This window comes from Kordiimonas sp. (assembly GCF_048264555.1).
Taxonomy (GTDB): Bacteria; Pseudomonadota; Alphaproteobacteria; order Sphingomonadales; family Kordiimonadaceae; genus Kordiimonas.
Map to the genome: position 1 here is coordinate 57672 of NZ_JBLXCX010000005.1, position 56951 is coordinate 114622.

The 56951-nt window shown below is 55.9% G+C and carries 52 protein-coding genes and 2 tRNA genes (2 of these 54 cut by a window edge); 33 read left to right on the plus strand and 21 right to left on the minus strand.

The window, feature by feature from the left end; translation table 11 throughout:
• On the minus strand, positions 1–234 hold the 5' portion of the coding sequence (locus ACN0XZ_RS14105) for an MFS transporter (protein WP_417458430.1). Its footprint begins 1119 nt before the window's first position; the window shows 234 of its 1353 coding nt (coding positions 1–234); its start codon is at positions 232–234; its stop codon lies off the left edge, out of view.
• A 286-nt stretch (positions 235–520) separates the two neighbouring features.
• Here ACN0XZ_RS14105 and ACN0XZ_RS14110 point away from each other — a divergent pair, with 286 nt between their 5' ends.
• Both ACN0XZ_RS14110 and ACN0XZ_RS14115 read left to right on the plus strand, forming a co-directional pair.
• Positions 521–1552: a LacI family DNA-binding transcriptional regulator gene (locus ACN0XZ_RS14110; RefSeq protein ID WP_417458431.1), complete on the plus strand. Its 1032-nt coding sequence runs from the start codon at positions 521–523 to the stop codon at positions 1550–1552.
• A 230-nt stretch (positions 1553–1782) separates the two neighbouring features.
• On the plus strand, positions 1783–4290 hold the full coding sequence (locus tag ACN0XZ_RS14115) for a glycoside hydrolase family 3 N-terminal domain-containing protein (RefSeq protein ID WP_417458432.1): 2508 nt from the start codon (positions 1783–1785) through the stop codon (positions 4288–4290).
• 87 nt (positions 4291–4377) lie between these two features.
• On the opposite strand, the gene ACN0XZ_RS14120 is transcribed toward ACN0XZ_RS14115, so the two are convergent.
• The 5 genes from ACN0XZ_RS14120 to ACN0XZ_RS14140 form a co-directional block, all read right to left on the minus strand.
• Positions 4378–6213 carry a ribonucleoside-diphosphate reductase subunit alpha gene (locus ACN0XZ_RS14120; RefSeq protein WP_417458433.1) on the minus strand — a complete coding sequence of 612 codons (1836 nt, stop codon included), beginning with the start codon at positions 6211–6213 and terminating at the stop codon, positions 4378–4380.
• A 341-nt stretch (positions 6214–6554) separates the two neighbouring features.
• Positions 6555–7508 (minus strand): acetyl-CoA carboxylase carboxyltransferase subunit alpha, encoded by a 954-nt coding sequence (locus ACN0XZ_RS14125; protein WP_417458603.1) that lies wholly within the window; start codon positions 7506–7508, stop codon positions 6555–6557.
• A 186-nt stretch (positions 7509–7694) separates the two neighbouring features.
• Positions 7695–8597, minus strand: a complete 903-nt coding sequence (locus tag ACN0XZ_RS14130) for a site-specific tyrosine recombinase XerD (RefSeq protein WP_417458434.1) — start codon at positions 8595–8597, stop codon at positions 7695–7697.
• 8 nt (positions 8598–8605) lie between these two features.
• Complete coding sequence (locus ACN0XZ_RS14135; protein ID WP_417458435.1) at positions 8606–10645, minus strand: hypothetical protein; 2040 nt, start codon at positions 10643–10645, stop codon at positions 8606–8608.
• Entirely contained in the window at positions 10626–10766 is a 141-nt protein-coding gene (locus tag ACN0XZ_RS14140; RefSeq protein WP_417458436.1) for a hypothetical protein, read from the minus strand. Before ACN0XZ_RS14140 ends, ACN0XZ_RS14135 begins: the two co-directional genes overlap by 20 nt.
• 222 nt (positions 10767–10988) lie before the next feature.
• Here ACN0XZ_RS14140 and ACN0XZ_RS14145 point away from each other — a divergent pair, with 222 nt between their 5' ends.
• From ACN0XZ_RS14145 to ACN0XZ_RS14155, 3 genes are read left to right on the plus strand one after another with little or no spacing between them, the layout of a single operon-like run.
• Positions 10989–11579 carry a shikimate kinase gene (locus ACN0XZ_RS14145; protein ID WP_417458437.1) on the plus strand — a complete coding sequence of 197 codons (591 nt, stop codon included), beginning with the start codon at positions 10989–10991 and terminating at the stop codon, positions 11577–11579.
• Positions 11576–12694, plus strand: a complete 1119-nt coding sequence (aroB, locus tag ACN0XZ_RS14150) for a 3-dehydroquinate synthase (protein ID WP_417458438.1) — start codon at positions 11576–11578, stop codon at positions 12692–12694. Before ACN0XZ_RS14145 ends, aroB begins: the two co-directional genes overlap by 4 nt.
• 59 nt (positions 12695–12753) lie before the next feature.
• Entirely contained in the window at positions 12754–14061 is a 1308-nt protein-coding gene (locus ACN0XZ_RS14155) for an HlyC/CorC family transporter (RefSeq protein WP_417458439.1), read from the plus strand.
• A gap of 20 nt (positions 14062–14081) precedes the next feature.
• Here the strand turns inward: ACN0XZ_RS14155 and ACN0XZ_RS14160 are convergent, their stop codons facing one another.
• From ACN0XZ_RS14160 to ACN0XZ_RS14205, 10 genes are all read right to left on the minus strand, one after another.
• A complete protein-coding gene (locus tag ACN0XZ_RS14160; protein WP_417458440.1) occupies positions 14082–14420 on the minus strand; it encodes a hypothetical protein in 339 nt (112 codons plus the stop codon).
• 38 nt (positions 14421–14458) lie between these two features.
• On the minus strand, positions 14459–16348 hold the full coding sequence (htpG, locus tag ACN0XZ_RS14165) for a molecular chaperone HtpG (RefSeq protein ID WP_417458441.1): 1890 nt from the start codon (positions 16346–16348) through the stop codon (positions 14459–14461).
• Positions 16349–16484: 136 nt separating this feature from the next.
• Positions 16485–17507 carry a DUF4340 domain-containing protein gene (locus ACN0XZ_RS14170; RefSeq protein WP_417458442.1) on the minus strand — a complete coding sequence of 341 codons (1023 nt, stop codon included), beginning with the start codon at positions 17505–17507 and terminating at the stop codon, positions 16485–16487.
• Between the two features lie 43 nt (positions 17508–17550).
• Positions 17551–19449, minus strand: coding sequence for a GldG family protein (locus tag ACN0XZ_RS14175; protein ID WP_417458443.1), 1899 nt, complete (start codon positions 19447–19449; stop codon positions 17551–17553).
• Positions 19449–20186 (minus strand): ABC transporter permease, encoded by a 738-nt coding sequence (locus ACN0XZ_RS14180; RefSeq protein ID WP_417458444.1) that lies wholly within the window; start codon positions 20184–20186, stop codon positions 19449–19451. The genes ACN0XZ_RS14175 and ACN0XZ_RS14180 overlap by 1 nt, the downstream gene beginning before the upstream one ends.
• 1 nt (position 20187) lies before the next feature.
• Positions 20188–21153 carry an ABC transporter ATP-binding protein gene (locus ACN0XZ_RS14185; protein WP_417458445.1) on the minus strand — a complete coding sequence of 322 codons (966 nt, stop codon included), beginning with the start codon at positions 21151–21153 and terminating at the stop codon, positions 20188–20190.
• Between the two features lie 156 nt (positions 21154–21309).
• On the minus strand, positions 21310–21996 hold the full coding sequence (locus ACN0XZ_RS14190; protein WP_417458446.1) for a glutathione S-transferase N-terminal domain-containing protein: 687 nt from the start codon (positions 21994–21996) through the stop codon (positions 21310–21312).
• Between the two features lie 361 nt (positions 21997–22357).
• The gene (locus ACN0XZ_RS14195; RefSeq protein WP_417458447.1) at positions 22358–22810 is read right to left on the minus strand and encodes a GNAT family N-acetyltransferase; all 453 of its coding nucleotides are present in this window, start codon (positions 22808–22810) and stop codon (positions 22358–22360) included.
• Between the two features lie 298 nt (positions 22811–23108).
• On the minus strand, positions 23109–23807 hold the full coding sequence (locus ACN0XZ_RS14200) for a head GIN domain-containing protein (protein WP_417458448.1): 699 nt from the start codon (positions 23805–23807) through the stop codon (positions 23109–23111).
• Between the two features lie 22 nt (positions 23808–23829).
• On the minus strand, positions 23830–24516 hold the full coding sequence (locus ACN0XZ_RS14205) for a head GIN domain-containing protein (RefSeq protein ID WP_417458449.1): 687 nt from the start codon (positions 24514–24516) through the stop codon (positions 23830–23832).
• A gap of 203 nt (positions 24517–24719) precedes the next feature.
• Here ACN0XZ_RS14205 and ACN0XZ_RS14210 point away from each other — a divergent pair, with 203 nt between their 5' ends.
• Positions 24720–25088, plus strand: a complete 369-nt coding sequence (locus ACN0XZ_RS14210; RefSeq protein ID WP_417458450.1) for a DUF2794 domain-containing protein — start codon at positions 24720–24722, stop codon at positions 25086–25088.
• A gap of 41 nt (positions 25089–25129) precedes the next feature.
• Here ACN0XZ_RS14210 and ACN0XZ_RS14215 read toward each other — a convergent pair whose 3' ends face one another.
• Entirely contained in the window at positions 25130–26398 is a 1269-nt protein-coding gene (locus ACN0XZ_RS14215; protein ID WP_417458604.1) for an NRAMP family divalent metal transporter, read from the minus strand.
• Positions 26399–26584: 186 nt separating this feature from the next.
• On the opposite strand from ACN0XZ_RS14215, the gene ACN0XZ_RS14220 reads away from it, so the two are divergent.
• The gene (locus ACN0XZ_RS14220; protein ID WP_417458451.1) at positions 26585–27172 is read left to right on the plus strand and encodes a glyoxalase superfamily protein; all 588 of its coding nucleotides are present in this window, start codon (positions 26585–26587) and stop codon (positions 27170–27172) included.
• A gap of 50 nt (positions 27173–27222) precedes the next feature.
• Here ACN0XZ_RS14220 and ACN0XZ_RS14225 read toward each other — a convergent pair whose 3' ends face one another.
• Positions 27223–28125 (minus strand): diacylglycerol/lipid kinase family protein, encoded by a 903-nt coding sequence (locus tag ACN0XZ_RS14225; RefSeq protein WP_417458452.1) that lies wholly within the window; start codon positions 28123–28125, stop codon positions 27223–27225.
• Between the two features lie 121 nt (positions 28126–28246).
• On the opposite strand from ACN0XZ_RS14225, the gene ACN0XZ_RS14230 reads away from it, so the two are divergent.
• Positions 28247–28657, plus strand: a complete 411-nt coding sequence (locus ACN0XZ_RS14230) for a DUF1801 domain-containing protein (protein ID WP_417458605.1) — start codon at positions 28247–28249, stop codon at positions 28655–28657.
• 7 nt (positions 28658–28664) lie between these two features.
• On the opposite strand, the gene ACN0XZ_RS14235 is transcribed toward ACN0XZ_RS14230, so the two are convergent.
• Both ACN0XZ_RS14235 and ACN0XZ_RS14240 read right to left on the minus strand, forming a co-directional pair.
• Entirely contained in the window at positions 28665–29552 is an 888-nt protein-coding gene (locus ACN0XZ_RS14235; RefSeq protein ID WP_417458453.1) for an ROK family protein, read from the minus strand.
• 185 nt (positions 29553–29737) lie between these two features.
• Entirely contained in the window at positions 29738–32554 is a 2817-nt protein-coding gene (locus ACN0XZ_RS14240; RefSeq protein ID WP_417458454.1) for a response regulator, read from the minus strand.
• A gap of 189 nt (positions 32555–32743) precedes the next feature.
• On the opposite strand from ACN0XZ_RS14240, the gene ACN0XZ_RS14245 reads away from it, so the two are divergent.
• Genes ACN0XZ_RS14245 through ACN0XZ_RS14255 form a run of 3 tightly spaced genes read left to right on the plus strand, consistent with a single transcriptional unit; the run spans position 32744 to position 35582 of the window.
• Positions 32744–34216, plus strand: a complete 1473-nt coding sequence (locus ACN0XZ_RS14245) for an AlkA N-terminal domain-containing protein (RefSeq protein ID WP_417458455.1) — start codon at positions 32744–32746, stop codon at positions 34214–34216.
• Positions 34213–34752 (plus strand): methylated-DNA--[protein]-cysteine S-methyltransferase, encoded by a 540-nt coding sequence (locus tag ACN0XZ_RS14250; protein ID WP_417458456.1) that lies wholly within the window; start codon positions 34213–34215, stop codon positions 34750–34752. The genes ACN0XZ_RS14245 and ACN0XZ_RS14250 overlap by 4 nt, the downstream gene beginning before the upstream one ends.
• Before the next feature lie 41 nt (positions 34753–34793).
• On the plus strand, positions 34794–35582 hold the full coding sequence (locus tag ACN0XZ_RS14255) for an isocitrate lyase/PEP mutase family protein (RefSeq protein ID WP_417458457.1): 789 nt from the start codon (positions 34794–34796) through the stop codon (positions 35580–35582).
• 36 nt (positions 35583–35618) lie between these two features.
• On the opposite strand, the gene ACN0XZ_RS14260 is transcribed toward ACN0XZ_RS14255, so the two are convergent.
• A tRNA-Thr gene (locus tag ACN0XZ_RS14260) sits at positions 35619–35693 on the minus strand.
• Between the two features lie 182 nt (positions 35694–35875).
• Between ACN0XZ_RS14260 and ACN0XZ_RS14265 the strand changes: the two genes are divergently transcribed.
• The 22 genes from ACN0XZ_RS14265 to ACN0XZ_RS14370 all read left to right on the plus strand — a co-directional run.
• The gene (locus tag ACN0XZ_RS14265; protein WP_417458458.1) at positions 35876–36046 is read left to right on the plus strand and encodes a hypothetical protein; all 171 of its coding nucleotides are present in this window, start codon (positions 35876–35878) and stop codon (positions 36044–36046) included.
• 156 nt (positions 36047–36202) lie between these two features.
• Positions 36203–36757 carry a dCTP deaminase gene (gene dcd, locus ACN0XZ_RS14270; protein WP_417458459.1) on the plus strand — a complete coding sequence of 185 codons (555 nt, stop codon included), beginning with the start codon at positions 36203–36205 and terminating at the stop codon, positions 36755–36757.
• Positions 36758–36856: 99 nt separating this feature from the next.
• Positions 36857–38137 (plus strand): UDP-N-acetylglucosamine 1-carboxyvinyltransferase, encoded by a 1281-nt coding sequence (murA, locus tag ACN0XZ_RS14275; RefSeq protein ID WP_417458460.1) that lies wholly within the window; start codon positions 36857–36859, stop codon positions 38135–38137.
• Between the two features lie 130 nt (positions 38138–38267).
• Positions 38268–38702, plus strand: a complete 435-nt coding sequence (locus ACN0XZ_RS14280) for a DUF2948 family protein (protein WP_417458461.1) — start codon at positions 38268–38270, stop codon at positions 38700–38702.
• Between the two features lie 81 nt (positions 38703–38783).
• Entirely contained in the window at positions 38784–39452 is a 669-nt protein-coding gene (gene hisG, locus ACN0XZ_RS14285; RefSeq protein ID WP_417458462.1) for an ATP phosphoribosyltransferase, read from the plus strand.
• Positions 39436–40737, plus strand: coding sequence for a histidinol dehydrogenase (gene hisD / locus ACN0XZ_RS14290; protein WP_417458463.1), 1302 nt, complete (start codon positions 39436–39438; stop codon positions 40735–40737). The genes hisG and hisD overlap by 17 nt, the downstream gene beginning before the upstream one ends.
• Before the next feature lie 4 nt (positions 40738–40741).
• Complete coding sequence (locus ACN0XZ_RS14295) at positions 40742–41239, plus strand: UPF0262 family protein (RefSeq protein ID WP_417458464.1); 498 nt, start codon at positions 40742–40744, stop codon at positions 41237–41239.
• On the plus strand, positions 41236–41673 hold the full coding sequence (locus ACN0XZ_RS14300) for an arsenate reductase ArsC (RefSeq protein ID WP_417458465.1): 438 nt from the start codon (positions 41236–41238) through the stop codon (positions 41671–41673). The genes ACN0XZ_RS14295 and ACN0XZ_RS14300 overlap by 4 nt, the downstream gene beginning before the upstream one ends.
• 184 nt (positions 41674–41857) lie before the next feature.
• Entirely contained in the window at positions 41858–42076 is a 219-nt protein-coding gene (gene infA, locus ACN0XZ_RS14305) for a translation initiation factor IF-1 (protein ID WP_417458466.1), read from the plus strand.
• Positions 42077–42136: 60 nt separating this feature from the next.
• A complete protein-coding gene (locus tag ACN0XZ_RS14310) occupies positions 42137–42745 on the plus strand; it encodes a Maf family protein (RefSeq protein WP_417458606.1) in 609 nt (202 codons plus the stop codon).
• Entirely contained in the window at positions 42742–44124 is a 1383-nt protein-coding gene (locus ACN0XZ_RS14315; protein WP_417458467.1) for a ribonuclease E/G, read from the plus strand. Before ACN0XZ_RS14310 ends, ACN0XZ_RS14315 begins: the two co-directional genes overlap by 4 nt.
• A gap of 18 nt (positions 44125–44142) precedes the next feature.
• A complete protein-coding gene (locus ACN0XZ_RS14320) occupies positions 44143–44313 on the plus strand; it encodes a DNA gyrase inhibitor YacG (protein ID WP_417458468.1) in 171 nt (56 codons plus the stop codon).
• Between the two features lie 134 nt (positions 44314–44447).
• Positions 44448–44523 (plus strand) — tRNA-Phe (locus tag ACN0XZ_RS14325).
• Between the two features lie 334 nt (positions 44524–44857).
• Positions 44858–46537 (plus strand): GmrSD restriction endonuclease domain-containing protein, encoded by a 1680-nt coding sequence (locus ACN0XZ_RS14330; protein WP_417458469.1) that lies wholly within the window; start codon positions 44858–44860, stop codon positions 46535–46537.
• The gene (locus ACN0XZ_RS14335; RefSeq protein ID WP_417458470.1) at positions 46534–47040 is read left to right on the plus strand and encodes a hypothetical protein; all 507 of its coding nucleotides are present in this window, start codon (positions 46534–46536) and stop codon (positions 47038–47040) included. Before ACN0XZ_RS14330 ends, ACN0XZ_RS14335 begins: the two co-directional genes overlap by 4 nt.
• A gap of 695 nt (positions 47041–47735) precedes the next feature.
• Entirely contained in the window at positions 47736–49364 is a 1629-nt protein-coding gene (locus ACN0XZ_RS14340) for a TldD/PmbA family protein (protein ID WP_417458471.1), read from the plus strand.
• A 40-nt stretch (positions 49365–49404) separates the two neighbouring features.
• A complete protein-coding gene (locus ACN0XZ_RS14345) occupies positions 49405–50766 on the plus strand; it encodes a TldD/PmbA family protein (RefSeq protein WP_417458472.1) in 1362 nt (453 codons plus the stop codon).
• Positions 50767–50838: 72 nt separating this feature from the next.
• Positions 50839–51570 (plus strand): DUF4159 domain-containing protein, encoded by a 732-nt coding sequence (locus ACN0XZ_RS14350; protein WP_417458473.1) that lies wholly within the window; start codon positions 50839–50841, stop codon positions 51568–51570.
• Positions 51571–51599: 29 nt separating this feature from the next.
• Positions 51600–52595: an AAA family ATPase gene (locus tag ACN0XZ_RS14355; RefSeq protein ID WP_417458474.1), complete on the plus strand. Its 996-nt coding sequence runs from the start codon at positions 51600–51602 to the stop codon at positions 52593–52595.
• Positions 52596–52613: 18 nt separating this feature from the next.
• Positions 52614–53522 (plus strand): DUF58 domain-containing protein, encoded by a 909-nt coding sequence (locus ACN0XZ_RS14360; RefSeq protein WP_417458475.1) that lies wholly within the window; start codon positions 52614–52616, stop codon positions 53520–53522.
• Positions 53485–54822, plus strand: a complete 1338-nt coding sequence (locus ACN0XZ_RS14365) for a BatA domain-containing protein (protein WP_417458476.1) — start codon at positions 53485–53487, stop codon at positions 54820–54822. Before ACN0XZ_RS14360 ends, ACN0XZ_RS14365 begins: the two co-directional genes overlap by 38 nt.
• On the plus strand, positions 54815–56951 hold the 5' portion of the coding sequence (locus tag ACN0XZ_RS14370; RefSeq protein ID WP_417458477.1) for a hypothetical protein. The gene runs 122 nt beyond the window's last position; the window shows 2137 of its 2259 coding nt (coding positions 1–2137); the start codon lies at positions 54815–54817; its stop codon lies beyond the right edge, outside the window. The genes ACN0XZ_RS14365 and ACN0XZ_RS14370 overlap by 8 nt, the downstream gene beginning before the upstream one ends.

A 56951-nucleotide genomic window follows, 5' to 3' on the forward strand; every position in this document is an offset into this window, starting at 1 on the left:
CCTGAATTTGCCAAAACGCGTTTTAGTGCGGTCGGCGATCGCCCCCATAACCGGGTCAGAGACCGCATCGATTATTCTGGTGACCAACATCATGGTACCCACGGCGGCGGCAGGTAGACCAAACACATCAGTGTAGAAAATCAACAGGAACAGATCGAATACACGCCAATAAAAATTGGACGCCACATCCCCCATCGCATACCCGATCTTCTCGGATAGTTTTAGCTTCCCCATTCTTCTTCCCTTAATATGTGACCGGTCACATATTAAGCTCAATATGCGCAGCCTGTCAAAGGGGAAGGCGTTCGCGCCGCCTTACCGCACAGGTATTTGACCATGAATTCACACCAATCCGCGTTTTGGCAGGCTTGCATTCAGGCACCTTCATGTGTTTCATCAACCAAGCAGCCCGGCGGCGGATTCGGCATATAAGCCTTGGCAATGCTTGGGATTTAACTTGCAAGCTTTAGATCGAATGCATAAAAGTTCCGGAAACGTTTTCAGTTAGTGAGCGCGAATGATGTCGACCAGGAAAAAAATGAATGTGACGATTGCCGATGTGGCGCGCGTAGCGGGGGTATCTGTCACCACGGTGTCGCGCATCCTGAACGGCGAAAAATACGTCCGGGACGACAAGAAAAAAGCTGTTGAAGCGGCCGTGGAAAAACTCGGTTACCGACCCAGCCTTTATGCGCGCAGCCTCGCAGGCAATCGCTCCTACGTCATCGGCCTCCTCCTCGATGACCCGCAGGGTGACTATCTCTCCGGCATCCAGCGCGGTCTGCTCAAAAAATGCAAAGAGGCAGGGCTGCATGTGGTTGTCGAGGTGTTTGACAAAACCACCACCTTTGAACAGATCCAGTCCTTTCTCTCCAGCCTCGGGCTCTCGGGTGTTATCCTGACGCCGCCCATATGCGACAATGAGGTCATCCTCGCCGCTCTCAGCAAACGAAAAATACCAACGATCAGAATATCCCCCGGCCGCACATTCGCTGGTATGACCGATATCGGCATCGATAACTTTGGCGCTGCCTATAAGATGACAGCACATCTGATTGGGCTTGGGCACAAAGACATAGGCTTCATCACCGGCGATACCGAACACGCGGATGCAAGAGAGCGACTGCAGGGTTTCCAGAGCGCCATGGCAGACAACGGCCTGCTCGTCCGGCGAGATTGGGTTGGGCGCGGCACGTATGTTTTTGCGTCAGGCCTAACTGCCGCGAAACAGATACTCAGCCAGGAAAACCGTCCAACGGCAATTTTTGCGTCAAACGACGAGATGGCTGCGGCCACCATTACGGTGGCGCACGAGATGCGCATTGATGTCCCAGGCGAGCTGTCGGTCGCAGGCTTTGACGACCTACCCCTCGCGTCCTTCATCACACCGCCGCTGACAACCATTCGTCAGCCAATCGAAGAGATGGCAATAGCGGCTGCCACTAAGCTATTAGACGCGCATCAGGCACAAGATGCCAGCGCGGACACTGGCGCCCTGACCATGGATTTCGCCTTCATTGAGCGCAAGTCAACCACCCACCCTATACGCTAGCCACCACTACTCACCGGGCTTCACACCCCTTCCAGCATGTCCGGATTAAAATATGAAATCGCTTCCATAAATTCCTAGACAGCGCCCCTTAAAATCGCTACGGAGGAAATCCTGCTGAGCTGTCTACTACCGCATGCGTGCCCTCATTGACGGTGCCGCTGGTGTGAAAGACATCTCTGTTACCTGTTGGGAAGGAGGGGCATTGCCCCTTGATGGGAGTGGAGACCAATATGATTGAAGCGCGCAAAAAGTGCTTGTACTTCATTGCAATAGCCACAGCGTCGGCGCTTGTAGGCTGCAGCGATACAGATAACCAAGACGCCAAAGGCCATAGCCAGCCCACTGACCAATCAACACATGTTACCTGGCCTCGCTCCACCCTTGCGGATTTGCGCAACGACGCCCTCGAAGCGAAGATTGATGCCCTTCTGGCCCGCATGACCGTTGAAGAAAAGGTCGGGCAGGTTATTCAAGCTGATAGCGCTTCCGTTACCCCCGAAGACGTTAAAAATTATAACCTGGGCTCTGTGTTGAGCGGGGGAAACTCCGCGCCAGGCCCGCTTCCTTACGCCACAGCTGATGAGTGGGTAGAGGCAGCCGATCAATATTATCAGGCATCAATCGATGCCAGTGACGGCGGTGTGGCTATCCCGATCATATGGGGCATCGACGCCGTACACGGGCACAACAATGTGGTTGGCGGTACAGTCTTTCCACACAATATCGCGCTTGGCGCCGCCCATAACGCAGAGCTCATCAGGAAGATATCCGCCGTCACCGCGCGGGAGTTGCGTGTCACCGGCCATGACTGGACCTTTGCCCCCACTCTCGCCGTACCACAGGATGATCGCTGGGGCAGGACATATGAGGGCTTCAGCGAAACCCCTGAGATCACCCGGCAATATGCGCCGGCTATAGTTGAAGGCCTGCAGGGTGAGCTCGCATCAGCACAGTTTATGGGGCCGGAGAAAGTCATCTCCTCCGCCAAACATTTTGTCGCTGACGGCGGCACCAGGGATGGGCAAGACCAAGGGGACGCGGCGGTCAGTGAAGAAGTCCTGCGTGACATTCACGGTGTCGCATACCTTGATGCCATCAACGCCGGTGTGCAGGCTGTGATGGCCTCATTTTCAAGCTGGAACGGCAAGAAAATCCACGGCGACCAGCACCTACTCACAGAGGTTCTCAAAAACCAGATCGGTTTTGACGGCTTTGTTGTCGGTGACTGGAATGCGCACGGGCAAATTGAAGGATGCACCAATGAAAATTGCCCACAGGCGATCAATGCTGGCCTCGATATGTATATGGCGCCAGACAGCTGGAAGGGCCTTTATGAAAACACCCTTCAACAGGTGAAGGACGGCGTTATCAAGCAGGACCGTCTTGATGACGCGGTGCGGCGCATCCTTAGAGTGAAGATGCGCGCCGGCCTCTTCAGCAGCGTCAAGCCATCCGCCCGGCCGCTTGCGGGCGACGAAAGCATTCTCAGCTCAGGCGAACATAAAGCCGTGGCGAGAGAAGCGGTGCGCCAGTCCCTCGTTTTACTAAAAAACAACAGCGGTGTGTTGCCCATCGCGCCCGGGCAGCATGTGCTTGTTTTTGGGGAAAGCACAGACAGCATATCTGATGCATCCGGCGGCTGGACCCTTACCTGGCAGGGCGGCGGGTTACCAAACACCGCCTTCCCGAAAGGTGAAAGCATCCTCTCAGGGCTTGAGGCTGCCATTCATGAAGCTGGCGGCACGGTGGAGTATTCCACCGACGGTTCATTCGCTCAAAAGCCCGATGTAGCCATCGCCGTATATGGCGAAAAACCCTATGCAGAGTTTCAAGGCGATGTCAGTACCCTTCTCTATGCGAACCCCCCGGTGCTGGACGCCCTGAAAAGCCTGAAGCAAAGCGGTGTGCCAACCGTTAGTGTTTTCCTGTCCGGTCGTCCTATGTGGGTCAATCCCCTCATCAACGCGTCGGATGCCTTTGTTGCGGCGTGGTGGCCGGGTACCGAGGGTGGCGGGATCGCAGATGTGCTTATTGCCACCTCGGACGGCGAACCAGCGCATGACTTTAGCGGGAAACTATCATTCTCATGGCCAAAGCGCGCGGACCAAGGCCCTCTCAATGTGGGGCAGGACAATTATGATCCACTGTTTCCCTATGGGTATGGCCTCACGTACGCTGATGACGATACCCTCCCTGATCTCTCGGAAGAAGCAGGGGCTACCAACAAACAACTCAACAAATACAGCTACTTTGAGCATGGGCGTGCGCAGGCCCCTTGGCGGGTTAGCACAAGCGGTAGCGGCGCCCATATCTCCGCTGTTGATTACACAGCGCAAGAAGATGCCTTCACGGTGCTGTTTGAGGGTGAAATGGCAAGTTCCGTCTCGATAGAGAATGAAACGCCGGTTGATCTCTTCAGGGAAATGAACGGCGCCATGGAACTCACCTTCGCCTACCGTCTGGATGCGGAGCTCCCGGCGCCTGTAACCCTCTCGCTGGGCTGCGCTAATAACCCCGCCTGCCAAGGCGCGGTTGACATAACCAAGGCGCTGGAAGCAACAAGCACCGGTGAGTGGTCAACCATGCGGATCAGCCTATCTTGTTTTGCTCAGGCAGGTGCGGATATCCGTGCCGTCAACCAGCCCTTTAAGCTGGAAAGCACGTCAGGAACGACGATCGCCATCGCTGCGGTCAAGGTTGTTGAGGATAGCGACGGGCAGGACAACTGCCCACAATAGACAAAAACTGATGCACAAATTGAAAGGCCCTGAATTCATCACACAGAATTCAGGGCCTTTTATGTCTTTAGCTCACACTACCTGCGCTTATTGGCAAGCGAGGCATTCCTCATAATCAGTAGAGCCACCACCAAGCTGCAACTGCACCTCAGGCTTTTCGCGTTTTTTGTGCGAGCCTGTTGCCACCACTTCCGCACGCTTGATCGACTTCGAGCGGCAGTAATAAAGGCTCTTGAGACCCTTCTTCCATGCCTGGAAGTGAATTTGATGCAGGTCACGCTTGTGCACGTTCGCGGGCAGGAAGATATTCACTGACTGCGCTTGCGACACATAAGGCGCACGGTCTGCTGCCAGCTCAACCACCCAGCGCTGATCAAGTTCAAACGCTGTTTTAAACACGTCTTTTTCATCCTGAGTCAGGAAATCAAGATGCTGGACAGACCCTTCGTTAATGGTGATCGAGGTCCAGACATCATCTGTGTTCTGGCCTTTCTCTTCCAGGAGCCGACGCAGCGCGCGGTTATGCACGATGAAGTTCCCGGACAAGGTTTTCTGGTTGTAGCTGTTCGCGGCAATCGGCTCAATCCCCGGGCTCGCACCACCACAAATGGTGGAGATAGACGCCGTTGGCGCAATCGCTGTTTTGTTTGAGAAGCGCTGCATGATGCCATAGTCGGCGGCATCAGGGCATGGGCCGCGCTCGTACGCAAGCGCCTCGGAAGCTTCATCCACACCCTTCTGGATGTGTGTGAAAATTTTCTTGTTCCACGCTTTTGCCATCGCGCTTTCAAACGGGATCATATTGTCCTGCAGGAAGCTGTGGAAACCCATCACGCCAAGACCAACGGAGCGCTCGCGCATCGCGCTGTAACGTGCTTTCGCCATCTCGTCCGGCGCGCGGTCAATAAAGTCCTGCAGCACGTTATCAAGGAAGCGCATCACGTCTGGAATGAACTGCTCGTCGTCCTTCCATTCCTTGTAATATTCAAGGTTGAGGCTGGAGAGGCAGCAAACCGCCGTGCGCTCATTCCCCAGATGATCAATGCCTGTTGGCAGGGTAATCTCTGCGCACAGGTTGGAAGTTTTCACGGTCAGGCCTGCGAGCTTGTGATGCTCCGGCATCTGGCGGTTCACGGTATCGCTATAGATGATATAGGGCTCACCGGTTTCCACGCGAGCGGTCAGGATACGAATCCACAAGGACCGCGCCGACACCGTACGCACAACATGGCCATCTTTCGGGCTCGTCAGCGCCCATTCTTCATTGGCTTCAACAGCCCGCATGAAAGCGTCCGACACCAGCACACCGTGGTGCAGGTTTGGTGTTTTACGGTTCGGGTCCCCGCCGGTTGGGCGGCGCAGTTCGGTGAACTCTTCAATTTCAGGGTGGCTTACAGGCAGATAAATCGCTGCAGACCCACGACGCAGGCTGCCTTGGGAGATAGCAAGGGTCAGGCTGTCCATAACACGAACGAAGGGCACAATTCCGCTCGTTTTACCAACACCGCCAACTGTCTCGCCAATAGACCGCAGGTTACCCCAGTATGACCCGATGCCACCACCCTTGGAGGCGAGCCATACGTTCTCTGTCCAGAGATCAACGATCGAATCAAGCTTGTCCTGCGCTTCATTGAGGAAGCAGCTGATAGGCAATCCACGGTTCGTGCCGCCATTGGAGAGCACAGGCGTTGCAGGCATGAACCAGAGGTTTGAGATATAGTTGTAAAGCCGCTGCGCGTGCTCTTTGTCATCCCCGTAGAAGGACGCAACACGGGCAAACAAATCCTGGTAGCTTTCGCCCGGCATCAGATACCGGTCAACCAGCGTGGCTTTACCAAATTCTGTGAGAAGCTCATCGCGGCTGCGATCAACCTCAACAGCACCGCCGTGCCCGAACTGAGTGACTTCAAACATTGTGCCCATATCTCCCTTGCCCGCTCTAGCCACGCGGTTTCGACTCCTTCTCTGCTTCGAGAACAATGCAGCATTGTGCCCGATACAGGAACAAAAGTCGAACATGTCAACTTTTTACAAATATTTCAGTAACTTACTGACGCGACCGCCCGTAGTCCCCCGTTCGAGTCGACGCCGTGAAGCAAGGTGCACAGGATAAGATCGAAACGGTAATTTCGTCAAGATAAAGTGGGAAGAAAGTTTAAGCCCCACTAGATATGGTATTTTATCTTGAGCATGCAAAAGGCCCAAGCAATGCGTCGCATGCCTGAGCCTTGCTGGAGTTGAGCCTTTCCGGCGAGTCGCGGTGCCTACAGCCCCTTCGACCCCATGCCCAAGAATTTTTCACGTCTGAGCTCACGCAGACGATGCCCGTCAACGCCCGCCATGTCGCGCAGGGAACGCTCAAGCGCGTCGCCAAGCATGTTCATGGAACGCTCCGGATCGCGATGGGCGCCGCCAAGAGGCTCAGCCACCACTTCATCAATAACACCCAGTTTCAGGAGGTCTTGTGCTGTGATCTTCAGCGCTGTTGCCGCCTCATTGGCTTTTTCGTTTGTACGCCACAGAATGGACGCGCAGCCTTCAGGAGAAATCACCGAATAGATCGCATGCTCCATCATCAGCACCCGGTTGGCTGCCGCAATGGCCACAGCACCCCCAGACCCGCCTTCACCAACGATGCAGGTTACAATCGGCACAGTAAGGTCAAGACAGCAATCTGTTGAGCGCGCAATGGCTTCCGCTTGGCCGCGTTCTTCAGCACCTACACCCGGATAAGCACCTGATGTGTCCACAAGCGTCAACACCGGCAAGCCGAACCGGTCTGCCATCTCCATCAAACGGATGGCTTTACGGTATCCCTCTGGGCGCGCCATGCCAAAGTTATGCTTGATGCGGCTCTCGGTATCATTGCCCTTTTCATGGCCCATCACCACGCATGCTTCACCACGGAAGCGCGCAAGACCCGCGAGCAGGGCTTCGTCTTCACCGAAGGCTCTGTCACCGGCGAGCGGCGTGAAATCTTCAAAAAGATGGTCAACAATATCACCAAAATGCGGGCGCTCAGGATGCCGAGCCACTTGTATCTTCTGGGTAGGGGTCAGACCTGCGTAGGTTTCTTTGAGAAGCTTTCCAAGTTTGGTCTCAAGCTGACCAACTTCGGCTGTCAGGTCCACGTCTCCTGATCCACCCCTGAAGCTTCTGAGTTCGCGTATTTTGCCTTCAAGCTCGGCAATCGGTTTTTCAAACTCGAGAAACGTCATCATCTCTTTAGCACCTGTATGTTTTGGCGGCTGTTCCATAATTACAGTAAAACACTTTTTACTGAGGCGCGCAAAATCCTTGAACACGCGTCATATGTCAAGCTTTGTCCTTCCCACCCATAGATGGGGTCTAACGCTACGGATTCCAAGCATTTTTCCCGACCGAAAAAATCCAACGCCATTCCTCTACCCTCCATCACTGAGCGGATGTTTGGTCAGAACGAGGCTCTTGAGCCTTTCTTCCAGCACATGGGTGTATATCTGGGTGGTGGAGATATCGGCATGGCCAAGCATCTGCTGCACTGCCCTGAGGTCAGCACCATGCGCCAGAAGGTGCGTCGCGAACGCATGCCTCAGCTTGTGGGGGCTAACGCTTGACGGAGACACACCAGCGGCGACCGCGAGGTCCTTGAGGAGCTGCCCGACGCGCCTGCGGGTCAAATGCCCTTCCGCGCCGGAGGATGGGAAAAGATAAGGTGAGGGTTCGCCCCCTTTTGCCCGCACCGCAGCGAGATGTACCATGAGGGCCCGCCGTGCTTTCCCACCAAGCGGCACCATGCGCTCACGCCCGCCCTTGCCGCGCACCATAATCATCGCACTGTCAGGCCCTACGGCCCGCTGCGGCAAGCCAACCAGTTCTGATATGCGTAAGCCCGTTGCATATAGGGTCTCAACAAGCGCATGCAGGCGTATCGCCTCTGCCTTACCGCCTTCTGCCAAAGCTTCTGCTGTATCCAACAGCCGGTCTACATCTGCTTCAGATAATACTTTTGGGAGCGTCTGCGCCTGCCGCGGGCTTTCAATATTGGTTGCGGGGTTATCGGCACGAAGCCCGTCGCTATAAAGAAAGAGGAAAAATTGCCTGAGCGCGGACAACCGCCGTGAAACTGTGCCCGGTTTCATGCCGCGCCTATAGAGGCCATCGAGGTATTTCCGAATGTCTTCACTGGAGGCGCTGCCCAAGCTGGCCTGAGAGTGCTCGCAGAAATCCTCGAGGTCCCGCTTGTAGGCCATCAGGCTGTTACGGGCGCGGCCCTTTTCAGCCGCCAGCATTTCCAGAAACCCGTCGATGAGCGACGCGTCTGACATCTACCACCCTAAAGACCGTGAGAGATAAGGATTTCAGCGGCCAGCTTATGCGCTTCAGCTTCAAAGCCGCTCTCGCGCAGTGTACCCACAAGCGAGCCCGCGAGCGACGGCGGCACCTGAGCCGCAGACATCAGCCTGAAAGCGCCCAGGAGCGTGCCGGGCCTGTCACTCTTTTCGGCGGCGCGCAAAAACTTGCGCCACTGCGCGACAGACACAGCCTGCGCGCTTAAGCGCGCAGGGCTGTCATCAAGCTCGTCCCACACAGCGTCAGGGATGGTGTTGCCGAGCCCCTCCAGAACGGTGAACAGAAGGCTTGCGCGTTCAAACCTGTCATCCCGCGTTTCCTGCTTGCGCCACCAGCTTATGAGCCGCGCCTCAGTAACCTCAGGGGCGGAGACAATGCCGCCAGCGGCTGCCAGCGGCCATGTATCCATCAGCGCTTCATCTGCCTCAGCATTGGCGCCAGCCTGATTTGCCCGAATGGCGGTAAAAGCCCGCGAGGCCGCCGATCGGTTACCGCTCAGAAGCGCAGACCGCACCATCAGCGCCGCAGGGCCATCAGAAAGCCGCATAATACCGCTTGCCATATTCTGGGCGGTGCCTGCCGCAAGCGCACGCATCCACAAGCTGTTGAGCGCCGCATTGCGCTCTGTCGCGTCCTGCGTTTTCGCGGCCGTTGCCGCCAGCACCATATCGATTTCGAAACGGTCGTCGGTTTCCGCCATTTCAAACGCCGCCATCGCCTCATCAAGGCTGACATCAAGCGTCTTGGCGAAATCAGCGAAGGTTTCACCCGATATCCAGCCCGCCTTTAGTGCCGCACCCATGAGTGTGATCCTGGCTTCCTGCGCAACACCCGGGATGCTCAGCATGGCGCTGACGGCCAGCGGGTTTACGTCCTCGAGCGCCAGTTCCGGCACCTGCACTTTGGCAAGTCGCGCCATTGTCGCCTCAAGAACATCAACCTTGAGGGCTGCACCCAACGTGCCCGCACTTGTCATCACGCTGCCGCTCTGCTGCTCAGCCTCGATCAATATCTGGTCGAGAAGGGCATAAAATGTTGGCCGGACGTCAGAGACCTCCTCGAGAATGCCAAGCTGGAAATCCACCCCAAGCCGGTCAGCCCGAACAGCGCGGCAGAAGGCCGCGATCCTGAGCCAATAGGGGTCGTTATCACCGCTGCGCTGGTTGCCCGCCAAAGCACAGGCGTCTTCAATCCGCCCGGAAAGCAGATGCCCGTTTGCGATGTGGCGTGCGAGCCCGCTCCAGTCCCTATCTTTTGGCAACCGCTCAAGCAGGGTCAAATACCCACGCTGGTCGCCATAAGCCGCTAGAAGGTCAAGCCGCGCTGATATGAAGGTGTCGATATCATCGCCCCCTACTGGGCTCGGCAAACTAAAGCCTGAGAGCGCAACCTTGCGGGCGGCATCATTGAGCGCGCCAGAGGCTGAAGGGGCGCTGAGCTGGTGAAGGGCAGAGATAACCTCAGCCCTGCTGCGGCCCGACCAGAAGTCACGCGGGAAGGTCTCCTCCCCTGCCGGTATGCCGGATGGGTCCAATAGATCAAGCTCACCCTCTGTGATCATGGCGTCAGGGTCTGCGGCAGTCTCGCCTGGTTCTTCTGAGCCGAGCGGCTGGCTGTCTGTAACTAAAGGCAGATCCTCAGCGCCAGGCTGTACGACCTCAACACCATCTGCGTCAAGAGCTTGCCCTTGCGGGTCGTCAGCATTCACGCCATCCGCAGGTGCGGGCGGTATCGCAACACTGCCTTTTGGCAGGTAGGGCTGTGGCAGGATTGTTTTAGGCTGGCCCAGTGCCGGGCCGGTTTGGCGCTTGAGCTTAGGCGCGTTACCCAGATAGTAGCGCTCCGCCCGTGCCTTGCGCTCAGCCTCTTGTTTGGCTGCCTGCTGCTCGGCTTCGGTTTGCGCTTCGTCAGCATTCTCATCCTGCGCCCAAAGCACAGATGAATGAAATGTTGCGCCAACCAACAGGCCAGCGGCAAAGAGCGCCTTCATGCGCTCACGCTTATTAAGACGGGAAGCGGTCATTGCTGAGCGTTTTGCTTACTTTTTCCGAAGGGGCGGGAATATCCCATGTCATGAGGAAAACGGCGCCGCCTGCAACGGCAACAACCCCGATAATCAGCAAAATCTGTGTCAGTTTTGACATGAAACACCCTTTATTACCCTGTGGCTGTGCCAGCCGTTGGCCACACAACCTTTATTCCTGTTTGTGTTATATGATGGCATCGCCGCCAAGTCCAGCCACGCGTATGAACCGGCTATTTTGAGCTAGCCCACTGTATCGTGGGCGCTTTTTAGGGCGGAAATATGGTGCTGGTTTCAACAAAAACCATTGGCGAAGCCGCTGGGGCTGTGTAAACACCGTGGCATGGCTCAGAATAAATCAAATCACGGTACAGATGTGAGCACGCATGCGCCCCATGGGCTGACGCGAACCATTGTGCTTGTGGGTTTGATGGGCGCGGGCAAAACCACCGTTGGCCGCAGGCTTGCAAAACGCCTAGGCTTGCCTTTTGTGGATTCCGACCACGAGATCGAGAAAGCCGCAGGCATGTCTGTTGCAGAGATTTTCGAGTGTTTTGGTGAGGCTGATTTCCGCTCGGGCGAACGCCGGGTTATTGGCCGCCTGCTGGACGGCAAACAACAGGTGGTTGCCACAGGTGGCGGCGCCTTCATCAATGAAGAAACACGCGCGCTTATCAAAGACAAGGGCCTATCGATCTGGCTCGATGCGGATATTGATATCCTTGTCGAGCGCACAGCAAGACGCGACACCCGTCCCCTTCTCAAGACCGGCAACCCCCGTGAGATTTTGAGCAAACTGGCCGCTGAGCGCGCGCCATATTATGCTCAGGCTGATATCAAGGTGCCCTCAAGCGACGGCCCCCATGAAGATGTGGTGGAGCGTATTGTGGAAGCACTTCAAAAAGCGGAAAGCGGGAAGGACGCCAGCCAATGAGCGATGCTTCAGTGATGCACACCGTCCCCGTTGGGCTTGGTGAGAGAAGCTATGACATCCTGATCGGCGACGGCCTACTTGGTAGGCTGGGCGAACTTGCCTTGCCGGTGCTCAGGCGAAAGCGCGTCACCATCATTACGGACAGCAACGTTGCTGACCTGCACCTCAGTGCGGCACGCGCGGCGCTTGTTGCTGCTGGCATTCAGGTGAGTGAGATCGTTTTGCCTGCAGGCGAAGCCACCAAGTCATACGCTCAGTTTGGTGAGCTTCTGGACCAACTGCTTGCGCTGGGTGTTGAACGCAAGGATACGCTTATTGCGCTCGGCGGCGGTGTTATTGGTGACATCACGGGCTTTGCGGCGGCGGTGCTTCGTCGTGGTGTGAATTTCATTCAGGTGCCCACGAGCTTGCTCGCGCAGGTAGACAGTTCCGTGGGAGGTAAAACCGGTATCAACACAAAAGCGGGTAAAAATCTTGTTGGTGCATTTCACCAGCCCCGGCAGGTGATTATCGACCTCGCCCTTCTCGATACCTTGCCCAAGCGTGAGTTGCAGGCAGGCTACGCCGAGGTGGTGAAATACGGGTTTATCGACAGCCCCGATTTTTTCACGTGGCTTGAAGAGAACTGCCAAGGTGTCATGGCGGGTGACCGGCACGCGCAAGCGCATGCGGTGGCAGAAAGCTGTAAAGCCAAAGCACGGATTGTGGCGGAAGACGAATTTGAGGCGGGCAAACGGGCGCTTCTTAACCTTGGCCATACCTTTGGTCATGCGCTGGAAGCTGAATGCGGCTATGACGGCACGCTTCTCCATGGCGAAGGGGTTGCCATCGGCATGGTAATGGCGCTCGACCTCAGTGTACGCATGGGCATTGCAGAGCCCGGTGACCTTGAGCGTGCAAAAAAACATATGCGGGCATGTGGCCTCAAGGTCAGTGCAGCAGAAATCAACAAGCCCCTTGATGCGGATAAGCTCATCTCCCATATGGCGCAGGACAAAAAGGTCGACGCAGGCGAGATCGTCTTCATCCTTGGCCCCATCGGCGGGGCCGCTACCCATAAAGGGGTGGATCTGACCCTCGTTCGCCATGTGCTGGAAGATTCCCTTCGCGGCTAAGGCCTGATAAAAGGGCGAGACGCCAAACAACAGGCTCAGCCTAACTGGAGCAAACAACGATGGACGTGGCAGGCGATACCGCCACCCTTTTTGATACCGAGTTCTGGATCACCACAGGCATTATCTTTGTGCTTTTGGGGCTGTCCGGCTTTTTCTCAGGTTCTGAAACTGCGCTAACGGCTGCGAGCCGCGCCCGTATCCACCATATGGCCAAGGAAGGCAGCAAAGGCGCAAAACGCGTTGCCACGCTGATTGAGGATCAGGAGCGTCTGATCGGCGCCATCCTTCTTGGCAATAATCTGGTCAATATCCTGGCATCCGCCCTTGCAACCAGCCTTCTCATGCGGCTCGTGGGGGAACAGGGGGTAGTGTATGCAACGCTTGTGATGACAGCGCTCGTGCTCATCTTCGCGGAAGTGCTGCCCAAGTCCTACGCCATAGCAAACCCGGATAAAATGGCGCTCAAGGTTGCGTTTTTCATCCAGATCATTGTGGCTCTGTTTGCCCCGGTGGTAACGCTTGTGCGCTCTATCGTGCGCCTGACCCTGCGCATCTTTGGTGTTGATATCTCCAATATCGAAAGCGCGCTGACGGCCCACGAAGAAATACGCGGCACCATTGACCTGCACCGCAAGGAAGGTGGCCTCGTCAAGGAAGATACCCACATGCTGGGCTCGATCCTCGATCTGGACGAGATCACCATCGAGGATGTGATGGTGCACCGCTCTGCCATGCACGCCATTGATATCAAGCTCGACCCCAACGTGATCATCACACAGGTGGTGCGCAGCCCCTATACGCGCATGCCGGTTTATGATGGCGACCCGGAAAACATCGTCGGCATCCTACACGCAAAAGACGTGCTGCGCGCTATCCGCCGAGCGGGTGGGCAGATGCACCGCTTCAATGTACGCCGCATCATGGTGAAACCCTGGTTTGTGCCTGAGACCACAACACTCAAGGAACAGCTCAATGCGTTTCTGGAGCGCAAGTCACACGTAGCGCTTGTGGTGGATGAATATGGCGCTATCCAGGGGCTTGTAACCCTTGAGGATATTCTTGAAGAGATCGTTGGCGATATTGCGGACGAGCATGATTTTGAAGTGCCCGGTGTGCGGTCGCTGCCGGACGGCACAGTGCAGGTTGAAGGCACCGTATCCTTGCGGGACCTCAACCGCATGATGGACTGGCACCTGCCCGATGATGAAGCGACAACAATCGCGGGCCTTGTCATCCATGAAGCGGAAACCATCCCCATTGTCGGCAAAAAATATCGCTTCCACGGATTCCAGTTCGAGATTACCGCGCGCAAGCGCAATCAGGTAACCGGCATCAAGATCAAGAAGCTGCCGCCGCAAAAACCGTAGGGGCCAGAACCCCCGGATAATCAGATGAAATAATCTAATGTGGCTTGAACGGTATTTGGCCCACACCACATCTTGTCATGCCTCAAATTGTTGAGGTTTTTTTGGAGACAAGATGAAATGTCAACCACTGGTAAAATGTCTAAAAATGCTTCTACTTCCGCTACAAAAAAAGCGGCACCAACGGGTAGTGGCAAACCTGCCGCTGCACCAAAAGGCGGCAAAAAATAGCAGGCATTTTGCTGATGGGTTGGGGCGTAGGCGCCTCCTTGTAATGAGTTGAGAGACGCCAGCCAAGCGGCGCGGCACAGCAAAGCCCCCGCACCAAACCAGCGGACAAAAGGAAAGGCCCCGGACGGCATCCGGGGCCTTTCTGCATTTGGAGGGGCGTGAGCCGGCGTTACGCCAAGCCTTTCTCCAGCACGCTCGACATACGGCGCGCAAAAGCGGCGGTGTCGTCAAGCGGGTCACCTTCAAGAATTTTAGCCTGGTCAAGCACGAGCCATACGGCATCAGCCAGCGTATCAATCGCACCCTTTTCAGCGGCGCGTTCAGCCAGCTTGCGGATCATCGGGTGGGTTGGGTTTACCTCGAGAACTTTGGCCGAGATAGCATCAAGCTGTTTATGGGCTTTGAGGATACGCTCCATATGCATGTCCATGCCGCTATCGTCCGCCACGAGGCACGCGGCGGTTTCCGTCAAGCGGTCAGACGCACGCACTTCCTTGATCTTGTCGCCCAGCACTTCTTTCATCAGGGTGGCGAGCGTGGTCATCTGGCCTTCGTTGGCAGCTTCTTTTTTCTCACCCGCCTTGTCGTCGCCCGCAATGTCCTTGAGCTCGCTCGCGCCGCGTGTGATGGACTTGAACGGCTTGCCTTCAAAGTCTGTCACCATCTGCAGCCAGAAATCATCCACGGCGTCGGAAAGCAACAACACTTCGATGCCCTTGGCCTTGAAACCTTCGAGCTGTGGGCTGCGCTTGACCGCCGCTTCATCTGTGCCGGTTACATAATAGATAGCGCTTTGTTTATCTTTCATGCGGGAGACATAGTCGGCGAGTGTGGTCCAGCCATCAGCGCCGGTTGACTTGAAGCGCGCGAGCTTGAGGATCGCGTCCCGGCGCTCAAAGTCCTCATAGAGGCCTTCCTTGATCACGGCGCCAAACTCGCCCCATATGCTCAGGAACTTGTCCGTGTCTTTCTCGGCCATCTTTTCAAATTCTGCCAAAACCTTTTTGGTGATGGCTTTTGACATACGGCTGAGTGTTGGGTTGTTTTGCAGCATCTCGCGGCTGACGTTCAGCGGCAGGTCCTGGCTATCCACCACACCTCGCATGAAGCGGAGCCAGCCCGGCAGCAGGTCTTCGCTGTCATCGGTGATGAAGACACGTTTCACATAAAGCTTCACCCGGTTCTTGCGGGCGGGGTCAAACAGGTCCATCGGCTGTTTGGTTGGCACAAACAGAAGCACAGTGTATTCCTGCATGCCCTCGGCTTTATAGTGCAGGGTGTGGATCGGCTCATCAAACGCGTGGCCGACGTGCCGATAAAATTCTGTATATTGCTCATCCGAGATATCAGATTTCGCGCGGGTCCAGATCGCGGAGCCTTCATTGACAACCTTGGCTTCCTCGGCCTCCTTATCTTCACCACCCTTGATGGCAAGTGTGATGGGCACGGCGATATGGTCTGAATAGGTTTTGACGATGTTGGTCAGGCGGTACTGCTCAAGAAATTCGGCAGCGTCTTCCTTCACGTGCATTACAATCTCGGTGCCCGCGTTTTCCTTGGTGGCCGGGGCGATTTCATAAGCGCCAAGCCCGTCGCTTGACCATAACCACGCCTCAGTTTCACCGGCTTTTTTGGTTGTTACCTCAACCTTATCGGCAATCATGAAGACGGAATAAAAACCCACACCAAACTGACCAATGAGCTGCACGTCTTTTTTGCTGTCACCCGTCAGCTTATCAACAAAGTTGGCGGTGCCTGAGCGCGCGATGGTGCCAAGGTTGGCGATAAGATCTTCCCGGTTCATGCCGATGCCGTTATCAGCCACCGTGATGGTTTTGGCCTTGGCGTCCACATTGATGGCGATGCCAAACTCGGTGCCGGACATCAGATCAGGGTTGGTTTGCGCTTCATAGCGCAGCTTGTCGCAAGCATCAGACGCGTTTGAAATCAGCTCCCGCAAGAAAATCTCGCGCTCGGAATATACCGAATGCACCATCATGTGGAGCAGGCGGGAAACCTCCGCTTCAAAGCCCATTTTTTCCGTTTTTACGTCAGACATCATTACCCTCAGTTCATTGCTTATAGGTGGTGAAAAGCCAATTTCCCGATCTTGTGCCGGGCCCATGGCATTAAATTATTGTCCCTCATTTAGGAAAGTTAACCGCACCGTCAAGGGGGCGGCTTATTCGGTCAGCTTATTCGGGTGCCTTTTCCGCGAGGAAGTCTTTACGAGACCGCTTCAGCACACCGGCGTCATACTCGCTCAACTGAAAGAGCCAGCCGTGGGTCTTCTCCGTCAAGGTTGCGGCTTCGCCTTCACCGTCTGCAGGCGCGTCCAGCATCATCCCGCCTTCGCCCTCATCCGGTGTGTATGACACAGCCACCTGTGCCCATGTGCTGCCTTCCATCTCATAGAGCGTGAGGGTGAGCACAAGGCCGTCATAGGTTTTTGCCGTAACACGTTTTATAGGTTCCGCGAGCGGGTTGGCCACCTTGCGCACGTCATCAAAGGTCAGCTCTGACAACAGGCGAGCCGGGTCGCGCAGCTGCCAATCGGCCTGCGCCTTCTCGTCAGCCTTGAGGGCTTTAACGGCATATTTCTGTGTCCCGAGCGCACGCTCGATAGTGATGTCAGGGTAGGCGATCTCGGCAAACCGGCTTTCAGCGATATTGAGAAGACTATGGTCCAGCCACCACGCCGGGTCGGCTGACGCGTCCGCGAGGCCGGTCACGAGCCAGCTGCGGGTATCGCTTTCCTGAAAGATATAGGTAAGTGAGCGGCCATTGGCGCTATCCTTCCGCTCCCCCATCAGGAAGGCGGCGAGCGGCCTGTCGTCTGCGTCCAGCACCTTGATATCCAGCGCGGTGTCAGCGAGGCCAAGGTGGTGAAAGCGGTCTTTGTTGTCCGTTTTTGGTTCCCGGCGTTCGGAAAGCGCGGCACCGCGCAGGAAATCACGCACCATTTCCCGGTCTGCCGCATAGCCGTCCCGCTGGATCACATACCAGTTGCCATCAACCTTGTTGAGGAAGGTCGACACCTCGCCTGAGGTGATGCGAACGGCGGCGGCATCGTTGATAGCTGTCTCAAGCCCTGAGAAGGTTGCTTCACCCCGCCCGCCCTGTTCACGGCTTGGGTCTTCCCCGAACATGACCCAGATGGCCGCGAGAATCGCGATCAGCGTCAAATACCCCAGTATGTTGGTCAGCCTCTCAGACATGCCTTTAACTACTCACTCTTTCTTTCAAACTCTTGCTCTCGCGTTAGTCCCGGCTTTCGGCCAGCGCGCGCCGCCGCACATATACACGGACCAGCGCGAATAAGATAACAAGAAGTGGCACAGCCACGATATTGATGACCGCAAGCCAGCCACCAAGCGCTTCGATGTCTGACCGCAGGCTGCGGTTCACTTCCCGAAGGGCTTTTCTGGTCTCAAGCAACTGGTCCCTGAAGCGGGTTTTCTCGGCCTCCACCTCGGGTGATACCACCTGGCTGCCATCCGGGTTTTGCGCTTCAAGTTGCGCGAGCCGGTCTTCCATACCCGCGAGCTGGTCTTCAAGGCGCTGTTCTTCCGCCAGATATTTGGCCTCGGCCTCACGCCGAAGGCGGTCCACCACCTCAAACGGCCGCTTGGAGATACCACGCCCGCGCAAGGCAAGGAGCGCCTCCGAGCCCGAGATATGATCCGCGAGGTTCAGGATGAAACTACCGTTACCGGCGAGCGGCACCACGATGCGCTGACCGAGAAGTTCCTGAAGCTGCACCCAGAAGCGGTCGTCGAAAAGGTCGCTATCGCTCGCGACAACAATATTGATGTCCCCTTCACCTACCGCCGGGTTGGCGTTTGGCGCGCCCTCTGCTGCCGCGCGTTCCGGGAAGGCGGTTTTCGCCTTGCCGCTTATGCGCGCGGCCAGCGTATAGGCCTGGCCGGTCGGCTCCAGCTCCCTGAGGAGAGCATCCGGGTCAGGCACACCAACGGCCCGCGCTGCATCATAGAGCATGGCCACGGAACTTGTTGTCACCAGCGGCTGGAACGTGGTTGTCGCCCCTTCCGCTTGCTCAAGCACGCCAGCGCTCGCGAAATTGAGGCTGTCGATCGAGCCGGTGACAATATCTTCATCGCTGAGGAAATCACCGCTCACCGAAAGCCAGAAGATATAATCCTTCACGGAATCGAGCCCGCTACCACCCATCTGCACACGCTGCGCAAGGGCCGCGTCCCCCACAACCTTGCCTTCCGGCATGGTAACGCCCCACGCCCCGAGAAGCGGCCCGAGGGTTGAGGCATTTGCCGTCATGGCGCGCGGGTCCATCGCCTCAGCATGAGGGTCAAGGAACACAAGCGCACGGCCGCCTTTCAGCACAAATTGGTCGATGGCATACAGCTGGTCGTCACTCAGCGCTGGTGGATGCACCAGCATCAGAAGCTCTGTCTCCGCCGGGATTTCAGTGAAATCTGCCGCGAGGTCTTCAACAAAGAAAAACTCCTGCAACTGCTCATACACCACATAGGGCTGACCACGGCCCTGCATCATGGCTTGCGGGCCACCGGGGCCAAACTGCATGGGAAGCTGGGTCAAAAGCGCGAGCCGCGGGCGCGGGTTGGCATCCAGCCCTGTGAGCATCTTGATCAGGTCATACTCAAGGAATTTTTCACGCTCTTCCGAGAAATAGCCAATGCTGGCTTCACCATCGAGCGAATTGGTCGCGGTCAAGCCAAGGTATAGGGTCGACCTGTCCATCAGCGGCAAGCCCTTGAGCCCAGCCGCCACAGCGTCATCTTCAGCTACCGAGAAAGGTTCAGGGTCAATCACCGAGAGATGAATATTGCGGGGGTTCTCCGCCGCAAAGGCGCGCAGCATATCTTCAACACGTTTACCGTAGCTGAGGATCTGCGGATAAGGTGCTGCGAGCGAGCGGGAGAAATAATAAGTGAGCGTGACCGGCTCATCGATGCTTTTCAGCACATCCTTGGTGCCACTCGAGAGCGTGTAGAGATTATCTTCCGTGAGGTCGAGCGTCAGCGAGCGCAGGTAACGATCCGTCAACACCGTCAGCGACAGGAAAAGCAGCACAGCGAGGATAATCTGCGTCGCCGGTTTGGCAATCAGTGCGGAGACCGGATTTCTGCGGGCTGCATCTTTTTGCTGTGCGTCAGCCATTATCCCGCCTCCCTCTTGCTTTCAATCACGATACGGTTGATCCAGAGCCACAGCACAATAACCGCGAGGAAATAAACAATATCCGAGAGCGCCACCATGCCCTTTTGCAGGTTATTAAAATGCGTGAGGAAAGAAAGGTTCGCCACCGCTTCAACAAGCGGATCAGGCGCCCAGCCACCAAACACATCAAGCACCATCGGAAGGCCGGATACCAAGAAGAGGAAACACACCGTTACCGCCAGAATGAAGGCCACGACCTGATTTTTGGTTGTGGCGGAAAGCGCGCTACCAATCGCAAGATACGCAGATGCCATCAGAAGCGAACCAATATAACCGGTCGCGATCACACCGTTATCAGGGGTCCCGAGCCAGTTGACCGTGATCCAGATCGGCGCTGTCAGCAAAAGCGCGACGGCTGCAAACGCAACGGCGGCCAGATATTTGCCTGCAACCACCGCACCGAGCGGCACGGGTAGCGTAAGCAATAGTTCAAACGTGCCTGTTTTGCGCTCTTCCGCCCAAAGCCGCATGGCCACCGCAGGCATAAGGAACAGATATAACCACGGTTGGTAGCTGAAGAAGGCAACAAGGTCCGCCTGCTCGCGCACATAAAACTGGCCGATATAGAAGGTGAACATGCCCTGCATCACGAGGTAGATCACGAGGAAAACATAAGCCACAGGTGTTGCAAAATAGCTGGCGAACTCGCGCCGGAATATGGTGAGTGTCGCGCCCATCTTATGCTCCTCGCCCACCGGTGTAACCCTCGCCTTCCGTCACCTGACGGAAAACATCGTCGAGCCGGCCCGGGTCAACCGAGAACTGGCTCACCTGCCAGTTGCTGACGGCGGCGATATCACCAACCGAGTCTGCGATATCTGCATTGCCCTTGGAGAGCACGGTCAGGCGCATCTTGTCCCCTTCGCTGGCGGCTTCAATGCGGGCAACATTGCCAACACGCTTCAGCGCAGAGGCCGCGCGCTCCGCTTCCGCCTGCGGCACAAGCATTGTCACGGCATTGCGGTATTTGGAACGCGAGCGCAGCTCGGACGGTGTGCCATCCGCAACGATATGGCCGCGGTTGATAATCACGGCACGGTGGCAAAGCGCGTCCACTTCCTCAAGAATATGGGTCGATATAATAATCGCCCGGTCAACCGACATGGCCTCGATCAGACGGCGCACCTCATGTTTCTGGTTGGGGTCAAGCCCATCGGTGGGCTCGTCAAGCACAAGCACATCCGGTGCATGCATGATGGCCGCCGCCAACCCAACCCGGCGCTTGAAACCTTTTGAAAGTGTCTCGATCCGCTGCTGCATCACACCATGGAGGTGTACGGCACTGGCGGCGCTTTCAACCACGTCCGGTATTTCAGCTTTTGGGATTTTATGCGATTCCGCCACGAAGGTCAGGAAAGCGCGGGTGGTCATCTCACCATATAGCGGCGCCCCTTCAGGCAGATATCCGATGCGCGCCCGCGCCTTGACGTTTCCTGTGGTCACGGCTTCACCGCACACAACCGCGCTACCGCTCGTGGGTGCAAGGAAGCCGGTCAGCATCTTCATGGTGGTGGATTTACCGGCGCCATTTGGCCCCAAAAAACCCAAAACTTCGCCCTTGTGAACGGATAGGGAAATACCGTCCACCGCGGTGAAGGACCCAAAGCGCTTTGTCAGCCCTTTTGCCTCCAGAAGAATGTCCATAACTGTCCCCCGTCGCTCAGCGACTTCTTATTTCATATTCGAGCGCCCCGCGTTTTTACTGAACGCTGGACTGTCTCGTTTGATAATCAGCTAACCATTGGGTGGCAAGCCTTTTGGTGGTCAATCTCTATACGAGCAAACCTCTCGCAAGCCTTCCTATTCAGCCTCAAGCGTTTTCCGGCAGTGGCCATCAAAGAGATCAAGCATCCGCTCTTGCCACGCGGCCAGTTCATCATCATCGCTCAAAAGCTCAATATCACTTACCACTTTGGCCCACATGAAGGTACCCATCACTGCATAATCCAGCCACGCGGGCTGTGCGCCGCTTAAAAAATCTGTTGTCCGCAAACCGGCCCGCAGTGGGGCAAGCGCCTTGCGAAACGCTGGCAGCATATCCGCCCGCTCGGCCTGGGCTTCCTCAAGGCTGCGGCCCAGGAATTTCTCCCGCGTTTCACGAAAATAGGCGGCGTTCTTGGCGTCCAGCTTTCCGTGGATATCCGCCACGATCATGGGGAATATACCCATCAGCATCGTCCGGTTCAGCCAATCGTTCAGCACTACAGCCTGCGCATTGCAGATGGCACCGCCAAACAAAGGGGCATCTGGATAGGTATCATCGAGATAGGTTGCGATGGCAAAGCTGTCCTTCACCCACGTACCCTTGTCGTTCAACACCGGTACGGTTTTGCTGTCCGCATTTTCAAGCGGCTGCTTTTCAAGAAAGCGGATCGGCACCCCTTCAAACTCGAGCCCCTTGTGAAGGAGAGCAAGACGCACCCGCCAGCAATAAGGGCTGAAACGGATATTCCTGTCCTCACCGCATAATTCAAAAAGCTGCCGCATGGGGTTTCTCCTCTATCAAAGCTTGCGCACAGGGTCTTTGCTTGCGCGCCATTTGTCGAGGACGAAATGCCGGGGCGGTGTCAAATTGAGGTGAAATGGGGTTGGCGTGGGGCAACGTGAGGGCTGAAATAAAACTGGCCCGACTGTCTATAAATGCGAAGATGAGGGGGCTAGGGGTTCAGAGCTCCGCAAACAGCCGGGCCAGACGAGGCCAACACCTAGAATGTCGCGCTTCATTGCGGCTGTGGCGCGGCCCAATTGTGGCCATCTTGGGGCAAGTCGTTTTTTATCGAGAAACTGAAAAAAGAGGGGTGCCGAAGCACCCCTCCCATTTGGTTTTTATACACTCGTAAGGTCGCCCTTAACCGGACTGAGCCGCGCCTTCCTCTGGTGCATATTTAAGGCGTATAACGCACTCACCTGTGGCTTCGTGCTCATACTCATGGTCTTCCCAAAAACCGTATCGCGCGTAGAACCGTCGCCCGATATGATTTTGCTGAAAAACATCAAGCTCAAGCGCACCCCTAAGGGCCACGGCTTTGTCCATCAGTGTTTTGCCAAACCTGAGCCCGTGATATTTCGGGTCCACAAAAAGCCCGCCAACTTCATTGCCAATTAGAGCCAGAAAGCCAACAATCGCGCCCTCATTCTCAACAACCCATGTTTCTGCGTTGGGAAGATAAAGCTCGCGCATATTGACTGTTTCGCTCTCAATGAAGTCTTTCTTCAGAAAGGGATGAGCGACTTTGCTGGCGTTCAGCCAAACGTCGATCACGCTGTCGACGTCGTTTGTTTCATAGTGTCTGATTATCATTGCTTTGTCCTGAAGCGCCACCAGCCATGGGCGGCGCATGTTCGGTAATATTGTCTGGAATTGCGCAACAGGAACGGCCCACACAATCGATCAGATTGCAGGGTTTTACCGTTTCATATGCAGATGGCGCCCACCTTGGGCACCAGAATTACCGGGACATCAAAGCTCCTGTATGAAGTCACCTGCCTTGATAGCGGATAAAGCCGGTGCGTCAAACATTTTATGGAAGCAAGCGCCGGATAAAAGAAAACCCCGGCACGGCGGCCGGGGTTTTGCTTTTGAACGTAGCTGTCTCGTTTTAGCGGATGATGATGTCACCCGACCCGCGCACGCGAGAGTTCAGCTTGTCTGGCTCGCCGCGCACAACAATGTCGCCGGAGCCGTGCACACCCACATCGGCGTTTTCATTCGCGTACACTTCAACATCGCCGGAGCCGCGCAGGGATACTTTTGCGTCCTTACACTTCAGTTTGCCCGCATCTACATCGCCCGAGCCCTGAAGCTCAATATCAATCGAGGTACAGGTACCGTCGAGCTCAATGTCACCTGACCCATGAAGTTCGATTTCAATATCGCCGAACGTGGCATCGCTGAACGTGGCATCGCCCGAGCCCTGAAGCTCGAGGTCAAAACGGTCAGCTTTCACGTCCTTGACGATCATATCGCCGGAGCCGTGGATATTCGCGCCGGTCATCTCCGGCATGGTGATCACAACCCGCATCACCTTGATATTGCTATAATGACCGCGCTCAAGCCCGATACGCAGCTCATCGCCACGCACTTCGGTTTCAATGTTATCGATGATATCGTCGTCTGCGATCACCTTCACAGACTGCGAGCTGCCAACCGCGATCTCAACATCCATGGAGCCGTGCAGGCTCACCTCTTTAAAGGATGGTACGTCGCGCACCTGCTCTGCTGTGCTGCGGGCTTGCGCCGCAAAACTCGTGCCGCACAAAAGTGCCGCTACAATCGCTGTCGTTTGTAGTTTTTTCATCACTTTGTCCTCCGTCTCGTGATTATTTTATGCGGATGCTACCCAGGAAACCGTCGCTCTGGCGCACTTTGCCGGGCTCACCATAAACGGTGATAGACCCGATGCCGCTCACGTCTGCATCTACGCTCTCGCTCGCATAAACCCGTGCTTCGCCAACCCCTTTGACCCGCACTTCAACGTCCGCGCATTTCAGCTCTTCCGCGTCCACATCGCCTGCGCCCTTGATCTCAAGTTCAAGTGCGCCGCAGGTGCCTTCAATCTCCACATCGCCCGCGCCCTTGATATCGATACGCAGGTTTTTGCTGTCGATACCGCGCAGGTCACCGTCTACAGCGCCCAGAACTTCAAGTTCCTCAAGCATCGCCATTGAGATGGTTACATGCACGTCTTCATTGTTGATGTGGATGCCGTCGTCGTCATCATGATCCATATCGATCACGAGCGTATCGTCACGCACATAGGTCTCAACCTCGGCCAGGTGCCCTTTGTTGGTTGAAACCTCGACCCGCTGGTCCTTGCCCGCGACAAGGTCAAGCTCAAGCCCGCCTTTAACCCGGATTTTGGTGAATGTTGGCAATTCCCGCACTTCGCTGGTCTGCTCATCGTTATGCGCCGCGACCGGGGCTGTCATTGCCACAAGGGAAGTACACACAGCGCCAGCCATAGCAAGCGCAGTTACACTTCGACGGAGTGTAGTAAGCTTTTTCATCGGAAAGTCCTCGCTGTTGTCTTTTTATATATGCCGGTTTTTATTATATCGGCTCGTTATAGTCTCATTCATGTAATCACTCGTCAATCTTTATCAAGCCCCCCTTATTCAGACCTCAGGGACGAGACGATGTTCGCTCACGAAAAAGCGCGCTTCTTGCCTTATGGGACAAAATTCAGCACAATGACTTTATTGAGGAGTGCATGGACGACGCATCATATATGCCAATGGTCAACGGAATGGTGTCACGCTCACGGGGCGGGCGCCCGCCAAGCACTGTTTATTTCTTCCGCCCGGAACTCATGAAAATCCTGAACATCTATGGCCGGATGGTCGCTGCGGGCGAATGGCGCGATTATGCCATCGACCATATGAAGGAACAGGCTATCTTCTCCGTTTTTCGCCGTACGAGCGAAATGCCACTTTACCGCATCATCAAGGAGCCCGCACTTGCGAACCAGCAGGGCATGTGGCGGATCATGGGTATGGACGGGCAGGTGCTGAAACGCGGGCGTGATCTCGCAACTCTGCTGCGGTACTTTGACCGCCAGCTTGTGCGCGCTGTTGACTAAAACTCACCCGGTTTTCGACCACGTTTCGCCCAGATTCCGCCTCACCCCCGCCCCACCAGCAGCCACAGGTACGCCACAGCAAAAGCCGATAGCGCTGTGATGGAAAAAATGCTCCAGAGCCGCAGTTTGGCTGAGGGTTTGTGCTCCTCCCCCACAACATCAAGGCCCATGGCCCTGTGGTTGAGATAGGCAAACACGGGCGCCGTAAGGAACGCCAGTGAGGTTACAAAATCGATGAATGTGCGGAAGCCTTGCATGAAAAACATGAGGAGAAGCAAGGCCGCGACCAGTATTCCCACAAGGGCAATACGGTAGCGCGGGCCTTCGCCCGAGGCTGTTCTATTGTCCGCCCCACCTTTCAGCACACCCAGTGTGACCACCAGCGCGCGGGTCAACCCGTCTGTTACGGTAATGGCCGTTGTAAACATTACGGAAAGGGCGGCCACCCCCACAATCGGCCCCGCCCATGCCCCAAGCGCATTCGAGTATAGCGCCACAAGCTGTGCGGCGAAGCCCGGCGCGCTGTCTTCCGGCGTGACACCGCCGGTATGCATTACACCCGCGCCCAGCAGCATGAAGCAAAGCGCCAGAAGCGTGGTCCAGACATAGCCGATATTGAAGTCTGATACAGTCGCACTCATGGTCGTTTCGCTACCGTTTTGATCTGCTTCCACGTCATCTTTTCTCGCGAGCGTCCAAAGGGACGAGAAGATGGAAGCCTCAATCGGGCTGGGCATCCACCCCGCCAGCGCCACTATGAACAGGAAGGCCGCGAGGTCAAGTGGTGGTGCGCTTGCGGGGTATATGCTCCACTCAATCGACGGCAGCACAAGGATAGTTGCCACAAGGGTGCTGATCGTCAGCACCGCCATAAAGATGCGGTTAACCTGCTCCAGCAAGTGATAGCGCCCAAGGCCCAGGAACAGCGCCACAACCAGCATCACCAGCGCGATTGTTGGCATGAGGGCAAGCTCAAGCCCGAGCACAGTCTTGAGCATACCCGCTGTCACAAGCGAGATGGCCGAAACCGCAAATCCATGCGCAAAGATAAACACGGCCAGGAGGAACAGCACAGGCGCGAGGCCGATACGGCGGTACCCGCTGATGAGCGTTTCCCCCGTCGCGGCCGCATATTGCGCACCAAAACGAAACGCCGGATATTTGGCAAGGTTGGCAGCGAGGATAACCGCCGCAAGACCAAGGCCAAACACCGCGCCCGCACGTGTTGACTGCACCAGATGCGATGTACCGATCGCCATGCCAGCAAACAGTAACCCCGGCCCCAGATTACGCAAAGACGCCCAATTCATTGATGCCAAAACTCCCTCCCCGAAAATTTCGCCGACCGTAGCACCGCCCATCAGCCGCGCCAAGCAACTGTTGCGCGGGATCACAGAAAACTTGACCAACGCGCCCCCGCATGACAAAAGCCCCCAAGGCTTTAGGGCCGCCTGCCGCCTGCGCACAAAAGTGTTTGGTGAAGGCCCTTGAATAGGATGCCAGTGCATAGGCGCACAGGCATTGTTCGTCCGAACCGTTATGAACGGCACCGGGCGGCAACGCAGGCCCCGCTTGAAAAACTGCCGTTCGCGGAAAGGCGAACCATGAGTGATATACTCAAATATGCAAAGGGCCGTGCAAAACGGCTCCGATCCTATCTAGCTGAGCTGGATTTACCCCTTACACACGCCCAAAGCCTCGAAGCCATTGCCAAAGAAGACGGCTTTCGGGACTGGAACACATATGCTGCCAACCCGCCTGCGGGCATGGCCGAAAACGATGTTCCGGCCCGAGCCGCGCAGCGAGACCATCAATCGGCATCCCGGCTTCAGTTTCATGTGGGTGACCGTGTTGCAGGTATATATCGCGGCGCACCTTATAGAGGCACCATTTTGGGGCTTGAGAAAACCGACGGCGGCCCCGTCTGGCGGATCAAGATCCAGTTTGATGCACCGGTTGAGATTGGCACTAGCGAGGCACTGAGCCTCACGCGGCTACGCATCAGGTCAATGATCAATGCCGAGGGCGCTTCGGTGAACCTCAAGGGCACACCCGATGGCTGGTTGAGCGTTACCTTGCTCTAAGCTCAGGAGGGCGGGACCACGGTGCCGCCCTTCATATTGTGCGCTGGTTTCTAGATATGCGCCCTAAAGGCAATGGGCACGAGCCGCGGCGTAATCACCGCACTGCCGTAGCCGAGAAAGTCACCGTCCAGCTGCAGCGGTATGCCCTCATCTGCCACTTCAATATTGCCGTTCCCCAGTGCCCGGGCCGATACCTTCTTGTCGAGCCGTCCAAGGGCAAGGCTCACCTGTTCCACCATCCGGGCCCAGGCGCCTTTGCGCTCCAGCATCAAACACGCCATGCCGGGCTCTGACACCTCTGTTTGCCGGGTCAGGAGAAACGGCCCTGCGTATCGGCGGATATTGGCGGCAATAAACCAGTAACAGCTGCCTTTACCCCCGTCTGAGGTCACCCACTCAATGGGCGGCGCGTATTTTTCAAGCCAAAGCGCCTTCAGTGTTGCGGGAACAAAGGATGCGCGCCCGATGCGCGCCTTGAGAGAAGGCGCTACATGCTCCAGCACGCGGGCGTCAAACCCGGCCCCAAGCCAGCATATGCCCATGCGGCTACGGCCATCAAAATAGACATCAAAGGGGTATAGATCCTTGAGCGAGCGCGATAGCAACACATCCGATATATGCCGCGCCCCGATGCGGCCATGCGGCATATAGCCAAGCTCGCGCGCCAACACATTGGCCGTGCCCGCAGGGATAATGCCCAGGGCAACGTCATGACCAAAGGCGCCTTCCGCCACATCGCGGATTGTGCCGTCCCCGCCCGCGGCGATAATCACCTCGGCCTCGCCCGTGCGTGCCAGCTTCTCCGCAATCTCGGTGGCATGCCCGGGTGCGTTGGTGTCAGCGATCGTCACATCCTGCCCACCACGGCGAAGGCGTTCAGCCACGGCACCGATCAGCGGGCTGCGGCCATTTCCCGCAACCGGATTTCTAATAATGACAACACGTTCACCCATTCATGCCTCGGTTCATACACTCACGCGCGTCAGCAAACGGCATTGCCCGCCATTTTGCAACAGTGTGTGCTAATATTCCTGCAATATAGGCTGGCGAGCGGGAGGTTAAGCCGTGACAGAGATGAAAACCAAACCAACCGACGTGAAGGTTGATACTTTCCTCAGTAGCGTTGACCATGCTGGCAGGCGTGAAGACGCGTACCTGATCCTGGAGATGATGGAGCGGTTGAGCGGATATAAAGCCCAGATGTGGGGGCCGTCCATCATCGGGTTTGGCAGTTACCATTATAAGTATGACAGTGGCCGTGAAGGCGACATGTGCCGCGTCGGGTTCTCGCCCAGAAAATCACAGATGGTGCTTTATATCATCCCAGGTTTCGAACGGGCCTCAGGGCTACTGGACCGCCTTGGCAAACACAAGCTCGGGAAATCCTGCCTCTATATCGGGCGGCTCTCCTCAGTAGATACAGACGTGCTGGAGGAGATTATCAAACAAGCGCTCGCTTACATGGATGAGAAATACCCGAAATGATGCCTGATCAGCGCTGCGCGGCGCCGCGCGCCAACATAAAGGCCCCCACGAGCCCCGATATTTTACCAAGGCCGGGCGCTACAATATAGCGCTCCATGCCACCGGTGCGGGCCGCCGTTGGCACATATCCGGCAATCAGTTTCTCTGTCTGGCGCTGCACACGCGCGAGCAGGCTTTTCTGGTTCATCACGCCACCGCCAAGGACAATGCGCTCCGGCGCGTAGGCAAAGGTGATACTGCGGCAAAGCTGGGCCAGATAATAAGCCTCGGTATCCCATGCCATATGATCGCCCGGCAGAATGGACGCGGGCATAGCCGCCCGCGCCGCAATCGCGGGGCCTGACGCCAAACCTTCCACACAATCACTATGATAGGGGCATTGGCTTTCGAACTTTTCGTCCCCTTGCGCCCGCGGTACCGGCATATGCCCCACCTCCGGGTGCAACACGCCGTGCACCAGCGCACCATCAATCATCACACCGGCGCCAATCCCTGTCCCCACGGTCACATAAACGGCATTGCCGCACCCGCGCGCTGCACCCGCATGCACCTCGGCCAGCACGGCCGCATTCACGTCCGTATCAATGGCAACGCGCACCCCGACCTGATGACCAAAAAAGTGCGCAAAATTCGTGCCTGCCCAACCAGACTTCGGGGTGGATAGCAATGTGCCATAGGTGGCGCTGCGGGCGAGATCAATGGGCCCAAAACTGGCAATGCCAAGGGAAGTGATAACACCGAACCGTACCTGCGCATCCTTGAAAAATTTGGCGCACGCGGTCAGCGTTTCATCAGGCGATCTAGTGGGGATGGTTTCCTGTGCCCAGATGTCGTCAAAGCCGCCACCTACCGCACAGACAAATTTGCTGCCGCCAGCTTCAATAGCCGCCAGCATACAGCATCCCTCTCACGTGCTTTTGGGTGTCACCAACGTGCGCCCAGCAAGCTTTGCTTATGTGCCGTACCACGACGTGCATGTTCAATCCCCGGCCTTCACCCTATGGTGAGCCCATTCACTATACGTCAAGGCCGATATATTTCAATAGCTTAGAGGAGTGCAGCACGAAAGCAGCGGGCATATTATGCCGGAGCGGTAACCGATTCCTCTTGGGGAGATGATGAAGGCGTGGTGGGCTCCAACCAGCGCAGCAGCGCTTTTTCCACCTCAAGCGGTTGTACCGGTTTGCTGAGATAGTCGTCCATGCCGGCGCTTAAGCATTGTTCCTTGTCACCAGCCATGGCGTTTGCCGTGAAGGCGATGATAGGGGTGATATCGACCTGCCCCGCCTCTTCGAGACGACGGATTTCCTTTGTGGCCTCAAAGCCGTCCATCTCAGGCATCAAACAATCCATCAGGATCAAGTCAAACTTGCGGGTTTTTGCTTGCGTCACGGCCTCAAGGCCATTCCCCGCTGGCGTTATCAGGCAGTCATACCGCTTGAGAATATTTGTCGCCACCATTCGGTTAACCGGGTTGTCCTCTGCCAGCAGAATTTGGGCGCCTTTGAAGCTGATTTTCGCACGGTCAACCTTTTTAACCTCATGGAAGCTATGCCGTGTGTATAGCGGAACCTCACGGTTACGGTCCCGCGTTTTCCAAGCGGCAGACAACATCATGGCCAGCTCACCGGGGAAAACGGGTTTGGTCAGGTACCCACGGAAACCCGCTTTACGCATCCGCCCCCCATCACCTTTCCGCGGCAAAGAGGTCATCAACACCATTTGCAAGTTATCAAGCCGGTCATCCTTGCGGATCTCGTGCGCGAGCATATCGCCGTTCATGTCAGGTAGACAGAAGTCTGTCAGAAGCAGGTCATAGGGGCGCCCCTCATCTGCCGCCGTTTTCAAGAACGCGAGCGCGAGCGGGGCTGATTCCACCGCCGTGATGTCAAGACCAAGGCCACTCAACTGCTCCGCAACGATATCGCGCGCGACCTCGCTGTCATCCACAACAAGAAGGCGCAACCCTTCCAGCGCGACAGGGTCCTGCCTCACCTCATCTGATGGTGCTTCCGCGAGGGCCAAGTTTACGTGAAACCGGAAGACAGACCCTTTCCCCTCTTCACTCTCAAGCTCAATGTCCCCACCCATCAGGGTGATCAGATCACTACAGATGCTGAGCCCGAGGCCGGTCCCGCCATACCGCCGCGTTGTCGAAGTATCGGCCTGATCGAACTTGTTGAAGATGGTGGCAAGTTTATCTTGCGGGATACCAATGCCAGTATCTTCGACCTCAAAATGCAATGTTGTGTGATCATCTGCGTCACCGCCAGACCAAACTCTAAGCAACACATGTCCTTCAGACGTAAATTTGGCCGCGTTGCCCATAAGGTTGAGGAGAATCTGCCGCAACCGTCCCGGGTCGCCCCTGACGTGGTGGGTTGTGCCTTCGGTGAAACGAACAAGAAGTTCAACACCGTTTTCTGCGCATTTGGGGGTGATAAGTTCTGCCACATCCTCAATAAGCTGCAGGAGATCAAACGGAACCTCTTCAAGGTCCAGCTTCCCAGCCTCAATTTTTGAGAAATCCAGAATATCATTGATAAGCGCCAACAGTGCTTCCGCCGATTTCATCGTCGTATCGGCAAAAGCATGTTGTTTGGGGGTGAGAGCCGTATCCAGCAGCAAGCCGGTTGTCCCGATTATACCGTTCATAGGCGTGCGAATTTCATGGCTCATATTCGCGAGGAAATCGGACTTGGCCGCATTTGCCGCCTGCGCTTCGATAAGCGCGGCATCAAGCTCTTCATTCTTGTCCGCCATGGCGAGGTTGGCTTCATTAAGCGCCGCTGTCCGCTCCTGCACTTTTTTGTTCAGGTTCTCATTGAGATCTTTCAGAGCCCCGGCCATGCGCATAAAGTCCGTCGAAAGCTCTTCAACCTCCTTCCAGCCCTTCCGCGCAGGTCTGACATCAAAATCGCCCGCCGCTATGCGCTTGCTCATTCCGCCAAGCTCTTCCATTGGACGGGATAGAAAATACGCCATAAAACCACCAGCAAGCACAGCCAGAGCGATAAGCCCCGCCCCTAGCGAAATCAGAAATTCATTGGTATCGGTGACGATCTGGCTCACCTCAGACTCGTTAATCTTGACGACGAGCCCCCAATCCTGACCAGGAATAAAGCGGGTGGCAGCCATGACAGGCGTTTCAGTGTAATCAGGTGCGTGGCGCATGATGGTCTCGTTGCCATCCAGAGCCTGAATGATAGGCACGTCAAAACGGTTTTTACCAACACGGCGCTTGAATGCCGCATCCGGATCATATTTCAGTGGAACAGCAAACAGCGCATCGCCATTGGCCGCCCGTACGGCAAAAAGCCATTCCCCGGTTTCCCCGAGGCCACTGCGGTCATTCACCATATCGAGGACAAAATCCGCGGCAAAATCGATGCGAATATACCCAACCAGCCGCTCTTCAAGCATCAGCGGCGCTGTGCTTTGCAGGGTGATATCCTGTTTTCGTACCAACACGATATCCGTAGCCCCCGGGGTGGGAGAAGCGGTTAAAACACCGGCATGCGTCCCCTCGTCGGTCGTGACCACCAGATTACCATCGGGGTCATATATGCTTGCGGCAAGCAGGCGCTTAACATTGCTGTTCGCGTCAACAAGGATGCGGTGCAGCCGTGCCTGCTCCTCAGGCGCTTTAGTCGTATTCCAGCGGTCCAGACTGATGCGCATCTGCGTCCGGCTGGCCAGCAGTGCTGTGTTGTCCCGTGCACGGTCGACAACGGCCAACACCCTTTTCTGAGCGATGAGAGATAAGGCGGATAGCTTTTCCTGAACCTGTGTCTCGACTTGTTCACCGCTATAGTCGGTGATGAACTTGAACCCGAGCAGGAGCGGCAGAACGGACAGCACCAAAAATGCTGTTACAAGCATATGCTTCAGTTTCATATATGCTTCTCCGCCGTATCAATATACCGCCACCGGTCGTTACCCTACTCAAATAAGTTTAACACTTGTATAACGCAGGTTTCCGCCATTCAGGCCAAAACACAGCAAGCTTGTAGTTTAAAAAAACAAATCAATAGTCATGTCCGAATATAGGTAGACCGTGCAGCATCCGCCCCACATTATGCGCCCATGATTTTAGATGCCCACATATGTTATGACGCGCTCAAGAGCCGCGATGCCCGCTTTGACGGCAAATTTTATATCGCGGTGCGGACCACCGGCGTCTATTGCCGCCCGATCTGCCCGGCGCCAACCGCGCATTATAAAAACTGCACCTTCTTTGCGACCGCTGCGCGTGCGGAAACGGCGGGCTATCGTCCCTGTTTGCGGTGCTTCCCGGAGCAGGCGCCAGGGTATGTGCCGCGAGAGGTCGCGAGCGAGATCGTGGTTAAAGCCGTGGATATGATCCAGCACGATCCGCTTGAAAACGGCAACATGGAACAGCTTGCCGGGGATCTCGGTATTTCGTCCCGGCATCTTAGGCGATTATTTGAAGAACACCTGGGCATCTCCCCCATGCAATTGGTGAAAACACGCCGCGTGCAGATGGCAAAAAAGCTCATCACCGAAACATCGCTGTCGATGGCGCAGATCGCCTTTGTCGCCGGTTTTCCGACCATCGCGCAGTTCAATGCTGAGATGAAAAAAACTTACCATGAGCCACCCTCAGCGCTGCGGCGGCGCTATAAATTTGGCCCCAAACATAGCGCGAGCGACAAAAACAGACTCCACGTCCGTCTGGCATACCGCCCACCCTATGATTGGGCTCAGGCAGAAAACTATCTTGCTGGGCGCATGGTCGCAGGCGTAGAACGGTTTGACAGAGGCCGTTATCGCCGCCTGGTGACTTTCAGGGACGCCTCCGGTGTTATTGAGGTTTGCCATGAAGGACGCGGCAACTGGCTCACACTTCATGTACCCATGCTGCTGTGGCCGCACCTGCAGCATATTATTGCCAAGTGCAGGGCACTGTTCGACCTTGACGCCGATACTGACAGGATTGAGAGCCGACTGAGTGTCGATGCACGTCTTAAGGACATCGTCGCCACCAGCCCTGGCGCACGCCTGCTCGGCGCGTGGGATTTTTATGAGCTCGCCATTCGCGCCATCATCGGCCAACAGATCACGGTCGCCGGGGCCACGACCCTCACGAACCGACTTGTTGAACATATATCTGGTGAGATGGCGACTGTGATTGACGGTGAATGCTGGTTACCCTTCCCTACACCAGATGAGGTGATCGCGGCACCACTTGAGAAGCTTGGGTTTATCACAAGTCGCGCTGCAACGCTGCGCGCCTTCTCAGAGAGCTATCGGCGGGGTGACCTTACCTTCGCGCGCGCAGCCACGCTTGATGACAAGCTCAAAAAACTAACTGCAATAAAAGGCATTGGCCCATGGACAGCGGGGTATATCGCCATGCGCGGCATGGCGGAACCCGACGCCTATCCCTATGGTGACCTTGGCCTTCATAAAGCCTGCGGGCTAAGCGGCAAAACGGCGAGCAAAGACCTCCACACCGCCCTCGAAAGTGTTCGGCCATGGCGAGGCTACGCCACCATGCATCTTTGGCGCAGCCTTACGGCGGGAGAGAAACCTTGAAAACACGCATCTTTAAAAAACTGCCGGATAACTGCTGTTGCCGGGTCATCGATAGTCCCGTTGGGCCATTATATCTGATCGCAAACGACCATGCGCTCTGCACGCTCCTGTGGGAATGTGACCTGGAGAAGCCGGATACAAAAGCGGCCGTTGAGGCCTTACCTACGGTGAACAGCCATCCTGTTATTGATGAGACCGAGCGGCAGCTCACTGAGTATTTTATGGGCCGGCGCCAGCGCTTCGATCTGCCGCTTGAAATGCATGGCACACCTTTTCAGAAGGCGACCTGGCAAGCGCTTCTCACCATCCCATATCGCAGCACAGCCAGCTATGAAGAACAGGCCATCAAGCTTGGCGGGCGGGAGAAAGTGCGCGCCGTTGGCACCGCGAACGGCATGAACCCGCTTTCCATCATCATCCCGTGCCACCGGGTGATTGGGAAGAATGGCTCCCTCACCGGTTTCGGCGGTGGCCTCACGGCAAAACGCTGGCTTCTTGACCATGAAGCTGGTGTTGCCCAATTTCCCCTTCAGTAAACATCCTGACACAGTAAAACCGACAGAAAAACGAGGACAAAATGAACAAACCTACACCCTATGCCCAGATGAAAGCCTTACACCAAAGCGACCAGCTTTTCCTGCTTCCCAACGCGTGGGACGTGCCATCAGCCAAGGCATTCGCTGCAGCAGGCTTCAGCCCTATCGGCACATCAAGCTGGGCAATTGCCGCCATGTTCGGCTATCCAGATGGTGAGCAGATACCGTTTGAAACCCTATTGATGGTGGCGGAACGCATCGCCCTGAGTACAGACGCCATGATCAGCGTGGATGTGGAGGCCGGATATGCATCTGATATAGAAGCCCTCTGTGCCAATATATCTCGCGTGATGGCCGCCGGTGCTGTCGGCATCAACTTCGAAGACTCACTGAAAGGTAACACGAAAGGCCTCATGGATATCGAAGCGCAGGCCGAGCGTATAAGCGCTATCAAAGCGCTCAGGAATGCAAGTGGGGACCCGGTTTTTCTTAACGCCCGCACCGATGGCTTTCTTGTCATGAAAGATGACCCGCGCGCCGCGCTCACCGAAACCCTGAAGCGGGCTGAGGCATATGCTGCTGCAGGCGCAGACTGCCTGTTTGTGCCTTTCCTGAAGGACGAAAGCCTGATCGCGGAACTTACAAACGCGTCACCCCTGCCTGTAAATCTGCTCGCCCTGCCGGGAGTGACAGACATCGCGCGCCTTCAAGAATTAGGAGTGCGGCGCCTGAGCCTCGGCAACGGTGTGTTTGATAACTCGGTCGCACACCAGCAAACACTAGCGGTCGAGATCAAAAACATGAAGAAGCTCGACGGCTTGTTTGCCTGAGCGCTCAGCGGGAAAAATCGAAAGGTGGGGAGGTGATGGTGCTGCTGGGGAGATTTGAACTCCCGGCCTCTCCCTTACCAAGGGAGTGCTCTACCCCTGAGCTACAGCAGCGTAACCATATGCGGGTCGCATAGGTGCTGGCGCATGTGCGCCGCACGCCGGGGCTATTGCCACAGCGCGGCATTTGATGCAAGCCAAAACAGCAATAAATTTACGGCGCACAGGCACCTTCCTCAAGCCCCCGTGCAATTGGCGCTTGAAAAACTCATGCGCTTTGCGGCATTTATGCCGTTATGAGCGACCAAGATAAAAAGACTGATACCATCAAGCAGGATAACGGCAAGCTGAGCGCTGCCGAAAAACAGGCGCGACTTGCAGAAGCCCTGCGCGCAAACCTGCGCCGGCGAAAAGATCAGGCACGGGAGCGCAAAACCACCCCGACAGCAGACGGCAATGACACCTAAACCTCAGCCAGGCATAAGCCAGGCAGGTTAAACACCTCACCAACACCCCAATATCTTGTAGATTGGTGCTTGTTCGCCCCCATTGATTGCCTTACTAATGCGAAAAATGCGGCTATTGTCGCGGCGTGAGATACAAGATCAGGGGAGCAAAGCACCATGTCCATCATGTCTGATAAATGGATTCGCGAGATGTCGAAAACGCACGGCATGATCGAACCGTTTGTGGATGGTCAGGTGCGCAAGGATAATATCTCCTACGGGCTTTCGTCCTATGGCTACGACGCCCGTGTGGCGCCTGAGTTCAAGATCTTCACGAACGTCGATTCGGCCATTGTGGACCCGAAGGATTTTTCGCCAAAAAGCTTTGTGGACCGGGATACGGATGTGTGTGTCATCCCGCCTAACAGCTTTGCGCTCGCACGCACGGTGGAATACTTCCGCGTACCGAAAGACGTGCTGGTGATCTGCCTCGGCAAATCCACCTATGCTCGCTGCGGTATTATCGTGAACGTGACCCCGCTCGAACCCGGCTGGGAAGGCCACGTAACGCTTGAATTCTCAAACACCACGCCACTGCCAGCAAAGATCTACGCCAATGAAGGCGCGTGCCAGTTCCTGTTCCTGCAAGGCAATGAGCCGTGCGAAACAGCCTACTCGGACCGCAAAGGCAAATACCAGGGCCAAACAGGTGTGACCCTGCCGAAGCTTTAAGCGTCATCATCATACGCTGGGCATAGGTGTGCCCTTTTGATGCCTTGATCGGTTGCGATGCTGTAAGCTGCTCACCTCAAGTTAAAAGGCCCAAGTCAGATGGAAAAACTCGTCATCACCGGCGGCAACGCGCTTCACGGAACTGTCCCCATTTCAGGTGCCAAGAACGCTGCCCTGCCGCTCATGTGCGCGAGCTTATTGTCTCATGAACCGTTAACTCTTGAGAATTTGCCTCGGCTCGCCGACATCACCACACTGACGGACCTTCTTAACCATCTTGGTGTTACTGTCACGATTGAGGGCGGCAAAGGTGGCCGCATGACCGGCCGCAGCCTTACGTTTGATGCCCGGAGCATCAACGACACCATCGCCCCTTATGACATTGTACGCAAAATGCGGGCGTCTATCCTAGTGCTCGGGCCACTGGTGGCACGCGCGGGCGAAGCGATTGTGAGCTTGCCAGGAGGCTGCGCCATTGGTAACCGCCCCATTGACTTGCACCTCAAGGCGCTCGAAAAACTTGGCGCCAAAATTGATATCGAGCAGGGCTACGTACGTGCAAGCGCACCTGAAGGATTGAAGGGCGGCCGCGTGCGCTTCCCGTTTGTCAGCGTGGGTGCGACCGAGAATATCCTGATGGCAGCAACGCTGGCCAAAGGCACTACCATCATTGAAAACGCAGCGCGCGAACCCGAGATCACAGACCTTGCTGCGTGCCTGAACGCCATGGGCGCACGCATCAAGGATGCGGGACATGAGACCATCACCGTTGAGGGTGTAGACAAACTTCACGGTGCCACACACGCCGTGATGCCTGACCGGATCGAGGCGGGTTCCTATGCTGTTGCTGCGCTGATGACGCGGGGTGATCTGCTTCTCGAAGGCGCACGCGCGGATGATATGCAAGCAACGCTTGATACCCTTACCGATGCAGGCGGTATCGTTAGCGTAGAAGAAGGTGGCGTGCGCGTTAAATCAAACGGTCACGTCAAGGGCTTCAACCTTGTAACCCAACCCTTCCCCGGTTTCGCGACAGATATGCAGGCCCAGTTTATGGCGCTGGCTTGTGTGGCAGAGGGTGCGAGTGTCATCACGGAAGCGATTTTTGAGAACCGTTTCATGCATGTGTCTGAGCTTTGCCGTTTGGGGGCTGATATCACCGTCACCGGCTCCAGCGCCACGGTGCGCGGCGCAAGGTTCCTTAAAGGCGCGCCTGTTATGGCAACCGATTTGCGCGCCAGCATGGGCCTCGCGCTTGCGGGGCTTGTGGCCCAGGGTGAAACCCATGTGAACAGGCTTTACCATCTGGATCGCGGCTATGAGCGGCTCGAAGAAAAACTGCGCGCTGTTGGCGCACAGGTCGACAGGTTGCCGGGTTAAAGCCGCACGCCCGCGCCTGGGCTTAAGCCTTCCAACAGTTTTTCTGCGCCTCTCTGTGTGTATAAGCACTTGATGCTGCGCCCCCCTCCCCCTACATTGCGCACAATATAAAAGCATTTAGGTATTTTAAATGAGTGACCCTTTGAAACTGCTGGCCAGAAGCCCGGAAGACCTGACCGTTATGTCGAGCCTGATGCAGGACGCCACCGTACGCGTTGGTGATATCGACTTTGACGGCAAGGGCCACAGGCTGTCATTTGTCGCCAACCGCTTCCGCTGGGAGAAAAAGCGCCGCTTCTTCCGCCCCAAGGGAGAGCGGGTGCGCACAGGCCTGCATCTCTCAGGCGTGCTCAAGGCTCAGCATCAGGGTTTTGACGCTGGTGACAAGGATCAGGTACTGGAGCTTCTTAGCCTCGAAGCACATGAGGCAGGGGAAGAGTTTGACATTCACCTGAACTTTGCCGGAGGCGCCACCATAAAGCTGCACGCGGAATGTGTGGATGCGGTGATGAGCGACCTTACTGACGCGTGGGAAGCCCGCGCCCGCCCGGAGCATCAGGACTAATCAGCGTCCCACTGCTTAAGCTGACACAAAAGTATCCCAGACAGGTTATTATCTGCCCTCATATCAATCGGACTGAAAACAATGGAACTCAGCGAAAAACTGGTACTGGCCCTCCCGAAAGGACGCATTCTTGATGAAGTGATGCCTCTCGTGCATGCGGCTGGCATCCATCCTGAGCCCGCGTTTGATGACCCGAAATCGCGGGCGCTGCAGTTCGACACCAACATCAAAAACCTGTCGATCATCCGGGTGCGTGCGTTTGATGCCGCGACCTTTGCGGCGTTTGGGGCCGCGCATCTCGCGGTTGTCGGGAACGATGTGCTGCAGGAATTTGGGTATTCCGACCTCTATTCTCCGCTTGACCTTGACATTGGGCACTGCCGTCTCTCGCTCGCCATGCCGGAAGATGAGGCGGATGAAGACCCCCGTGAATGGTCTCACATTCGCGTGGCAACCAAATACCCGAACCTCACCCGCCGCCACTATGCGGAACGCGGTGTGCAAGCGGAATGCATCAAGCTTAACGGCGCGATGGAACTGGCGCCGCAACTCGGCCTTTCCCGCCGGATTGTTGACCTTGTTTCAACGGGCGGCACCTTGAAGGCAAACAAGCTCAAGGAAGTTGAAGTGCTCACCCACATCACCTCGCGGCTTGTTGTGCATCGGCCCGCCTTTAAAACGCGCCCCGCTGAAGTGAGCTTTTGGATTGAGCGTTTCAGGGAGGCCGTTCAAAATGGTGCTGCGTCTTAAATCAAGCGCCGCTGATTTTGCGGCTGAGTTTGAAAAACTCCTGAACGCCAAACGCGAAACCACCACCGACGTACGGGATGTGGTTGAGGGCATTGTCGCGGACGTTCGCGCGCGCGGCGATGAAGCGCTTTACGATCTTACCACCAAGTTTGATCGCTTTGACGCACGTGCACGGGGGCTTAAAATCTCGGATAGCGAGGTTGACGCTGCCTGCACGGAGGTAGGTGCGGAGACCATGTCCGCGCTTGAAATGGCGGCAGACCGTATCCGCGCTTTCCATGAACGGCAGGCACCGGAAGACCTCGACTATATCGATGACGCAGGTGTGCGACTTGGCCAAAACTGGCAGGCGGTTTCCGCGGCCGGTCTTTACGTACCAGGTGGTACCGCGAGCTACCCGTCAAGCGTGCTGATGAACGCCATTCCCGCAGCCGTCGCCGGTGTGGACCGTGTGGTCATGGTGGTACCAACACCCGATGATGTCCTGAACCCGCTTGTGCTTGCTGCCGCACGCCTCGCGGGCGTCACAGAGATATACCGCATTGGCGGTGCGCAAGCTGTTGCAGCCCTTGCCTTTGGTACAGAAACCATCGCGCCTGTCGATAAGATTGTGGGCCCCGGCAACGCATTTGTGGCCGAAGCCAAGCGCCAGGTTTTTGGCAAAGTCGGTATTGATACGATTGCTGGCCCCAGTGAAATTCTGGTGGTGGCCGACAACCAAAACGACCCTCGCTGGATTGCGGCAGACCTGCTTTCGCAAGCGGAACATGACACCGCCGCACAAAGCATCCTCATCACGGACGACGCCAGATATGGCGAAATGGTTGCCAGAGCGGTTGAGGACCACCTGGCCAGCCTGCCGCGCGCCGATATCGCGCTCGAGAGCTGGAATACCTACGGCGCAATCATTACCGTTGAAGACCTTGAGGACGCGGTGCCGCTGATCAACCGTCTCGCGCCAGAACACCTTGAGCTGGCAATCGAACATGCGGAAGCCATGCGCACCAAGGTTCGTAACGCCGGCGCTATCTTCCTTGGCCGGTACACACCGGAAGCGATTGGCGATTATATCGCAGGGCCAAACCACGTGTTGCCCACGGCGCGCGCGGCACGATTCTCATCTGGCCTCAGCGTTTATGACTTCATGAAACGCACCACATTTGTGGGCTGTACAGCCGAAAGCCTGCGTGCGATCGGGCCATCTGCCGTACGCCTGGCGGAAGAGGAAGGCCTTGATGCACACGCTCTTTCTGTTGCCATCCGACTGAAAGACCTTCAACAATAGGCCTATGGCAGAACACAAACTTGTAGATGTGACGTTGGATCAAAGCACCATCACGCGCTGGAGCGCGGATGTGGAGCATGAGCGTCGCATCGCCATTTTTGATCTGCTGGAAGAAAACAGCTTTCGCCTCGTTAAATCCGCCGACGAACGATATGAAGGCCCTTACAAGCTGCACCTAGGCATCCTTGAGGGACGACTGGCGTTTGACGTGAAAAGCACCGGCGATGATATCCTGATGAGCTTCCGCCTTGCTGTTACGCCCTTCCGCCGTGTTATCCGCGATTATTTCGCGATCTGTGACAGCTATTATGAAGCGATCAAAAGCGCGAGCCCCAGCCAGATTGAGGCGATCGATATGGGCAGACGCGGCCTCCACAATCAGGGTAGCGAGCTGTTGATGGAACGCCTTGAAGGCAAGATTGATGTGGATATGCAAACAGCCAGGCGGTTGTTTACGCTTGTGTGTGTGCTGCACCTCAAGGACGGGAGAGGGCCACGATGAATAATGCCACCAAAACGCCCGTCAAAAGTGTGCTCTTTGTCTGCAATCAAAATGCTGTGCGCAGCCCCATGGCGGAAGCGCTCGCAAAACGGCATGGGAAACGCCGTTTTTTTGTCGAATCCGCAGGCCTGATCGCCGGTGCGCTTGATCCGTTTTCTGTCGCCGCGATGGCGGAAGAAGATATCGACCTGTCTGGTCATAAATCGCTCACCCTCGCCGATGTCGACCTCACGCTTTTTGATGTTGTCATCGCGCTCACGGTCGAGTCGCGTGATTATCTCGCCAAACAGAAGTTGAAATCCGCCGATTCTCTTGAATATTGGGCCACGCCTGACCCGTCCGACGCAGAGGGCCATCGTGACCGGATCATGGAAAGCTACCGTCTGGTTCGGGATCATCTGGAATGCCGGATCGCGGACCGTTTCCCCTACTGAGCCTCACCCAATTTTCGGTAAATACCACCGGAAGCGTGCTGTCCCTGCACCGCAATAGTGCCCAAATACGCGCACATGACCACCAACTTGAGCAAATAATGGGGCAAAACAGCCAAAATTGTTGCAATTCGGCACCAAGGTCGTCATGTATGGGCGCGACTAAAAGCCATAACAAGGAGACAAAATGGCTAAAGAAGAAGTTTTGGAAATGCGCGGCACAGTGACAGAACTGCTGCCTAACGCAATGTTCCGCGTCAAACTGGAAAACGATCATGAAATCCTCGGGCATACCGCCGGGAAGATGCGCAAGAACCGTATTCGCGTTCTCGCAGGCGATGAAGTGCTCGTTGAACTGACGCCATATGATCTGACCAAAGGTCGTATTACCTACCGCTTCAAGTAAGCGCATGGTGGCTTGATGGCAGCGAAGCCCTCTCATAATTCTCAGGACTTTCCATCATCAATGCCCTCGCTTGCGCCAGCACCCCTGTCGGCTGAAACACTTGTCCTTGCGTCCGCTTCACCGCGGCGGCGAGATCTGCTGGCACAAATTGGCATCACGCCCGACGTGATAGCCCCCGCAGACCTTGACGAAACGCCTATAAAAGCAGAACTGCCCAAAGCCTATGCCGAGAGGTTGGCGGCAGAAAAGGCCCTCGCCGTTGCCCCCGCCCACAAGGCGGCACTCATTCTGGCGGCGGATACAGTGGTGGCATGCGGCAAGCGCATATTACCAAAAGCGGAAGATGAGGCCACGGCGCGCCAATGCCTCGCCATGTTGTCAGGCAGGCGGCACCGGGTGATATCTGGCATCTCGCTTATCGGGCCGGGTGGCAGGCAGCTCACCAAATCCGTCACCACAACCGTGGCCTTCAAGAACCTGAGTCATGAAGACATTGAAGATTATATCGCGAGCGGCGAGTGGCACGGAAAAGCTGGCGGATATGCCATACAGGGGCTGGCCGCAACATATGTCAGGTTTATTCAGGGCTCCTACAGCAACGTGGTAGGACTTCCCCTATTTGAAGTTGGTGGCTGGCTCAAAGCTCATTTACGGAAATCCGCATCATGACGATACAGATGATCATTGAACCCGGCATCGGCCAGTGGCGTAGCGCTTTGCTGGACGAGGATGGGTTTCCTTCAAGCCTGAGTTTTCACGATGAAACAGCGCTCAGTCCGGTAGACGCCATTTTTAGCGCGCGGGTCACAAAGCTCGACACCACAAATGATATGGCCTTCCTTGATCTCGGCAATGGCCTCACTGGCGCCATGAGCCTGAGACGTGCCAAGCTGCTTGTGAAAGGCCGGGCGGATAAAATCTCCGACTGTGTAACCGAAGGTGCGGCGCTTATCGTACAAGTGGTGGCGGAAAGCGCGGCAAGCGAAGGAAAAGCTTATAGCGTGACCCCTCGCCCTCGCTTGATGGGGCGATATGTGGTTGTTGAGGCTGGCGGGGCCCGGCTTAATTTCTCGAAAGACCTACAGCCCAAAGCCGTGAAAGCGTTGACGCCTCTGCTGGAACCGCTGGCGGCGCAAGGCGCTCTCATCGTGCGATCACGCGCGGGCGTTGTAGCCCCCGAGGTTGTAGCTGCGGAAGCCGCGGTGCTGATGGCGGCGCTTACCCCAGAAAATGACAAGCTGGGCCTTCTTTTTGCCTTCAGCCCTATGGAGCAAGCGCTGATCGCCGTGCCCGATGGGGACGGTGGTGTGGCAATTGAAGGGGGCGGGCCTTTCGCCAACGCGCGCTCCGTCGCGTCGGAGCGCTGGCCGGATATTCTGGACCGCCTCACAACCTACGACGGAGACGGCCCTGCCTTCGAGCATTATGGTGTTGAAGAGGCCATTGAAGAAGCTCTCGCAGGCAAGATACTGCTGCCTTCAGGCGGCTGGATATCCATTCACGAGACACCTGCATTGACGGTTGTTGACGTGAACATGGGGCAGGCGCTCAAGGGCCGCGCGGCAGGTGATGCCAAACTGATTGTCAACATGGAAGCCGCGATGGCTGTGGGCTATCACCTGCGCTTTCAGGATATTGGCGGCTTGGTCGTGGTTGATTTCATCGACATGTCGGCCAAAGGGGCCGCACGCGACCTGATGCAAGCGCTTGATGCCGCGTTTGAGGAAGACCCTGTGCCCGTACAGCACACCGGCGTTTCACAGTTTGGCCTGGTTGAGATCAGCCGCAAGCGCAAGGGCCTATCCCTGAAAGCACGCATGCAGCGCAACCGTGAGCCTGACATGCGCCCAGAAGCAGCGGCGCTTGAGCTTATGCGCAAGGCCCGGCGTCTGGGCCGTAGTGCAGCACCTGGCGGCCTCGTGATCACTGCACCCAGGGCGGTATGCAACTGGCTTGAAGCGCATCCGGTTTATAGGGATGACCTGACGCTCCAGACCCAGCGCGCGTTAACCTTCAAGATCGGGACACTGGCGGTTGAGCTGGCCTAACAGAAACAGGGGGAACTCATGAGCACACCCAAGTGCCCGGAATGCGGAAAACCAATGGTGAAGGACTATCGTCCTTTCTGTTCAAAGCGCTGTGCGGACGTGGATCTGGGGCGCTGGTTCAATGAAGAATATACCCTGCCCGGCGACAGTGAAATTCCTGACGATATCGGTGAGGCCGACGACCGTTAATGTGGGCCATTCCGCTTTGTTTTCTGCTCCTATCCGCAATGTAAAAAAAATAACATTCAGCGCTGGACAGACCCCGGAATATTGCCTATAAGCCCCTTCGCTAACGCATGGTGCTGACGCACCGTTTGCTATATGCCCGGGTAGCTCAGTTGGTAGAGCAGCGGATTGAAAATCCGCGTGTCGGTGGTTCGAATCCGCCCCCGGGCACCACTTAAAAACCCGCCTTAACCGGCGGGTTTTTATGTTTTCAGGCCCTATTTTTTCGGCAAACCCCCCGTCCCATTCGGCCAGCCCTAAGGCCCAATATCCCTGACGCAGCCTTCAGCGCCCCCCCTCCCACGCGCGGGAGGACAAAGTGGACCTTCAATTCTGGTCGCTACCGATTTTCGGGCAAAGGATTAAAGGGGATAAGCTCATAAACCCTATGGTCGCTTGTTCTTGACTTTGTACCCTGATCCAAACAGGCTCCGGTCTCCACGTATTAGTGTATTGCACTGCCGACACTAGAAATACGTTCGCAACTCTGTGAGATGGGGGACGTCAATTGATTGAAGCTCGAAATAGAACTTTACCAAGCTGGTTTGAACGTATTCGAAATAGACAAATAACCTTGCCGCGTTTTCAACGCTTTGAGGCCTGGGATCATCAAAGGGTAAGCGGTCTGCTGGAAACTGTTCTGGCCGATCTCCCTGCCGGAGCAGTTTTGATACTTGAGGTAGGGGAGGAAGAAAAGTTCCTGTCAAGGCCAATCACTGGCGCACCCACCACAGGCGACCGAGTGACCGAACACCTTTTGGATGGGCAGCAGCGTTTTACTGCACTATGGCGAGCCCTCAATAACAATTATCCCGACAGAACCTATTATATTTGGTTAGAGCCTGATGAAGACGGCCATCCACATCAGATATGGTCAAGTGCTCGATATATTAAGGACGGCAGCCTCTACCCGTTATGGTTGGAAGATCCCCAAAAAGTCTGGCAAAAAAAGATGTTGCCGATCTCCCTTATGTGCCCAGGCAGCGAAGGGGAATCCAGACTGAATGAGTGGGCGCTAGCTGCCAGCGCCGGCGACAGCAGCGTGGAAATATCCATCCTTAAGCTCGGCGCAAAATTCCGCGCTCTGTTCGATAAGTTCAATATCCCGTTTTTATCACTTCCAAGCACAACAGACACAGACACAGCACTCAATGTCTTCGTGCAAATGAACACATCGTCGGCCCCTCTGGACGCATACGACATTGTGGTCGCTCAAGTTGAAGCGGCTACTAGCGCGTCCCTGCACGACATGACGAATGAACTCAATGAATATGTACCAGAACTCAAGCAATACACTGCGTCAAGAGACTTTGCGCTGCAAGTAAGCGCTTTACTTCAAGACAAAACTGCCACCAGATCAACTTTCCTAGACAAATCCTTTAGCGGGCATTTGATAGAGAACTGGAACGCAGTCAAGCTGGGCACAAAAAGAGCCATAGGATTTCTGCAGGAAGAGAAAATCTTTGATGCCAGGCGGCTGCCGACCGACGTTTTTCTAGCGCCGCTAGCAGCCCTATGGTCCACCGTTAGAGACGGCTTGGATGAAGAAGGGGACGCAAGAACAATTCTCAGAGCCTATATTTGGCGGGCCTTCTTTACAGACCGGTATGAAAAAACAAGCGCCACAAGAGCGCATGTAGACTTTAGGCAGTTGTCGCGGCTGTTGGCGGGAGACAAATCCGAAACGCCACTCATTTTTAACGAGGCCGAATTCCCACTGCCAGAAATGGAAGAGCTGGTCTCTGCGGGTTGGCCAAAACGCAAGGACAGATTACCCCGCGCTCTGCTATGCTTGGCTCTTCAAAGGGGCGGGCTCGACTTTGCAGATGGCGCACCCGCAAACAGCTCACAGCTGGAAAAACGCGAATACCATCATGTCTTTCCCCAAGCCCTTTTGTCCAAGTCATTTACTGACGCAGAAATATACAGGGCTTTAAACTGTGCCCTAATAACTTGGCGCACCAACCGAAACATATCAGCCAAGTCACCCCAGCAATATATCAGTGAGCGGGTCACAAACACGACCCTTGGCGAAGAAGAAATAAAAAGGAGACTGGAAAGTCATCTTATCCCCTGGGACGAGATCAAACTGGGTAGCTACGACGAATTCCTTTTGGCGCGGGCAAATAAAATGCACAGTGAAATGAAAAGATTGTGCAGAATCGACATTCAGGGGCTCGGGAAATGAACTTGCTGAGGTTAAAGTTCAGTGTTGCTTTTCAACGGCTTGAGTATGCACTCAAAGAGGCAGGTTATCATCGCCCCAAATCCGACCAAAACGACGCGGCTGAGGTCGATTGGCCCAGGTTTAAGAAAGCGGCCAATGCCTCAGGGGCGACCGCCTCGTTGCCCGAGTTACATCAGCTACTAATGGACCCTCCAATGAAGCAGTATAGCAGGGACGGGGCACTTCCATGGGACGCAGCCGAATTAGGCGGCGGCGGGTCCACATTCGAAGCCATAGAGGCAATTAAGAGGATGAGAAACAACCTTTTTCACGGCGGCAAGGGAAATGAAGCGGCTCACGCTCAAGAGAGGAGCGACAAGCTTTTGCAGTTAGGGCTTGCTGTAATCGAAAAGCTCATAACGATTGACCCAAAGGTTGAGCATGCATTCTGGGACACCTTTGACTCCCATTTCGAGAAAAGCGTCTTTCAAATAGCTCCCCAGCTGGATGAAGGAATAAACTGACACTCAAGTACAACATCGAAAATTCACCACCCTACCACCGCTTTGCTGCTCCGCCAATCGCTGCACATTTTGCGGCAGGTTGGTGGTGACGATGATCTGGTCATAGATGCCGTTCGGTAGATACACCGTCATCAGCCATTTGAGCAATTCCTTGCGGGACCTCATCCCACCACCTTCAGGTCGGGCTCGGGCGTCTGGTTCAGCTTGTTCAGGATGTCGCGCGCTTTCTTTGATGTTTCCGTCGGCTCTAGGTGGCTATAGCGCTCAGTCATGCTGTCGCCCACCCTATCACATTCGTTTAATCTCATGTTTCACGGCTCATCGCACGAGACAGGGCGTTTATCGATTTTTTGTAGTTGCATTTGCAAGCTTCTGCCTAGTCTCGATCCGTGACTTTTAGACCGTCGTAACCCGCAGGAAGCCCGAGAGAGCCAAAAGAGCTCCAGGCGGCCCACTGCCGGTGAAAGTGCAATTCAGGAGGCCAGACGGCGCTGCAAGTCCAGTGATTGAGGGAGCGAACGTGCGGGTAAATCTCATTTACTCGTGAAAGTTTTCTACCTACCATCGCTATTGGCAGTGGGGCGAATGCCATTCGGTCTTCGAAATTTTCTCTTTTTCAGAGCAATCCTCACCACCAAACCCTCTTGTCAGGGGGTCTCGCATAGGGAATGAAACGCTAAACTAAAGGCAATAAAATGGACAGACGGCAATTTATCAAGATTACAGGGGCTGGGATGGGCGCGATGATGCTGCCAATCACCGGCCGCATGGTTTCCGCTGAAGCACTTCTTGAAGCACCTGCTGATGTGGCAATGAAAAAACGCATGGCCACGGTTGCGCTCAATGCTGCAACAAGCAAGGGTGCCACATATGCTGACGTGCGCATCGGGCGGTACCTTAACCAGTTCATCACGTCGCAGGAAAAACGCGTCAACAATATCGTCAACACTGAATCATACGGTGTTGGTGTGCGGGTCATCGCAGAAGGCACCTGGGGGTTTGCTTCCACGTCTGACACCACTGATGACGGTATCGCAAAAGCGGCTGAAGCGGCTGTGGCCGTTGCAAAGGCCAACGCCAAGTTCCAGACCGAGCCCGTACAGCTTGCACCAGTGAAAAGCTATGGCGACGTGAGCTGGAAAACGCCGATCACCAAAAACGCGTTTGAAATTCCGGTTAAAGACAAGGTTGACCTTCTGATGGAAGTGAACAACGCAGCCCTTGATAATGGCGCGAGCTTCATCACCTCCATCCTCTTCCTTGTGAACGAGCAGAAATATTTCGCCTCCACGGAAGGTTCTTACATCGATCAGGATGTGCATCGCCTGTGGGCACCATTCTTTGCCACCTCTGTTGGCAAAGAAGGCTTCAAGCAGCGCCAAGGCCTTGGCAACCCGGTTGGTATGGGCTTTGAGTATCTGGACGGCAAGCCTGAAGATAAAATCCAAGTTCAGGGCGCCAACATCGGTTACGGCAAGTCCTATGACATGGTGGAAGACGCCCGTGAAGCCGGTAAACAGCTGCAGGCCAAACTGAAAGCCAAGTCAGTTGAGCCAGGCAAATACGACCTTGTGCTTGACCCGCATCACCTGATGCTGACCATCCACGAAAGTGTGGGCCACCCACTTGAGCTCGACCGTGTGCTCGGTTACGAAGCCAACTATGCAGGCACCAGCTTCGCCACCCTCGATAAATGGCGCAGCGGCACCTTCCAGTATGGCTCAGAAATGGTGAACCTCTTCGCTGATAAAACGCAAGTAGGCTCGCTCGGCTACGTTGGCTGGGACGATGAAGGCGTGAAAACCAAAGAATGGGATCTGGTTAAAGACGGTATCCTCGTCAACTATCAGGCCATTCGCGATCAGGCTCACATCATCGACGAAGACGAATCCCACGGCTGTTGTTATTCACAAAGCTGGCGCGACGTTCAGTTCCAGCGCATGGCGAACGTTTCCCTGCGCCCGAACGAGGAAGACATCAGCGCAGACGATGTTATCGCCGGTGTTGAAAAAGGCATCTATATCGCTGGTCGCGGTTCCTTCTCGATCGACCAACAGCGTTATAACTTCCAGTTTGGTGGTCAGCTCTTCTATGAAATCAAGGACGGCAAAATTGTCGACCAGATTGAAGACGTCGCCTACCAGTCCAACACACAGGAGTTCTGGAACAGCTGTGTCGCCATGGCTGGCAAGTCTGACTACCGCATCGGTGGTTCCTTCTTCGATGGTAAGGGTCAACCTTCACAGGTTAGTGCCGTATCCCACGGCTGCCCGACCACGCGCTTTAACAACATCAACGTCATCAACACGGCCCGTAAGGTCTGATGAGCGATTTGGCGAAACAAGGAATCATTGAGGTACGAACATGGCTATTATGACACAAAGCGAAGCCAAAGCGCTGATGACCAGAGTTATTGGCTTCTCAAAGGCAGAATCAATCGAATGTAACTTGAACGGTGAAGTAAGCGGCAACATCCGTACCGCCCGCAACACCGTCAGCACTGCAGGCGAGTTGAACGATACGATCCTGACGGTACAAAGCACCTTCGGGCAAAAAACCGGCGTTGCAACCACCAACGAGTTCACCGACGAAGCACTCGAGTCTGTTGTGCGCCGTTCGGAAGAACTGGCGCGGCTCGCGCCAGATAACCCTGAGTTCATGCCGATCCTCGGCCCTCAGGAATATATCGAGGTAAACACCCACGCTCAGGCTACAACGGATGTGACCCCAGCGTGGCGCGCAGATGCGGCAGATGCCTGTATTTCCGTCTCGAAAGAGCAAGGGCTGGTATCGTCAGGCTTCCTGAACGACAGCGACACTTTTGCCGCGATCATGAACAGCAAGGGCCTTTTTGCCTACAACCGCTCAACGGATATCAACTTCTCCGCCACTATCCGCACCGAAGACGGTAAGGGGTCAGGCTGGGTGTACCGTGACTTCCACGACGCCTCTAAAATGGATACCCGTGAAGCATCGCGCATCGCAGCCCAGAAAGCTGTTTCAAGCGCGGACGGCAAGGCCATGGAGCCGGGTAAATATACCGTCATCATGGAGCCAGCAGCCACCGTGCAACTGCTCCTCAACATGTTCAACAACATGGGCCAGCGTACAGCGGACGAAGGCCGCAGCTTCCTCAGCAATAAGTCAGAGGAAGAGGGCGCACCGAAAAACCGCTTGGGCCAGAAGATGTTTGACGAGCGTGTGACCATCTATACCGACCCACAAAGCCCCGACACACCAACCCCGCCGTTTGCAGGCGACGGTGCAGCGTGTCATCGGACAGAGTGGATCAAGAACGGTGTGGTCACCAACATGCCAAACAGCCGTTACTGGGCAGAGAAAACTGGTGTGCCATATGTGCCAACCCCATTCGCGGGCAACGGCCTCTTTGGCGGCAATACATCGATCATCATGGAAGGCGGTAATGAAAGCCTTGAGGACATGATCAAGAACACCCGTCGCGGTGTGCTTGTGACCCGTCTCTGGTACATCCGTCAGCTTGACCCGCAATCCCTGATGTACACAGGTCTGACACGGGACGGTACTTTCTACATTGAAGACGGCGAGATCAAATATCCGATCAAGAACTTCCGCTTCAACGAAAGCCCGATCATCATGCTCAACAACCTTGAAGCGCTTGGCAAACCCCAGCGTATCCAGGGCTGCATGATCCCGCCGATGAAGATCCGCGACTTTACCTTCAGCAGCCTTTCGGACGCTGTGTAGGGAAAGCGCTTAACACATAGGGCTTTGGGGGTGCGCGAGCACCGCACCCCCTCATCCCGGCGAGACACCATCATGCATCGTAGAACTTTTATAAAGTCGCTAGGCTCACTTGGGCTTTTGGGGACACTGGGAGGCTTGTTGCCTGAAGCCCGCGCGAATGCGGCGCCCGAGGCCAGCGGCATACCCAATGATTATGACTTCTATTTCACCCGATTGAGCTACGAATCCGGTGACTGGGAGGTAGATGAACGCACGCCCGCAAACATCCTCAACTCGCTCATTGAATATACCACCATCAGGGTAGACCTGCGTGAACGTATCGTGGCGCTTGAAGACCCGGCGATGCTGACAGCTCCTTTCTGCTATATGGCAGGGCACCGGCTTGTGGAGTTCAACCATTCTGAACGGCAGAACTTTGAGACATACGTGAGAAACGGCGGTTTTGTTTTCGTGGATGACTGCAACCACGATATCGACGGCCTTTTTGCCCGTACGTTTGAGAGCCAGATGGAGGAGATTTTCGGGGCTGATGCACTTAAGAAAATCCCAAACGACCACCCGATCTATTCATCCTTCTTCAAGTTTGATGGCCCGCCCAGCACAGGACTGGAGTTGAACGGCTGGGGCGATGATCTGGTGCATGACTACTTGAAGGCAATCGAGATCAACGGCCGCATCGCTGTACTCTACAGCAACAAGGATTACGGCTGTGAATGGGACTATGATTTCAGAAACAAGAGATGGCTGACGGTCGATAACACCCGCTTCGCGGTGAATATCGTTGTGTATGCCATGACGGCTTAAAGCCAAAACCTACGACAGGCGAAAAGACCATGGATGAAGTGCAATTAAAATCGACAATCGGAAAACTGGACGATGTGATCGACGAAGTTGGCAAGGTTATTGTGGGCCAGCGCGATATCATCGAGGAACTTCTTATCAGCATATTGGCCGGCGGCCACTGCCTGCTTGAAGGTGTGCCTGGGCTCGCCAAAACACTGATGGTAAGCACGCTTTCCAGAACGCTGGAGCTGGACTTCCACCGCGTGCAGTTCACGCCCGACCTGATGCCATCTGACATCATCGGCACCGAAATTCTGGAAGAAGACCACTCAACCGGCAAACGCTTCTTCAAGTTCCGTAAGGGGCCTGTGTTCACCAACATCATGCTGGCGGACGAGATCAACCGCACGCCGCCAAAAACACAGGCGGCCCTTCTTGAAGCCATGCAGGAGCATAGCGTGAGCTATGGCGGTGAGCGCTATGAGCTGCCCAAACCGTTCTTCGTGCTCGCAACCCAAAACCCGGTGGAACAGGCGGGCACCTACCCGCTGCCCGAGGCCCAGCTTGACCGCTTCCTCATGTTCATTCGTGTAGGCTACCCAACCGAAGCGGATGAGGTTGAAATCCTTAACCGCACCACGGGTTCCTATAAAGCTGAGCTCAACCGGGTCATGGGCGCTGAAGATATCGTGGCGCTACAGTCCTTCGTTACCTCGGTCGAGATTTCCACGCCTATCCTCAACTATGTCGCACAGATCGTGCGGGCTACCCGCCCGGCGGACAGCCCGGTGGACCTGGTGCAAAAATATGTGCGCTGGGGCGCGGGCCCACGCGCAGGCCAAGCCCTCGTGCGCTGCGCCAAGGCAAAAGCGCTGATCTCAGGCCGGTTCGCTGTCACGCTTGATGATATCCGCTTTGTGGCCAAGGCCGTGCTGCGCCACCGTATCCTCTTGAGCTTCCAGGCAGAAGCCGAGGAAATCGCGATTGAAGCGGTCATCGAAGCACTTTTCAAGGGTGTGCCAGAACCCAAAAGCCCGATCGCTTAAGCATAGGTCGCCCACGTCATGGAACAGTTCATTGACCCCAAAACGCTTGCCCGTGTGAAAGACATGCCACTGATCGCCAAGACGGTTGCGGATGGCTTCCTGCATGGCTTGCACCAAAGCCGCCAACGCGGTGTGGGCATTGAATTCAGCCAATACAGGCCCTATGGCGACGGGGACGACCTGAGCCGGATCGACTGGAAATTGTTCGCACGCTCAGACCGCTACTTTGTGCGTGAGGCAGAGCGTGAAAGCGAAATTGCCGTGTGGTTTGTGCTGGACGCGAGCGCGTCCATGGCCATCGCAAGCGACGTGACCACATCCGGCAAAACACCGTGGACCAAACTGGACTATGCTGCGCACCTTGTGGCCGTGCTGTCTTATCTCGCCTACCGGCAAGGCGACCGCATCGGCTTCATGGCGCTCTCAAGCGACAGGCAGCATGTGGTACCGCTCGGCGGCGGGGAGCAGCACTGGTCCAGCATCCTGCTTGAGCTCGCACGTGTGAAACCGGGTGCGGTTTTCCCCGGCAAAGAGATGGTCGGCACGCTCCTCCGCAGCCTGCAACAGCCGGGCATGATCATCATGGTGAGCGACTTTTTTGAACGCGCTGACGAACTTCTCGGTTTCACCCAGTCCCTCGCGGGCAGCAAAACCGAGGTCTCCGCCATCCAGCTTAAAACAAGCGATGAACTGGCGTTCCCCTACAAGGGCGCGGTGCGGTTTGAAGATGCGGAAAGCGGGGAGCAGGTGCTTGTATCTGCCCGTAACGCCAAACAATTTTATCATGACGCCTACGCCGAGTTTCAGGCCGGGCTGGAGGCTGCACTCCTCAAGCAGTCTGCCGATCTGACCAGCATCAACATCGATGAGCCGATGGATCAGGCCATGTATGATTTCCTCAAAAATCGCGGAAAGGTCGTGCGCTAAAATGATCACTGCCTTCAGCGATATCAGCTTCCTCAATGCCGGTGCGAGCCTCGCGTTCCTTACGCTCCTCATCCCCATTCTCATTCACTTGTTTAACCGGAGCCCCGGTCTTCGTGTGGTGGTGGGCTCTATTGAGCTTATCAAGAGAGCGAAAGCACGTCGGGTAACCGAGATCAAGCTGATGCAGTATATCCTGCTGCTGCTCCGGCTCATTATTTTCAGCCTACTCGCGCTTGTTCTGATGGGTCTTGCATCCCGCGCCTTTTTCCAGGTGCCTGAAGGCACAGCATACGTAAGCCCGGCGTGGGTAGCCGAAGCAAACGAGGATGAGATCACCCAGCTTCAAAACGACCATGCTGGCAGTGATATCTTCCTGCTCGACAGCGCCCTGACGCCCCTGAGCACATCAGTAATTGCTGAGGTTAAAGCGGGCGGTGTGGCAACGCAACTGGATGGCCAAAGCGGCGCCATTCTTTTGGCTGCCTTGAGCGCCAAAAAACATAGCGATAACACCCATGTTTATGTCACGGACCTGAGCGGGGAATATACGGGCACCGCCCCCGGCAATTGGCCACTTAACTGGCACATCAAGGAAAGCTCCTTCACGCCGGAACAGACCAAAACCCCGATTGCACTTACGGTGTTTACCGACCCCGCAACCGCAACAGATACAGCCCTTATCGAACGCGCGGCAATCGCCCTCAATCGTCACCGCAATGTGGATATCAGCCTGAATGTAACCTCAAGCGAAACGGTGGATGGCGCAGATATCAGTGGCGCGGACTGGGTTTTTTGGCTCAGCCCCACCCCGGTGCCAGATACTTTGCTGGGCACAGGCTCAGCCGCCCGCTTCCTAACCTATGGACGTGAGCGCGCAGGCGCTATAATGCAAGGGCAAGCGGATGTCTATCCATTCACACGCCTCAAGACCCGCCGTATTGCCCCGAGCCCTTCAGGCGGCGAAGTTTTATGGACCGCAGAGACGGGGGAGCCGCTCCTGACCCGTACCGTGCAATCAGGCAAAGAGGTGTATCACCTGTTAGCTGGCTTCTCCTCTTCAAGCCTTGGCGCAGCGCCAGACTTTGCCGAGCTGTTCCTTCAGATTCTCACGAGCCCCGAGGGTTCCGACGGCACTTTCAGCCATGCGCCTGTCACCATCGCGCGCGGCACAGATGAAGCTAAAAACCTGCCTGCTTTTACTTATCCGCAGATGCCGCGCACCGACTGGCTTCTATTGATGCTGGTGGTTTTCTGGGTGCTTGAGCGTTGGCTCAGTGAAAGGGCTAGCCGAGATGCCTGATACCAAAAACACAGAAATGTTCGCTTCACCGCTCAGGCTCCTGCGCCGCCGCGCTGTTGTTGGCCGCGCCGCAGTCGTGCTGCCACTCGCGTTTGGTGTCGCTTTCCTCGCGCATTGGCTGGGCTACTCCGTCTTGGTGGCAGCTGGCGTTGCCCTTGCCGCACTGGTGCTGGGCACAGGGCAGCTATGGTTCAGCCGGAGCTACAGGCAAATCACAGTGGAAAACTTCCTCCTGCACCTCAACCGGGCGGACAAGGGATTTGAAGAAAGCGCGCAGCTGATCACCCGCGACGGCAAAACGCTCAGCATCTTGCAGCGCCTCCAGAAAGATAAGGTGCGGGCACACTATGAAAAGCTGATTGCTTCCCCTTCCCTTTGGTTACCCGCACGCGACACCAAAGGCATCAAGATCGCGAGTGTGCTTTGCATCATTGCGTTGGCGCTGAACCTGCTACCCTCGCCTGACTGGACAAAAAACCTGCCAGCCCCCTCCGGCACGGAAGGGGGGCAGCAAGACGAGGAAACGCCCGCGGCCCTTCAGTTTGCACGCATTAGCGTCATGCCGCCTGCCTATACCAGCTTGCCCACGGCGGAGAGCGCAGACCTGAATATCAGCGCGCTTGAAGGCAGCAACATCACCTGGCATTTGCGCCTTAGCCGCACCGATGGCCGCTATGAAATACGCCTGCGGGACGGCGCCACCGCACCACTTGTGCAGGCAGAGAATGGAGAATTTACCGCCAGCATGGTCGCCTCCAATACCGGCCTATACCGCATTGTGCATATCGTGGATGACGAGGCCTTACCTCTTGAGGACATCTATACCCTGACAGCGGAGAAAGACCGTGCGCCTCAAATTCGGGTGCTGGAGCCAAAAACCACCACGCTTGAAATCCCACGTAAAGGACCAGCCACATTCCCCTCCACAGCCCTGATCACAGATGATTACGGCATTCAGGATGTCTTCATTCGAGCTTCTGTCGCCAAGGGCACGGGTGAGGCGGTGAAGTTCCGCGATGAAGTTTTCACCTTTGACCGGCAGGAAACCTCAGAGCAGGGAACCCTTTTCCATAAAGACTGGGACCTGCCAGCCCTGGGCATGGAGCCGGGGGACGAAATTTATTTCACCGTCATAGCGCTTGATAACAAAACTCCAGAGGCCAATGAAGGCAAATCGGCCACCGTGATTGTGCGCTGGCTTGATGAGGTTGAGCGCGAGATTGCAGCAGAGGGTATCGTCAGCAACTTTGTGCCTGAATATTTCAAAAGCCAGCGGCAGATCATCATCGAGACCGAGCAGTTGATTGCGGACAAACCCGTGCTTGAGAAACAAGTGTTTGCCGACACGTCCTACAGCCTCGGGTACGCACAGAACGATCTCAAACAGCGGTACGGCCAATATCTGGGAGACGAGTTCGGCGAAGGCCCAGGCGACCAGTTAACCGGTGGCGGCGCGGCCACCGAGGCCGATCACCACGACGATGAAGATGGTGAAGACGAGCATCATGAAGAAGGCGAACGGCCTGAGATAGGACATGACCACGGCAACGAGGCTCCATCATCGGACAAAACCGGTGCCGCAGACCTGATCGCAAAATTTGGCCACGCCCATGAGGACGCGGACATTGGCCCTATCGCGAAGCGCGACCCAAAAACGCTGATGAAAAAGGCTGTCAGCATCATGTGGCAGGCGGAACTGCACCTGATGTTGGCGGAACCTGAAAAAGCCCTGCCGTTTGAGTATGAGGCGCTTAAATATCTCAAGCTCGCCAAACAGGCAGACCGCATCTATGTGAAACGCCTTGGTTTTGAACCACCACCGGTTTCTGAAGAGCGCCGCCTTGAAGGCGAGCTGGATGAGATCGAAAGTTATGAAAGCAGCATCACACCGGGCCTTGAAACCGTGGCAGACGCCCGGCTTGTGGCGGCGGTCTACTCGCTCCTTTCCACAGAGGGTGCAAACCATACCCTGACGGATGAGGACCGCAAGCTGCTCACCGATTTGAGCGCGCATCTGATGGCCCTTTCTGAAGACAGGCCTGCCATGATCACCTATGCGGCAACGGTTGAGAAGATGCTGATGAACGGCTCTATCACGCTGTCCGCTTGCGATGGCTGTACGGTGAAGC

What these genes read in the sequence shown, in the direction of transcription:
- hisG (WP_417458462.1), top strand. Translation starts at nt 38,784, where the DNA reads ATGGAACTCAGCGAAAAACTGGTACTGGCCCTCCCGAAAGGACGCATT.
- ACN0XZ_RS14245 (WP_417458455.1), top strand. Translation starts at nt 32,744, where the DNA reads ATGATTTTAGATGCCCACATATGTTATGACGCGCTCAAGAGCCGCGAT.
- dcd (WP_417458459.1), top strand. Translation starts at nt 36,203, where the DNA reads ATGTCCATCATGTCTGATAAATGGATTCGCGAGATGTCGAAAACGCAC.
- ACN0XZ_RS14115 (WP_417458432.1), top strand. Translation starts at nt 1,783, where the DNA reads ATGATTGAAGCGCGCAAAAAGTGCTTGTACTTCATTGCAATAGCCACA.
- ACN0XZ_RS14200 (WP_417458448.1), bottom strand. Translation starts at nt 23,807, where the DNA reads ATGAAAAAACTACAAACGACAGCGATTGTAGCGGCACTTTTGTGCGGC.
- ACN0XZ_RS14210 (WP_417458450.1), top strand. Translation starts at nt 24,720, where the DNA reads ATGGACGACGCATCATATATGCCAATGGTCAACGGAATGGTGTCACGC.
- ACN0XZ_RS14320 (WP_417458468.1), top strand. Translation starts at nt 44,143, where the DNA reads ATGAGCACACCCAAGTGCCCGGAATGCGGAAAACCAATGGTGAAGGAC.
- ACN0XZ_RS14170 (WP_417458442.1), bottom strand. Translation starts at nt 17,507, where the DNA reads ATGTCTGAGAGGCTGACCAACATACTGGGGTATTTGACGCTGATCGCG.
- ACN0XZ_RS14110 (WP_417458431.1), top strand. Translation starts at nt 521, where the DNA reads ATGTCGACCAGGAAAAAAATGAATGTGACGATTGCCGATGTGGCGCGC.
- ACN0XZ_RS14315 (WP_417458467.1), top strand. Translation starts at nt 42,742, where the DNA reads ATGACGATACAGATGATCATTGAACCCGGCATCGGCCAGTGGCGTAGC.
- ACN0XZ_RS14300 (WP_417458465.1), top strand. Translation starts at nt 41,236, where the DNA reads ATGAATAATGCCACCAAAACGCCCGTCAAAAGTGTGCTCTTTGTCTGC.
- ACN0XZ_RS14125 (WP_417458603.1), bottom strand. Translation starts at nt 7,508, where the DNA reads ATGACGTTTCTCGAGTTTGAAAAACCGATTGCCGAGCTTGAAGGCAAA.
- ACN0XZ_RS14230 (WP_417458605.1), top strand. Translation starts at nt 28,247, where the DNA reads ATGAAAACCAAACCAACCGACGTGAAGGTTGATACTTTCCTCAGTAGC.
- ACN0XZ_RS14255 (WP_417458457.1), top strand. Translation starts at nt 34,794, where the DNA reads ATGAACAAACCTACACCCTATGCCCAGATGAAAGCCTTACACCAAAGC.
- ACN0XZ_RS14340 (WP_417458471.1), top strand. Translation starts at nt 47,736, where the DNA reads ATGGACAGACGGCAATTTATCAAGATTACAGGGGCTGGGATGGGCGCG.
- ACN0XZ_RS14220 (WP_417458451.1), top strand. Translation starts at nt 26,585, where the DNA reads ATGCCAGTGCATAGGCGCACAGGCATTGTTCGTCCGAACCGTTATGAA.
- ACN0XZ_RS14345 (WP_417458472.1), top strand. Translation starts at nt 49,405, where the DNA reads ATGGCTATTATGACACAAAGCGAAGCCAAAGCGCTGATGACCAGAGTT.
- ACN0XZ_RS14235 (WP_417458453.1), bottom strand. Translation starts at nt 29,552, where the DNA reads ATGCTGGCGGCTATTGAAGCTGGCGGCAGCAAATTTGTCTGTGCGGTA.
- ACN0XZ_RS14205 (WP_417458449.1), bottom strand. Translation starts at nt 24,516, where the DNA reads ATGAAAAAGCTTACTACACTCCGTCGAAGTGTAACTGCGCTTGCTATG.
- ACN0XZ_RS14335 (WP_417458470.1), top strand. Translation starts at nt 46,534, where the DNA reads ATGAACTTGCTGAGGTTAAAGTTCAGTGTTGCTTTTCAACGGCTTGAG.
- hisD (WP_417458463.1), top strand. Translation starts at nt 39,436, where the DNA reads ATGGTGCTGCGTCTTAAATCAAGCGCCGCTGATTTTGCGGCTGAGTTT.
- ACN0XZ_RS14180 (WP_417458444.1), bottom strand. Translation starts at nt 20,186, where the DNA reads ATGGGCGCGACACTCACCATATTCCGGCGCGAGTTCGCCAGCTATTTT.
- ACN0XZ_RS14135 (WP_417458435.1), bottom strand. Translation starts at nt 10,645, where the DNA reads ATGACCGCTTCCCGTCTTAATAAGCGTGAGCGCATGAAGGCGCTCTTT.
- ACN0XZ_RS14130 (WP_417458434.1), bottom strand. Translation starts at nt 8,597, where the DNA reads ATGTCAGACGCGTCGCTCATCGACGGGTTTCTGGAAATGCTGGCGGCT.
- ACN0XZ_RS14185 (WP_417458445.1), bottom strand. Translation starts at nt 21,153, where the DNA reads ATGGACATTCTTCTGGAGGCAAAAGGGCTGACAAAGCGCTTTGGGTCC.
- ACN0XZ_RS14155 (WP_417458439.1), top strand. Translation starts at nt 12,754, where the DNA reads ATGGACGTGGCAGGCGATACCGCCACCCTTTTTGATACCGAGTTCTGG.
- ACN0XZ_RS14295 (WP_417458464.1), top strand. Translation starts at nt 40,742, where the DNA reads ATGGCAGAACACAAACTTGTAGATGTGACGTTGGATCAAAGCACCATC.
- ACN0XZ_RS14280 (WP_417458461.1), top strand. Translation starts at nt 38,268, where the DNA reads ATGAGTGACCCTTTGAAACTGCTGGCCAGAAGCCCGGAAGACCTGACC.
- ACN0XZ_RS14120 (WP_417458433.1), bottom strand. Translation starts at nt 6,213, where the DNA reads ATGGGCACAATGTTTGAAGTCACTCAGTTCGGGCACGGCGGTGCTGTT.
- ACN0XZ_RS14225 (WP_417458452.1), bottom strand. Translation starts at nt 28,125, where the DNA reads ATGGGTGAACGTGTTGTCATTATTAGAAATCCGGTTGCGGGAAATGGC.
- ACN0XZ_RS14140 (WP_417458436.1), bottom strand. Translation starts at nt 10,766, where the DNA reads ATGTCAAAACTGACACAGATTTTGCTGATTATCGGGGTTGTTGCCGTT.
- ACN0XZ_RS14265 (WP_417458458.1), top strand. Translation starts at nt 35,876, where the DNA reads ATGAGCGACCAAGATAAAAAGACTGATACCATCAAGCAGGATAACGGC.
- ACN0XZ_RS14365 (WP_417458476.1), top strand. Translation starts at nt 53,485, where the DNA reads ATGATTTCCTCAAAAATCGCGGAAAGGTCGTGCGCTAAAATGATCACT.
- ACN0XZ_RS14145 (WP_417458437.1), top strand. Translation starts at nt 10,989, where the DNA reads ATGGCTCAGAATAAATCAAATCACGGTACAGATGTGAGCACGCATGCG.
- htpG (WP_417458441.1), bottom strand. Translation starts at nt 16,348, where the DNA reads ATGTCTGACGTAAAAACGGAAAAAATGGGCTTTGAAGCGGAGGTTTCC.
- ACN0XZ_RS14240 (WP_417458454.1), bottom strand. Translation starts at nt 32,554, where the DNA reads ATGAAACTGAAGCATATGCTTGTAACAGCATTTTTGGTGCTGTCCGTT.
- ACN0XZ_RS14355 (WP_417458474.1), top strand. Translation starts at nt 51,600, where the DNA reads ATGGATGAAGTGCAATTAAAATCGACAATCGGAAAACTGGACGATGTG.
- ACN0XZ_RS14190 (WP_417458446.1), bottom strand. Translation starts at nt 21,996, where the DNA reads ATGCGGCAGCTTTTTGAATTATGCGGTGAGGACAGGAATATCCGTTTC.
- aroB (WP_417458438.1), top strand. Translation starts at nt 11,576, where the DNA reads ATGAGCGATGCTTCAGTGATGCACACCGTCCCCGTTGGGCTTGGTGAG.
- ACN0XZ_RS14310 (WP_417458606.1), top strand. Translation starts at nt 42,137, where the DNA reads ATGCCCTCGCTTGCGCCAGCACCCCTGTCGGCTGAAACACTTGTCCTT.
- ACN0XZ_RS14350 (WP_417458473.1), top strand. Translation starts at nt 50,839, where the DNA reads ATGCATCGTAGAACTTTTATAAAGTCGCTAGGCTCACTTGGGCTTTTG.
- ACN0XZ_RS14160 (WP_417458440.1), bottom strand. Translation starts at nt 14,420, where the DNA reads ATGCCGTCCGGGGCCTTTCCTTTTGTCCGCTGGTTTGGTGCGGGGGCT.
- infA (WP_417458466.1), top strand. Translation starts at nt 41,858, where the DNA reads ATGGCTAAAGAAGAAGTTTTGGAAATGCGCGGCACAGTGACAGAACTG.
- ACN0XZ_RS14360 (WP_417458475.1), top strand. Translation starts at nt 52,614, where the DNA reads ATGGAACAGTTCATTGACCCCAAAACGCTTGCCCGTGTGAAAGACATG.
- murA (WP_417458460.1), top strand. Translation starts at nt 36,857, where the DNA reads ATGGAAAAACTCGTCATCACCGGCGGCAACGCGCTTCACGGAACTGTC.
- ACN0XZ_RS14215 (WP_417458604.1), bottom strand. Translation starts at nt 26,398, where the DNA reads ATGAATTGGGCGTCTTTGCGTAATCTGGGGCCGGGGTTACTGTTTGCT.
- ACN0XZ_RS14175 (WP_417458443.1), bottom strand. Translation starts at nt 19,449, where the DNA reads ATGGCTGACGCACAGCAAAAAGATGCAGCCCGCAGAAATCCGGTCTCC.
- ACN0XZ_RS14195 (WP_417458447.1), bottom strand. Translation starts at nt 22,810, where the DNA reads ATGATAATCAGACACTATGAAACAAACGACGTCGACAGCGTGATCGAC.